Raw genomic sequence first — 51,034 nt, forward strand, 5'->3', positions numbered from 1 at the left:
GCCCGAACGGGGACCGTTCGGATCCTTCATCCGGACCTATCTCGATGCCAAGAGCGACGTTCGTCCGGTCAACGCTGACGCGGCCGTCGAATACTTCGGCGCTCCGGTTGTCGCCGGCTCACTGGTTCCCGGCGGAGACTACATCAAGGGCGCGATCACGGTCGCCGAATGGCTCAAGGCATAGAAGGAGCGCACGATCATGAAGATCATTGCATATGCGGCTGCGGCACTCGCGGCCACCCTTGCCACCGCGTCCGCTCACGATGTCGCTAAGCCAGGACTCGCCCACGATACGAAGGACGCCAAGGTGACGCTCGTCTACGAGCATCCCCTGCCCGACGTCCCTGGCAAGAGCGTCAAGGGCGTCCTCGTCGAGTACGGCCCCGGCGGCTACAGCTCCGCCCACACGCATGCGAAGTCTGCGCTGATCTATGCCACGGTCCTAGAAGGCGCGATCCAGAGCGCCGTGAATGGTGGCGAGACGAAGACCTTTACCGCCGGTCAGAACTTCACCGAGCTGCCAGGCGACCGCCATGACGTCAGCGCCAATGCAAGCAAGACCGAGCCGGCGAAGCTGCTCGCCGTCTTCGTCGTCGATACCGACGACGCCGTCCTGACGACGCCGCGCAAGCCGTAGCGCTACCTACCAGATCCACCCCCTCACCTACCGCACAAGCAACGATGGTTTCACCGGCGAACGGAGAACCGCGTCCACAAGAAAGGAACAATATGTCCCGCATGAACTGGTCCGAAGTCGCCCCCGAGGGTGCCAAGGCGCTCTTCGGCGTCCATCAATACGTCACCAAGAAAACGAACCTACCTGAAGAGCTGATTCATCTCGTCTTCCTGCGCGTGTCGCAGATCAACGGCTGCGCCCATTGCATCGACATGCATAGTCGCGATCTGCGCAAGACGATGTCCGTAGACAAGATCACTCTGCTGCCGGTCTGGGACGAGGTGCCTCACCTGTTCAGCGAGCAGGAACGAGCAGCGCTGGCCTGGGCTGAAGAAGTCACGAATGTCAGCCAGACCCACGCCTCCGACGAGGCCTATGCCGCCGCCGCCGGAGTATTCGAACCGAAGGATCTCGTCGATCTGACGATCACGATCGCTGCGATGAACGCGTTCAATCGCCTCGGGGCGCCATTCAGGCTTCCGGTTGCAGCCAAGGCCTGATCGCGCTACCAGCGCAACGCATAGGCACCACCCTGCCGGGCCGTCCAGGTCCGACAGGGTGTTCTGGCCAGTGGCAATGCGACCATCCGCGTCGCCATCTCCCAAAGACGGAAGGCATTATCGCATCGATCACGTCAGTAGATTTCTGAAGGTGAGCCGCTGCTTTACCATTGCCCGATACCGACTGACCATAATGTAGCCGGTCATCGACTGCCCAAAGGCCTCGCCTGGCGACATCGCAAAGCGCTAGTCTGCCGATATGCCTCAGCCTCGACGATCACCTACTGACAAGCCGGTTGCATGCTCAGAAAGCAGCCAGAGCCGTTCAGCAGCCTGTGGATCCATGGCCCACGGGGCCACGCCTCTGGTCCCATCCGTCTCTGCCTGCGGCAGGGCGACTTCGCAGTCTTCGCAGTAGACGCCGCCAATACCGTTGAGTTCGGGTCGCGTTGCTGCCCAGACGCTTGTTGCTGCTCCCTGTTCCGGCGTCTTGAGGTCGCGCGAAGGATCGACCCGACGATTGCCATTCTCGTCGTAGACATCAAAAGAGTTGATCTCGTCTTCGGTAAGATGGCGGGCTAGATCGGTCAGGATGACGCCCGGGTGCAACGAAAATGCCCGCACGCCAAGCGCGGCTCCGCGGCGATCAAGTGCCAGCGCGAACAGAGCATTTGCCGTCTTCGCCTGCCCATAGGCCTGCCACTTGTCATAGGGGCGCACCCTGAAATCGATATCGTCGAAATCGACCGGCCCGATTTGGTGGCCGCGCGACGATACAGAGATCACCCGCGCGTTGCCCGCTTTGACCAGCACAGGCCACAGACCTGCAACCAGCCGGAAATGGCCGAGATGATTGGTGGCAAACTGGCTCTCGTGCCCAGCCTCACCACGGGCAAGCGGCGTTGCCATGATGCCAGCGCTGTTGACCAGGATTGAGATCGGCATGCCCGTCGCAACGATCTTGCCAGCAAAGGCGGCAACCGATGCGGGATCTGCGAGATCCATCGCTTCGATAACAACATTGTCGATACCGGCAAGTGTGCGTTCGGCCTTTTCGCGATTGCGAGCTGGTACGATGACAGTCGCGCCGGCACCAGCGAGCGCCCGCGTCGTCTCGACGCCGAGACCGGAATAGCCGCCGGTGACAATCGCCGTCTTGCCGGAAAGATCGATGCCCTCGATGACCTCGCGCGCTGTGCTAGATGCGCTGAACCGAGATCCAATAGGTTTTTGTTCGGACATGTCGTTGCTCCTTCATTTATGGCTCTGGTGTCCCTCCCCTATATCGGATAAATTATTGGAGCCCCCAGCCTCCAGGATCCAGATTTCTGTCGTGATCGTCCAAAACCTGCAGGATCCCCTATCCGACGTGCTCAGCGCCATTGATGCGCGGGCGCTGTTTTCAGTGCGTTTCGCGGCCGGCGGCTCGTGGTCCGTTGCTTTTCCTCCACCGGGCTACCTCAAGTTCAACGCGATCCGCGAAGGCGGTACCTGGCTGATCCCGCAGGGAGAGGCACCGTTGCGCATTGAAGCTGGCGATTGTCTTGTGGTCAGCGGCAAGGCGTTTACGCTTTGCAGCGATCTCAACATGAAGCAGATAGCGGCGGCAGAGGTATTCGCCGGGGGCAATCTCGATGTTTCAGTGGGCGATGGTCGGGATTTCGTTCTCCTCGGGGGCAGCGTCAACCTCGACACAGTCGACGGATCGCTCCTCACTGACGCCTTGCCGCCGATCGTAGTCGTCGATCGCGAGGAGGCGGGACCGATTGGCTGGCTGCTCGAACAACTGGACCTGGAGTGGAACAGCACCGCGCCAGGTGCTCGCATCGCCTGCAACGATCTGCTGCGGCTCGTCTTCATCCATGTGCTGCGTGCCTATATGGCACGGCAGACATCGCAGCATCCCGGCTGGCTCGCCGGCCTTGCGGATGCCCGCCTGGCGCCGGCACTGCGGGCAATCCACGCCGATCCGTCGCACCGCTGGACAGTGGAGGCACTGGCGTCTCTCGCGGGTCAATCCCGCTCCGGATTCGCCGAAAGATTTCGTGCCATCGTTGGAGCATCACCGATAGACTATCTAGCGGGCTGGCGGATGCGGCTTGCGGCCGCCCGGCTGAGGCGTGGAAACGAGCCACTGCCAAAGATCGCTCAATCTCTCGGCTACGCGTCCGACAGTGCTTTTGCGGCGAGCTTCCGCCGTACGCTCGGCCAATCGCCTGCGCGTTATCGTGCCTTACATCGCGACGATAAACAGCGTGAGTTGGTGAACGCATGAAAGCTTACCTGTCGATTGGCCCGTCACGGGTGTCGGGGCACGCCACGGCAAAACAAGTCACCATGATCTTTCACCGCTTCCAGTCTTCTCCTCTTAGCCGCATCATCGCTCGTGATGGGATTCGAACTTGCGGCCCACAATGTGATCGATGTCAGCCTGCTGAAGTACATGAGAATGTGCTTTATGACGTCTGGAGCCCTCCGGAGGAGCACACTCGGAAATTGCTCCCGCCCGCAGCTTGTACTTCAACCATTGTGGCGACCGGCTGCCATTGCAGCGCAGAGACCCAGGGTTGCAGCAAATCCTCCGATCAAGAAAACCGAGGAATATCCCGCGTAGTCGGCAAGTACTCCGACAACGGGCGCGGTTGCACCGTATGCCAGATCCTGAAAGGCCGCGAAGCCACCGATTGCTGTTCCCCGAAGCTGAGGCGGCACCTGCTTGATCACGACGGATCCCATCGATGGGAAGACCATAGAGCAACCAATACCGGTCAAAAGAGCGCCCGCAAGAGCCGCATACGGCCCAGGCGCAAGCCAGATGAGATATTGGCCAAAAGCTTCCACCACGAGAGAGACGGCCGCAACGCGTGCGCCTCCCATCCGGTCCGGCAAATGCCCGCAGAGCAGCCGCATCGCGACAAAGCCAGTGCCGAAGAACGTGAGGCCAAGTCCGGCCTGATGCCAGCCCTTGCTTAGGAAGTAGAGCGGGAAGAAGGCGCCGAGCGCGGCAAAGCCGACCCCTTGCAAACCCACTGCCGCACCGGGGAGCCAGATCCGTCCGACCATGCGCCAGATGGACTCGGGTGGACCAGCATGAGGTCTTACGGCCGGGACAGACTGGATGATGATTAGTCCCACCATTGGCAGGATACTGCATACACCCATCAAACCCACAAAACCGATCCGGTCAAGCAAGGTCAACCCCAGAGGGCCACCAGCGGCAAACGCGCCATACATGCCCATCCCGACAAGGGAGATGACACGTCCCGACCGTGCCTGTCCCGTCAGGCCGATTGCCCAGCCCATCATGCCCACCAAGGCAAGGCTCTCGCCCAGACCGAGCACGAGCCTGCCGACGAGGAGCAGCATGTAGCTTTGTTTAACCGAGAGGTCAGGCCAGGCAGCCAGGGCGCAGACAAGGCCGGCTGCAACGTAGATGAGCAAGCCGTATTGCATCGCGAGCTTGCCCCCGACCCGATCGCTCCATGCACCGGCATGCCCCCGTGTGAGGATCGTGGAGAGGAAGGCGATGCCGACTGCAAGGCCGCCCCATGTATTGTCGAGGCCGAGACCTTCGACAACATGAACCGGTATGGCCGGCAGAGCCATGGCAACGGTGAGATAGGAGAGAAACAGGGCGACGGTCAGGATGACCACGCGCGAATAGCCAGGCGTGGCTTCAGTGATATCAGTCATATAACGCACTCTTTTGGTGATTTTGGGTGCGTTGGTTGACGTCAACGCTTACGGTTCCAGCGATCAGAGGAACATGGAAGGGACCTGATCAGGCCGATCCGAGGACTTCGGCCTTGTAGTGTTTGGCGTATTCGTTCTCGATCGCGGGAATGATCTTCTCGATGGTGAAGTAGCTGCTCAAGAACTTGGTCTCACGAAGATCATTGACCACGCCGTTGTAGTGCTCGAGATCGGTTACGGTCCAGACCATGACGTCGGTGCAATCGGCGGTGAATGCCTCGCTATCAAAGAATGCCATTCTGGCACCTGGGTAACGTGCCAGGATCGGGTTGAGCACGGTTTTGCCAAACGCAAACCGACCTCCTTCCCCCTGCGGCGGGAGTTGTAGCCATTCGGGCGTTGTTTTGATGAGCCAAAATATGGTCAACGGGTTGGTCGCAAGGTCGTACTGTGATCCAGCGGTGTCCATCATGCCTCTCCTTTATACGGCAAACACGGGCATCAGCTTTTCCTGGCAGAATGCCCGGAAGCTGGTGTGGCCGGTCGTTTCAGGGGTGCGGGCAGCAGTATTGTCGATGCCCTCTTCCTTCGCCCGGTACATATCGACATAACCCTGAGCGACGGATTCGCTTGTGCCTCGGGCCAGGAACTGCTGCTTGAACTGGTCATAGGAAATCTGCTGGTAACGCACAGGATGACCGGTGACCTCGGAAATGATCGCCGCCTGGTCGTCGAACGACAGATCTTCGGGCCCCAACACTGGAACCTCCTGCTGTCCGCTCCAGGCACGATCAGCAAGCAGGCGGGCCGCCGCCGCAGCCATGTCCCGCGTTGCCGTAAACGGCAGCTTCCGGTCGGAAGCAATCGGACCGAAGAACATGCCCTTCTCCTTCATGACACCGACCTGACGGGCCGTGTTTTCCATGAACGAGGGCATGGCCAGTGCGCGGAATGCTGCGCCAGTCGACATCAAAAGGTCGTCCATCTGGAGCGAGGCGGTAACCGGCCCCGCCCGGTCCTGCCATTCCGTTCCCCGGCCGATCGCGGTGATCGACAGGACGCGCGGGACAGAATGGCGGCGGATCGCCTCTGCCGCGGGCTGAGCGAAGGCGAGGTAAGCATCCTCCAGGGACTGCGCCCATGCGGGCGGTGCCAACCAGAACACGGCGTCGGCACCTTCGAAAGCGCGGTCGACAACGGAGGCGTCACCGTGGGATCCGAGGACGATTTCCGCTCGATCGCGAACATGTTCGGGCAGCTTGTCAGCATCGCGGACGATCAGACGAAGCGGAGCGTCTGCTTCGATGAGCGTGTTGACAACCTGTCTGCCAATTTGGCTGGTTGGGGCAGTGATAACAATCATGATGAGCTTCTTTCATTCTGTTGAGGGATTGGTGGTCGCAGGCAGCAGTTCTTCGGTTCACAGGCGGATCGAAAGTTCGATGTCGTCGGCAACCGCTACCGACAGATAATTGCCGTGTGCCGTGCGCATGTGCTCAAGGTAATCGGGGCACAGATCTGCGTTATCCGCGATGATCAGAGCACCGGGCCGGAGGCTGTTTTCCACCAGGCGCAGGACGTCCGCGTAGAGCGGCTTTGCGCCATCGAGCAGCACGAGATCGACCTGGTCCGGCAGGCCGACGCTCAACGTCTGAAGGGCATCCCCTTCCCGGATTTCGACAAGATCAATCAGGCCGCCTTCCGTAAGGTGCTCGCGGGCTTTTGCGACCTTGGAAACCTCGAACTCGGTAGTGATGAGGCGTCCACCGCCATTGTCGCGCAGCGCTGACGCCAGAAACAGCGTTGAGATTCCAAATGACGTCCCGAATTCGATAACGGTCTTTGCCCCGATGCTGCGCGCCAGCATGTAGAGGAGCCTTCCCGTTTCCGGCGAGACCGGAAGCCAAAGGTCCTTCATCAGCGAGTAGAGCTGAAGATATTCTGTTTTGCTATCCAAGAGACGCGCCCGTTCGCTTCCCGATAGACTGCGAAAGATCGGGCTGGTTGCGGTGTCAGCTTCAGTGAAGAGCCGATCCAAAAGCGGCGCAACGCGCGAATTCTGTAAGGTAGTCATCGTCTTCCAATCAGGTTGAGGTCGTGTTTTGGATGAGCTATAATGCGACTAATCCGTCACATTTCGCAATTCGCATTCCGGAAGATCCTCTATGACCAAGCGCGCAACTCCGCGTATTTCTTCGAGAAAACAGCCTAGACAAGCACGTTCGGAAGGGCTGGTTGCGGCAATCCTCGAAGCCGCTATTCGCGTTCTGGCGGAGGAAGGAGCGCAACGATTTACAACCGCACGCGTCGCGGAAAGGGCTGGGGTCAGTGTAGGGTCGCTGTATCAGTACTTTCCGAACAAGGCATCGATACTTTACCGCCTGCAGAGCGACGAATGGAGACAGACGACTGAACAATGGCGGATCATTCTGACGGATCAGGCACGGCCACCCACTGACCGTTTACGACACCTGGTGCATTCGTTCTTGCGTTCCGAGGTCGAAGAAGCCGAAGTCCGTCTGGCGCTTGATGATGCCGCGCCACTCTATCGTGACGCCGCCGAGGCCCAGGAAATTCACGCTGAAGGCGACCGCATCATCGAGGCATTCATGGTCGAGGCGCTGCCTGGGGTTCAGGACCCAACGCGACAACGCGCAGGCGATCTGATCGTGATGACGATGACTGCAGTCGGGAAAGAACTGACAGAGACGCCGCGCGAAAGCTCAGAGATTGATGCTTATGCAGATGCCATGTCAGACATGTTCATCGCTTATTTGGAAAAGGTACAATCGGTTTGACTGAGGGTCAGGGCGATCTGCATACCTTTCCGGCTGTGCTGGCGAACCTTCTCGAGCAGTCAGGGCCTTGCCGGGCAACAACGGGCGATCGCGCATCGCACGATCTTGCAAGGCAGTGGAAATGTACCAGCGACCTAGTCATCATGATCCTCGCCTGGGTTCGCGATCCCGTTGGGTTCAGCTGACGTCGGTTGTCTCTAAATGCAATGGCTCTTTGGGCACTGCGGCGGCCTTCAGCACCAGGTCAGCATGCTGCAGCGTGGCCATTCGAAGCTGCCGTTCGCTGCGGATGCCAGACCCGGAGAGGTAGAAGTTCAGCACCGAGCACAAGGCGGACCGTCACTCCAAGATCCTGCTTCCAGCTGCTGAAGGCCCTCATGCAGGGCCCTGAAACACCGCTTCAACGTTGTTTCCGGCTGGGTCTATGACGAAGGCCGCATAGTAATTTTCATGATACTTCGGGCGTATGCCCGGTGCGCCGTTGTCCGTTCCGCCGGCCGTCAGGGCAGCGGCATGAAATTCCTCCACCTCTTCGCGGTTCTTGGCACGAAAGGCCACGTGAACTGGAGTCGGCTCTGGTCCCTGCACCCCGCCGATGAAAAGCTCGACGCGCTCGCGTCCAAAGCCGGAAACACCACCTTCTTCACGCTCCACATAGAACCTCTTGTTTATGCCCAAGGCCGCGAGGGCCGCTTCGTAGAACCGCTGCGTTTCTTCCAGACGGGTCGTCTTGAGGCTGACATGATCGAAAATGCTCATTCGTGTGTCCTTTCATTCACTACCTTGTTTGTCCTCAGGCGCGTGTCAGCTGGTCGGTAGCATTCCTCCGTCCAGGCGAAGGTTTGAGCCGGTGATGTAAGCGGCGCGCGGACTGGCGAGGAAGGCGACGGCATCCGCGATCTCCTCCAGTGTGCCAACCCGTCCTATGGGGACGCTCGCGAAAAGTGGAAGAACTTCCGCTTCTACCTCTTCCCACGGGGCATCCGGCGCAATACCGCGCTGCTGCGCGACCTCGCGGAACTTGCGCTCGAGTTTCTCGCTGCGGATGGTGCCGGGCGAAACCGTATTTACGGTCACTCCATCGGCCGCAACGGCTTTGGCCATGGAGGCAGACATCGCCAGCATCGCGGCCTTAGCCGCCGAATAGTCGGGGTTGCCAGCGGGAGGCATCAGCGCGGCGAGGCTGGAAATGTTGATGATCCGTCCCCACCCGGCTTGGCGCATCTGCGGCAGGACCGCCTTCGCCATTCGCATTGCCGCCAGTACGTTGGCATCATAGGTCGATGCCCATGCACCGACCTCCGTCGTGCTCCAATCCGAGTTACCGGCCGAGCCGCCCGCGTTGTTGACGAGGATGTCAATGTCTCCAAGGACGCGCACCTCGGCTAGCAGCGCATCGACCTCCGCCTCGTCTGTCAGATCCCCTGTCACGACATGCGCCGTCCCACCTTCCTGCGCGATTTGCCGCGCCACGGCGTTGGCTTGCCCCCGGTCGCGCCCGTGAACCATCACCGCTGCGCCTTCGCGTGCCAGTCCACGGGCAATACCGGCGCCGATGCCCTTGCTGCTCCCGGTCACCAGAGCAATCTTGCCGTCGAGATGTAGATTCATGGTCGAGCTCCTTTTATGATGAAGACGTGATGTAGGAGCGACATGATGGACCCCGCAAGAACGCACCAAAAGGTGCCTGTGACCGACCTCGACCGCAGCGCCTGCCTCGGACCGGATGGCGCGGTGACACAGGTCACTCGGTGCCTGAAAATGATCAGCGGAAAATGGAAACTGCCAATCCTGTTCCGACTTTATGCCGATGGGATGCAGCGCAGCTCTCTGCTCTTGCGCGACATCTCCGACGTTTCGCAGAAGATGCTGACCCAGCATCTACGCGAACTCGAGGCCGACCGGCTGATCAGGCGGATCGATTTCGGTGAGACTCCTCCTCGGGTGGAGTACCGCCTGACTGACCGCGGCGAAGCACTGATGCCGGTGCTGCTTGCCGCACACCAATTCTCGGAGGATCACGATCAAGCGCCTGATCGCGCTGGGGACCGCTTGCGGGCTCACGGGTCGTCTAGGCCCCGTGGATGACGTGCTTTGCGTCGGGCTACCTGACTATGTCCGGTTGGGCTTTGGAGCGGGGTTCGGCAGCGCAGAAAAAACCCCAATCTTGGTCGCCTGAATGGCGGCTTCATCTTTGTTAGGTAATCGGATTGTCACGGCGGCGAGGATCCGGCTTCCGCCCTTTTCAGACCTTCATTTGACTCGCAACGAACGGTCGCTCTTTAGACCGGGTAATGAACCACCGCCAGTCGAAATGAGGGCACAAAGCGGTCATAGCCTCGCCTTGAAGGGATTCGAACTTGAAACCCGTCCATTTAACCTGCTTGCGATCTTCGGGCTTTGGGACGACAGCCATTATCTCGCAGGGGAGTTCATCAAAGCATTATCTCAGTAGGTGACCCGTCCGCGAAACGGACACTCCACCTATGTTACGGCTCCAAGGACGTGCTGCAAATGCCTCAAGCTTGTTCGGGCGACTTCCGCGGGCTCGACGCCACGACGGCCGAAACCGGTCTCGACGGTAACGTGGCCGGTGTAGTTTGCCGTCACGAGTGCCTCAATGCGGGGCAGCCAGTCCGTCGTGCCCTCGCCGATAGCCTTTCGCTGCGTGTCCGCCATGTGGATGTTGACGAGGTCGGCGCCCATCTCGGCGACGTAGTCCGCGAAGCTTCCGCCTTCGAAATCCATATGGAACGTGTCGAACATCAGCTTCACGTTCGATGTCCCGACTGCCTCCATCATCCGACGCGCATCGGCCGGCGTGTCGATGAGGTTCGTATCGGACGTGGTCGGCTCGATGGCAATGATAATGCCCCTGTCCTGCGCGTGGACGGCGATCTCGCGCAGGCATTCGGTGCTGTAGTCCCAGCCGGTTTCCAGCGACATGCCCTGCGCTCGCCAACCGCCGATGTAGAGAACCATGCCGGCGCCGAGATCGGAAGCGAGATCGATGATGTCGATGTAATGCGATACCGTCGCCCGACGCTCCGCCCGCAACGATGAGCAGGGATTACAGCCGAAGCCGCCGCCGATGGCAGGAAGGAGCGCTGAGATTTCCACGCCCTCGCCGCCAGCGATCGCGCGGATTTCCTGCCGGCGGTCCTTTGCCAGGTGCTGCGGCCAGGCATGGGGGGCGCAGCAACCGATTTCGACGGCATCATAGCCGGCCTCGGCGATGGAGCGGATCGTCTCGTCCATCGTGTAGGTGGGCAGGAAGGTCGGGAAGCTGCTGTAGGGAAAGGTGTTGAAGGCGAACTTCATGGCATGGATGTCCTTCGGCTGTCTTGCCGGGCCGCACGCGACGGAGGGTTCGAGAGATCAGGCCGCGATCGGCGCCGCCATGGCACCGGTCATGATCGCGACCGCGTCGGACATGGAATAATCCTTCGGCGAGATGACCGCCGCGCGTCGGCCGAGACGATGGATATGGATGCGGTCAGCGACCTCGAAGACATGCGGCATGTTGTGGCTGATGAGGACGATCGGCACGCCGCGGGCCCGCACCTTGAGGATGAGATCGAGCACCTTGCGCGATTCCTTCACGCCGAGCGCGGCTGTCGGCTCGTCCATGATGATCACCTTACTGCCGAAGGCGGCCGCGCGCGCGACGGCAACACCCTGCCGCTGGCCGCCCGACAGCGTCTCCACCGGCTGCTGAATATTCTGGATCGTCAGGAGGCCGAGTTCAGCGAGCTTCGTGCGGGCGATGTCGTTCATCGCCTGCCGGTCGAGCTGATGGAACAGCTTGCCGAAGAGGTTCGGACTGTAGATTTCCCTGCCGAGAAACATGTTGTCGCTGATCGACAGGGCGGGTGAAAGCGCGAGCGTCTGGTAGACGGTCTCGATGCCAGCCTTGCGCGCCTCAATGGGCGAGGAGAACGAGATAGGCATGCCGTCCAGGCGGATTTCGCCGCTATCTGGGCGGATGGCACCCGACAGCGCCTTGATGAGGCTCGATTTGCCCGCGCCGTTGTCGCCGATAACGGCGAGGATTTCGCCCGGCATCAGGTCGAATTCGCCATTGTCGATCGCAACCACGCGGCCATAGCGTTTCATCAGGCCGCGGGCACTGAGAACGGGGGTGACTTCGGTGTTCATGCGGAAACCTTTCTGATCCACTGGTCGACGGCGACGGCGAGGATGATCAGCCAGCCGATGGCGAAGAGCTGCCAGAGAACGTCGACGCCGGCGATGCGCAGGCCCGACTGGAAGACGCCGACGATGAGCGCGCCGACCAGCGGCCCGAGAATGGAGCCGCGCCCGCCGAACAGCGAGATGCCCCCGATCACGACGGCGGTGATCGACTGGAGATTACCTTCGAAGAAGCTGGTGGGCGACACCGCGCCGACGCGACCGATGGCCGACCAGCCGGCGAGCGCGCAGATGAAACCGGCCACCGCATAGACCGAGATGAGCACGCGGTCGGTGCGGATGCCGGCGAGTTCCGCCGCCTCCTTGTCGTCGCCGACGGCATAGATGTGCCGGCCCCAGGCGGTGCGGGTCAGCGCATACCAGAGCACGAGGAAGACGGCGACGAACAGGAGCGAGCCGTAGCTGATCTTCGTTCCAAAGACCGACAGACTCTCGCCGAAGATCTTCAGGATGGGCGCGGTCTGGTCGATTTCGCTGCCCCGGATCGACTGCGCGCCCGAGAGATAGAGATTGAGCGCATAGAAGACGTTCCAAGTGCCGAGCGTGGCGATGAACGGCGGCAACTTCACGCGGGTGACGAGGAAACCGTTCATCAGGCCGATGCCGGTGCCGACGAGAAACGAGGTAAGGAGCGACGGAATGGGCGGCCAGCCGAGCTTGACCGCCAGATTGCCTGCCACGACCGAACTCAGCACCATGATGGCGGCCACCGAGAGATCGATACCGGCCGTGAGGATGACCAGGCTCTGGGCGACGGCGAGAATGCCGATGATCGAGACCTGCTGGACGATCAGCGACATGTTGTAGGGCGTGAAGAATTTGCTGCCGGCGAAGAGACCGAAACCGATCAGCGATACCGCCAGCACGATGAGCGGCACGAAAGTGGGGTAGCTGTGCAGGAAACGCTGAAGCTTCTGCACCGGGCCGATCGCGTCGGTATCAAATTGCGCAAAGCCGCGCGCGGGCTCTGCCGCTGCATCGACGCTTTCCGTCTTGTCGGCCAGCGCGTTGAGATTGTTCGTCATGGATTATATCCCTATGTGAGCCGGGAATGGGGCGGGCGGGTGACCGCCCACCCCGCAGCTTGCCCCGGGAGTGGCAGGCGAAATGTCGTCAGGGACGTGCGGGCGCTAGCGCCGCATTAGCCCCAGCACTTCTTCAGGCCCTCATCGGCGGTGATCGACGGAAGGCCGTCGACGGGCTGGTGGGTGATCAGCTCGACGCCGGTGTTGAAGAAGTCAAGGCCGGGCGTCGGCTCCGGCTTCTTGCCGCTGTCGGCAAAGGCCTTGATAGCCTCAATGCCCATGGAGGCCATCAGCAGCGGGAACTGCATGGAGGTGGCACCGATCACGCCTTCCTTGATGTTCTGGACACCCGGGCAACCGCCGTCGACGGACACGATCGTCACGTCCTTCTCGCGACCCGCGGCCTTGATCGCTTCATAGGCGCCGGCAGCCGTCGGCTCGTTGATCGTGTAGACGAGGTTGATCTCGGGATCGATCTGCAGCAGGCTTTCCATGCCCGTGCGACCGCCCTCTTCGTTGGCGTTGGTCACGGCATTGCCGATGATGCGCGGGTCATCCTCATCGCCGATATCGGTGGGGTTCTTGATGTCGATGCCGAAGCCGGACAGGAAGCCCTGGTTGCGCATGTAGTCGACGGTGATTTCCTGGGCGTTGAGGTTCAGAAGCGCGATCTTGGCATCCTTGGCGGCGTCACCAAGCTTGCCGGCTGCCCATTTGCCAACGAATTCGCCCGCCTTGAAATTGTCCGTCGCGAAGGTTGCGTCAGCCGCGCTTGCCGGATCGAGCGGCGTGTCAAGCGCGATGGTGAGCAGGCCGGCCTCGCGCGCCTTCGTAATGATCGGCACGAGCGCGCTGGAATCGTTCGGCGTCAGAAGAATGCCCTTCGCGCCGCTGGCGATGCAGGATTCGATGGCGGCGATCTGCGTGTCGGCATCGCCGTCCTGCTTGCCGGCAAAGGTCAGAAGCTCGATACCGAGTTCGGCGGCCTTGGCGCTGGCGCCTTCCTTCATCTTGACGAAGAAGGGGTTGATCTCGGTCTTCGTGACCAGGCAGGCGGTGATCTTTTCCTGGGCCTGGACCGGCGCGACGAAGGCGGCGGACGCCAGAAGAACGCCAAAGGCGGCGCGAGCAAAAGTGGAATGCATTTTATCCTCCCATGAAGCAGGGACTCCCCTGCGAATGTTGCGCGGACAGGCGCTCTCCCTAGCGCCCCGCCGGCAAGGACTGCCCCTTCGACCGGCGACGGGAATGCAAACATCGATGGCCAATCTTGTCAATATTTAATGCGGTATGATTTATTAAACACCCGCCTTGAATGCAAAGACATGCGGCCGGGCGACCACTTTTGAAATCTAGATAATGTATTAACATATTGCTTTAACATCAATATTTTCGTTATGCGCCATGAAGCATATGCTGAAATTTTGCAAGGAGCAGCGCAAGCGATACGCAATATAAAGACTTCCGCATGATTTATTATTGACGATGCGGTTGTTGCCCCTCATATTTCGCTCACATCGGAGGAGCGACGCACATCCAGTTGGTGTGCAAGGCAAAGCGATATAAATTCGCGTCGGCGCAATGCGCATGATGGGAGGTGCAGTGAAGATGTTGAGCACGGACAAGGCGGCCGGCGATGCCGGTGAGCGGCTGGATACCAGCCGGGGCACGAACCAGACCGGCGTGAAGCTCTATAACGAGCGGCTCGTGCTTTCGCTCGTGCGCACGCACGGTCCACTGTCGAAGGGCGAGATTTCGCGCATGACCGGGCTTTCCGCGCAGGCCAGCTCCGTCATCATGAAACAGCTCGAGATGGACGGCCTTCTGGTGCGCGGCGAGCCGCAGCGCGGCAAGGTGGGCCAGCCCTCCATTCCGATGGCTCTCAATCCGGAAGGTGCCTTCTCCGTCGGCTTCAAGATCGGCCGGCGCTCCGCCGATCTCGTGCTGATGGATATGGTCGGCACGCCGCGCCAGATGATCCGCACGACCTTCGCCTATCCGACGCCGGCGCTGCTGAAGCAGTTCTTCCAGACGAGCCTCGAGACGATCACTGACAACATGACGCGCATCCAGTTCAGCAGGGTGCGTGGCGTAGGCATCGCTGCGCCGTCGGAAATGTGGAGCTGGGAAGAGGAGGTCGGCGCACCGCATGACGTGGTCGATGCCTGGCGCAGCTTCGATCTCAAGGCCGAGGTCGCGCAGCTCTGCGATTGGCCGGTCCATTTCTACAACGACGCCACGGCGGCCTGCGCAGCCGAGCTCGCCTTCGGCGAAGGCGGCAAGTATCCGGATTTCCTCTACGTCTTCTTCGCCACCCTGGTCGGCGGCGGCGTGGTGCTCGACGGCAGCCTCTATCCCGGCCGCCGCGGTTATGCCGGCGCGATCGGGTCGGCGCCGGTTTCCACGACCGAGGCCGGCAAGCCGCCGAAACGGTTGATCCAGTGCGCCTCCATCTACCTTCTCGAGCGGATGATCCGCGACAGCGGCGGCGATCCGAGCCTCATCTGGCACAACAACGAGGACTGGAGCGCGCTCGGCGGTGTCGTGGACCGCTGGGTGGAGCAGGCAACCGACAGCCTCGCGCTGGCGATCGGCAGCGCCATCTCCGTTATCGACTTCCACAATGTGGTGATCGACGGCGGCTTTCCGCCGGACGTGCGGGCGAAGGTGGTGGCGCGCACGCGCCAGAAGCTCGCCGCCATGGACGTGCAGGGCGTGGCGCCGGTGGAGATCGTGGAAGGGAAAATCGGCAGTGATGCCCGCGTGCTGGGAGCGGCAAGCCTGCCGCTGCTGGCCGAATATGCGCGGCACCGGGACCTGCTTTTCAATTGACCGCACGGCGCGGGAGCGCCTTGCGGGCAGGAACATCGACAGACAACGAATGGGGCGCCCGTTTTACGGGTGCCGGGAGGATTTGCGTGCTTATCGGAATCGACTGGGGTGGAACAAAGATCGAAGGCGTGGCGATGGAGCCGGACGGGCGCGAGCTCCTGCGCCTGCGCCAGGACACGCCGCGTCATGATTATTTCGGCTGCATCCGCATGATCAAGGACATGATCGAGGGGCTGGAAACACAGACGGGCCGCAGTGGCTCGGTCGGCATCGGCATTCCCGGCTCGCTCGAACCCGTCAGCCGTCTCGGCAAGGGCGCGAGTTCCACCTGGCTGCTCGGCCAGCCGGTGGAGAAAGATCTCAACGACATCATCATGCGCGAGCTGCGCATCGAAAACGATGCTGACTGCTTTGCTGCCTCGGAAGCAGTCGATGGCGCGGGGGCGGGCCACAACGTCGTCTTTGCCGTCATCCTCGGCTCGGGCGCGGGGGCGGGCATCGCGATCGGTGGAAAGGCGCATCACGGTCCCAACAACAGCGGCGGCGAATGGGGCCACAATCCCCTGCCTTTTCCCGATGTCACCGAGATTTCCGGCCGCCCGTGCTATTGCGGCCGCCATGGCTGCATGGAGACCTGGGTGTCCGGCCGCGCCTTCGAGGCGGAATACACCCGCCACACCGGCGAGAAATTGAAGGCTCGCGCTATCATCGAAAAGAAGCGGGCCGGCGACCGGCTTTGCGGCCTGCTCTGGGACCGTTATGTCGATCGCGTGGCGCGCGGCCTAGCGACGGTCGTCAACACGCTCGATCCGGACGTGCTGATCATGGGCGGCGGCATGTCGAATGTCGACGAGCTCTATGACGACCTGCCGCCGGCGCTTGCCAGACGAACGTTCTCGACGGTGTTCCACACGCCCATCAAGCGGGCGGTACACGGTGATTCCAGCGGCGTGCGCGGCGCGGCCTGGCTCTGGCGCGATTGAAAGGAAAATTCCGATGGCCAATTCCACGCTCGCCGAGCGCTACGCCTTCGCACTGACGCTGATCCGCGATGCCGGCGACCTCGCCCATGGCTATTTCCGCCAGCGCGACAGTCTGACGATCAAGAGCAAGGGTGCCCAGGACATGGCCAGCGAGGCCGACCTGAACACCGAGCTTCTCATCAAGGAACGGCTGGCGACCGGTTTTCCCGAGGATGCCTTCTTCGGCGAGGAAACCGGCATCTCCACCTATGCGCCAGGTCAGGGTATCTGGGTCGTCGATCCGATCGACGGTACGCAGCCGTTCATTTCAGGCCTGTCCAGCTGGTGCGTGTCGATCGCCTTCGTGCAGGACAACGAACTGAAGTTCGGCATGGTCTATGCGCCGGCGCGCGACGAGCTGTTTGCCGGCGGCGTCGATTTCGCGGCCACGCTGAACGGCAGGCCCGTCGAGCGCCATCCCGGCCGCTCGGTACGCGAAGGCATCTGCGGCGTGGGCTATTCGCCGCGCGTCAAACCGGATGAATTCCTGCCGATGTTCGGCCGTCTGCTCCATGCCGGCGGCATGTTCTACCGCGAGGGCTCCGGCGCGCTAACCCTGTGCTACGTCGCAAGTGGCCGGCTTCTCGGCTATATCGAGCCGCATATCAATTCCTACGATTGCCTGGGCGCCATTGCCGTCATTCGCGCCGCCGGCCTGAAGACCAACGACTTTCTTGCCGATGACGGGCTGAACAAGGGCAATCGTGTCATCGCCGGCAACGACGCCGTCTATGCCGCACTTCTCGAAATCTATGGCGGTTGACCCATGACGGAGACCGCATTCCGCGCCGGGCGCACCTACGATGCCTTCCTGTTCGACATGGACGGCACGCTTCTCGATTCGACCGCGGTGGTAGAACGCATCTGGGGGCGCTGGTGCACGCATCACGGCTTCGACCCCGCCGTGTTCATCCCGACGATCCACGGCGTGCGGGCGATCGATGTCATCACGCCGCTCGCACTGCCGGGTGTCGATCCGCTGCGGGAAGCGCTTGCGATACAGGACGAGGAACTGGAGGATGTCGCGGGCATAACGCCGGTAGCCGGCGCGATCGATTTCCTGAATGCCCTGCCGCGCGATCGCTGGGCGATCGTCACCTCCGCGCCGATCGAGCTTGCGCGCAAGCGCATGGCCGCGGCCAGCATTCCATTTCCGGATGTCATGATCAGCGGCGAGGATGTGGCGAACGGCAAGCCGAATCCGGCCTGCTACCTGCTCGGTGCGAAACGGCTCGGGTTCGACCCGGCGCAATGCCTCGTCTTCGAGGACGCCACCGCCGGCATCCTTGCCGCCGAAGGTGCGGGTGCCGATGTGACGGTCATCACCGCCACGCATCACACCAGGATGACGACATCCCATATGTCAGTGCCCGACTATCGTGCGCTTCTCGTCTTAGCACTCCAAACCGGACAATTACTTCTATCAAATACCCTGGAAGACGCAGCAAACCACTCGATTTAAGCTCTTGAAAGGAGTCGAACCACCGACCCCGTGATTGATTAGCTTTTATTGACAGTAAGTTTTGTAGTCCGCGCAACTACTTGCTCTCCGGAATGGCGTCATTGACACCAATAGATGACTTGATGTGGTAGTGTCCGTCATCAAGACTGGAGAAGCAGAATGAACGACGTCACTCAGATCCGTAAGATGCCGCCCTTTCCATCGCGAGGGTTACTTATCGCATCCGCGAATATGTTGAAGTTCGTCGGACATTCCGGCTTCGAAGCGCTTCGATTGGAATGGGATTTGCAAGATACCGACGCTGGAACGGGAAGTGGTTTGATGGCTAGGGCGACATCCCTCGCGACTTATGCTCTCAAAAATCCGGAGCTGCGAACTCCCGACGGCAATTATCTTCAGTCTGAGATTGTGGCTAAAGCAGGCGAGATCTACCGCAATGGTTGGATGACTAACTTAAGCGAGAAAGAACGATCTGCTTTTAAAACTGCGTCGGCGAACGCGGGCTCGATGAACGACGTATCAGAGTCTGGGGTAGTGGTGGTCTCGACTGGAGATCCGCATTCTTCCTCCGCCACCGCCGCCCCAACGATATCTCCTCAAAGCAGTCCCTTGAAACGGAAGATATTCGTTGTTCATGGACATGACGAAGGGGCACGGGAAACTTTGGCTCGATTCCTAGAAAAATTGGATTTCGAAGTCATTATCCTTCACGAACAGGCCAACCGCGGGCGCACAGTCATGGAAAAAATAGAAGCTCATGGTGACGTGGGCTTCGCTGTCGTACTGCTAACACCCGATGACGAAGGTCGAAAAGTGAACGGAACGTTGAAATTCCGGGCTCGTCAAAATGTCATGCTCGAACTGGGCTATTTCATCGGCCGTCTCGGGCGGTCAAACGTCTGCGCCCTCACACGCGGTGACGTTGAGCTACCGTCGGATTTCGCTGGTATAGTTTACCAACCAATGGAAGACGGCTGGCGGGCGGCGGTAGCACGGGAGCTGGCCGATGCAGGCTTCGAAATTAACTGGGAGAAAGCTTCCAGATCATAAACCGGGATATCACTCGTAGAAAGCCCTGTTGTCGACGGAGACGACGACGCTGTCCCGCAATATACGCTGTGGCTCTACTACTCGCGCTTTCATCCTCGCGGTATACGGATAGGAGTCGGACAAAATGGCTCCCATGTCGTTTCGAATATCCGATCGCGAGCCATACTGAAGCTCGACATAAACGGTGCCCGCGACGGCCAGTTCTATAAACTCGTCATTGACAAAGGTGATTGTGTAGTTGTCGATCTCATGTCCATCTACGGATGTATGCGTCGATAGCTCATCAAGCTCCTGCAAGGTCTCAGAAAGAAATGCGTCGAGAACCGTGTCAAAAACTTCTGTTCTTAACGAGCGATGCACTTCCTCCCGGCAAGTTCGAGCAGCGTCATAGATATCCAGCAGGCCATTGAGCGAGTCATCCACTAGTACACGAATCTCCTCATCGTCATCGAGGATAGTTTCTTCCCGCACATGCGTTGACCGATTGAGCCTTTCGATTGTCTTCAGCAAGGGTTGCGCGATCTTGCTCAGGTCGAGCTTTAGAACGTTTTTCACGAAGTCCTTTGGCAAAGCGCCCTGGACTATGTATGTGACCCGCTGCAACCGTGTCGGGCCTTTGGTATCTTTGACAGGCTCAAACCAGCTACACGCTGTCACGCGTTGATCGGGGGCCATTGAATGAAGCACGTGACCAGTGAGTTCACGCATCGCTGCCGCACATAGGTTGCCCCGAATTGGATTTTCGCTCTCGCCGACGAGAAAGGCACCCTCAAGCACAGTCTTCATGAAATGATCATCGGGGTGTTCGGCTGCGAGCGATTCTCCCTTTGCACGTATCTCCGACCATTCCGGGACCCTATAGGGCATTTCCATGTCACCCGTTATTTGTTTCTGGAGCCCTCTACCAAACAGGGCTCTGCCCATCGGAAGAAGACAAACTTAGGCCAGTGGAACAGAGTCCGCCGGCGCCCTGGTAGCGTTCAAAATTTTCGCTGCGTCACCATTCGCACGATCCGACTCGACGGAAATGGCACAACGATGGATTTCTTCAGCTCGGCTGTCGCATGGAGGAGGATGAAGCTGTTGAATGGCGTTGCAAACCCCTCGGCGGTGAATTCGACGACATCACCGTTCTTGTCCTCAAGTCGCAAGGTTCCAGGACTGGACATGCGTCTGCCTGCAAGTGGTACGAACTCCGCAAGCGGGCTCAATCGGTCGACATATTCAGGCAGTTTCAACTCGCCGAACCGTTTCTGAAAGAGCGGTGAGAGCTCTGCACGACGGAGCTCGGAACGCATTCCCAGGGCAGGGCATATTTCTACAGGATTGAGGACTATTACAGCGCACGCGCGCTCATTTCGCCGAACATATTCCCTCATAGAGGCATACGCAGATGCACCAAACTTCTTACCCAAAGCGAGCGGGACTTTGATACTGAACGCGCTATCGGCGGCCATCTCCGCAAATCGGTCATCCTGGAACAGGACGACAGACGCAAAGATGTTGGCTTCTCGCTCAAACTGATCGGAGACATCCGGCGATAGGGACTTGTCGCAATCCTGGATCCAGCGAAAAAGTTTCGATTGGTGGGGGATATGTTTATGGCCCGCCTCGTGAAGCTTCAGGAAATTCTGCTTAGACTCCACGACCGTCGTGTCAATATGGATTAGATCTTCGTGGACGTCGAAGATCCCCCTGACTTTGTCGATTGCAGACTTGACCAAGCTCGCCGCCCGCTCACCAAATTCGCGGGCATGACGAAGAAGCTGACGCGGATCGAATGCGCTCATTGGCGCAACGCGAAGTTTCGCGGCGCCCAGCAGATCTGGGACCGGCGTTGGCAGCCGGTCCCATGCGCTTGCCTTATTCAACAGATCGGTCGCTGCACGATGGATTGCTGCATACTCGCTCGCAGTGAGCGAACTGTCGTCAGGCTTCAAGAGGTCAATCCTTCTTCGATCGCAGATAGCCGAGATACTTCAGCAGTTCGGATTCCTCGGCCTGCGTTAAGTTCAATTCAGCGAAAGTCGCCGCCCTCCCATGGCGTTCAACATCGGTACGCGTCGTCGTTATATAACCTGCTAACTCCATCAGTTTATCGTAGTCCACGCCATAAAGATTCGCGAGGGCATATAGGATGTTTGGGGACGGCTTCTGAATTTTACCGTTCTCAATCTGGCTTAGATAAGCATTTGAGACTTCTTTATTTGTCGCCTCTTCGACAGCGCGAAGAGTAAGCTTTCTATCTGTGCGGATTGACCCGAGATATTCTCCAAGGGTGACTTTCACGACTCTCCTCTTTCGATGACAGCGTTTCGGGCGCCAGCGCTGCCAGTGGATTTCGCGGCGCAACACATTCTACCTCCGTCGCTTGATAAGTCAAGCATGCGTGCTGCATGCTATTTCTATCAAGCATGCTATTTTTGTGCTTGACAGACTTAGCACGCTTGAATGATGATGCAATCACTGACCGACCGCGGTGGGATGGTCAGCCAAACCACAAACCCACGAGGGTAAAATGCACATCATCGGAAATGAAAACCCGGTCTCCCGCATCGAGGATCTTCTCGAAGATGTCCTTGATGAGATCATCGAACTGGAAGCCTACGCGAAGGACGGCAAGCGCCCGCCCCTCGCAAGGGGCTACCGCTTCAAGATCAACGACAAGTCGTTCGTCTGGGACAAGCCGTATATTACGGGCCGCGAAGTTCTCGTTCTCGCCGGCCTGACCCCGCCGGAGAACTATACGCTTCGCGTCAAGCTCGCCGGCCACAAGCCGCAGAAGGTGGAGCTCGACGAGAAGGTGGACCTCCGGCATCCAGGCACAGAGAAGTTCCGCGCTATCCGCAAGGAACAGACCGACGGCGAAGTTCAGGGGCGGCGCGATGCGCCGCTCCTGGACGCCGACATGGCCTTCCTGGAGGTCTATGGTCATCGCTTCGATATCGTCAAGGACGGCTCGACGTGGGCCATCCTTCATGACTTCCAGGTGCCCTCCTGCTTCGACCATAAGAGCGTGTCGCTCGCGATCCGCATCGAACAGGGTTACCCCATGACCCCGCTCGACATGCTCTACGTCTATCCCAAGCTGTCCCGCATCGACGGGCGCGAGATCCCGCAGACGCAGGTCGAACAGCCGATCGAGGGCAAGATCTTCCAGCGTTGGTCACGTCATCGTTCTGGTGCGAACCTGTGGGTGCCCGGCGTCGACTGCCTGGAAACCCACGTCTTCCTCATTGAGGAGATTTTTGAGCAGGAGGCTTCTCGATGAACGTCACCCTCAGCATGACAATCGACCAGCATGAAGTTCTGCGTCATCATCTCTTCCCCGGTGACGGTCTTGAGGCCGCCGCCCTCCTGCTCTGCGGCGGAAGCGGTCATGGAGACCGTTACCGCCTCTCCGTTCGCGATGTCGTCTTGCTCGATCATGACAAGTGCAAAAGGCTCGACGACCGCATTTCCTGGCCGACCGACCTGATCATTCCACATCTCGATCATGCAGAAGAGCTCGGGCTGAGTGTGGTGAAGGTTCATTGCCACCCCGGCAACTTCCCGCAGTTCTCCGAAGTTGACGATGTCGGTGATCGCGAGCTGTTGCCGGTGGTCCGCTCGTGGGTCGGTGCCGATATTCCTCACGGCAGCATCGTCATGCAACCCTGTGGACGGCTGTTTGGCCGCTATCTTTGGCAAGCTGACGAGATGCGGTCGATGGACATGATCAGCGTTGCAGGGCCTGACATTCGGCTCTTCCCTGCAAAGGCTCACAATCGCAATTCTCCGTTCGCCCGATCTCAGGATCAGGCCTTCGGGGACGGAACCACTGCAACGCTTGCAAGACTGCGCGCCGGCATTGTCGGTATTTCAGGAACCGGCAGCCCTTTGCTTGAACAGCTCATCCGCCTCGGCTTCGGCGAAATCGTCATCATCGACCCTGATACCGTCGAGGAGCGCAATCTTAACCGGATCTTGAACAGCAGCGTCGCCGATGCCCGCGCCGATCGGCTCAAGGTCGATGTGGCTGAAGCCGCAGCGATCGCAACAGAGCTTCCGACGAAGATCATCAAGGTCCCGTCGACATTGATGTCACCGGCGGCGATCCACTCGCTCTCGGTCTGCGATGTTATTTTCGGTTGCGTCGATACGCATACCGGGCGCTTCGCGATGAATTTGGTCTCTACATACCATATCATTCCGTATTTCGACGTTGGCGTCATGCTCGATGCGGTTGGTGAGGGCGATGCGGCCGGGCGAATCCGCGACATCTTCGGCACGGTCCACTACATCGTCCCCGGACGGTCGAGCTTGATTTCGCGTGACGTGATCTCGCTTCGCACCGTTGCGCAGGAAGGCCTGGCCGAAGCCGATCCGCAAGCGGAAGAACAGCAGGTTCGCGATAAGTATTTCCGCGGCTTGAACGTCAGCCGGCCCGCGGTGATCAGCATTAATATGTTCGCGGCAGCCTTGGCGGTGAACGATTTTCTGGCACGGGTACACTCCTATCGCCAGATGCCGAACAGCGATGTCGGCTCGATAGAGTTCAGCTTGGGTCAATTGCGGTTGACTGCAGACGAAGAGCAGGAAGATTGCGCACTCCTGCGCCCTTGGCTTGGCCACGGCAGGATTTCGCCGCTTGTTGGCCTGCCGGAACTTTCGGAGGCGCGTTCATGATGTGGCTCCGAGATGCCGCTCAATATGTCGCAGGGACACTCCGCGCAGTGCTACGCCGCCCCTACCGCGGCGTAGTCCGCGAAGGCAGCATGCCTCGGTTTGTTGCCCCGAAAACCCTATACATCTTGAATGAAGACGGAGACCCGTGGCAGGCGACGATGGTGTGCCCCTGCGGATGCGGAGCAGTCCTCGAGATGAACTTGGTACCTGACGAGAAAGCCGTCTGGCGTGCTAGAGTAGAAAAGGATGGAACAGGCACGCTTCACCCTTCGGTCTGGCGGCAGATTGGTTGCCGCTCCCATTTTTTCATTCGAAACGGAAAGATCCGCTGGTGCGATTGATGTGGACTACCTGCGGATCGGAATTTCGACAACTGGACGCAGCGGTTCGAGCTGCGTCTGATACCGGCGGACAATCTGATCGTAGAGATCCGCGACACGCTTGGCCTTAACGCTGACAACGAGTGCGTAGCGTAACTCGTCTTCTGGTTCGAAATCTCGGCTTTCGAGGCGGGCATTATAGTGGATGTCGAAGGCCGGATTGCGCAGACTTTTTCCAAGAAAACCGACAGAGGCGTGGAGCGTGTTCTCCCATTTCCAGGCGTCCCGGCGCAGATCCCCCTCCGTCAGACCCTTCTGCGCCTTGCCGAAGAAGCTCTGCGTATCCGCATGCAGTTTCTTGTCTTCTTTTCGCTTCGTATCTTTTGGACGGAAGGCAATTTCCAATCCGGCTCGTGTGTAGTTACCTGGATGGTGGGGATCCGTCAGGGTCTTGTAACAGATCGTCGCCGTTATCTGGACCTTGCCCTCCATTTCGGCAACCGGAACAGGGATTGGCGCCCTCACGTAGCTGCGTGCGGAAATAGTACCCTGGTAGATAACCCGGACGGTGTCATCGTCGCACAACAGGATGTCGTCCATCGTTCGGGCGACCCGACCCCGACCGACTTCTTCAGCAGAAATCGATGTTTCCTCCGCCGTATGAACGAGCAATGCTCTTACTGCAAGCATGTCGACGTTGGCGCCAAGGTGTGCCTTCACGCCCGCGGCTACCCTCAGCAGGCTCGGTGCGGCAAAGGAAGTTCCTCCGGTTACCTCGAGCTGTGGTCTTCCGTCCAAACTTGCAACCAGGAACGGTCGCTGCAGCGAACCGCCGAAATCGACAAGATCAGGCTTGATAAGACCTGGGCTTCGGCCAGGACCGACAGAACTATATGGCGCTCGTGCCCAGGTAGCGTCGGGACTATCGGCGGCGCCAACCGCCATCGCATTCACACAGTCGGAAGGCACCTGTATCCTATTGAACCCAAGTGCCGCGTCCCGCTCTCCATCGTTTCCGACAGCGATCGCTGCCAGGGTATCGTTCCTCGCGAACCGGTCGTCGAGCACCGCAGTCCACGCGTGAACATCGTCATCCTCAATAGGGAGATTTGGCCCGAGACTGATGTTGACCAGGTCGAACTGCCGAGCAAGCAGTGTCTGATCGATCCGGTAGAGCACCTCGTAAAGCCCATCCGGATCCTGGCTGGGGTCGGTGTCGAGAATACGATAGTGCTCAACCGGCGCGTAAGGTCTTGGAAGCGGTTTAGTCGGGTCGATATGGCCGAACAGAAAAGCCGATGTGACATGCACGCCGTGACGGCGAAGATCCTCATGGGAGCTGCCTACGCCCGTGGTATCGATTGGCGTCGTCCAGGCTGTCACCGGATGATTGTCTGGCACACCACCATCAAAGATGGCAACCCTGATTCCCGGATCCATCGGCGCTTCCGAGGGATATTGAATCTGAGGCGACGGGGTAGCGGCCGCCCGAATTGTCGGTCGGAGCACGCGAAGGGTCGGCATCTGCCGAAGTGCGCGGACCGCGGTAAATGTCGCAATGTCCTCGGCGCGTTCACTTGGCGCGGTTATCTCGACAAAGCAAAGCCCGCCCGCGTAAAAGCGGTTGTCCATTGGGGCGTCGATTCCAAGCTCCGCAAGATATGTCCGAAACGCGTGGACGATTTTCTGCTCGCCAAGAAGTTCATCGGTGTGGAGGACCGCTTCAAACGTTACGGTCCCTTTTTCCGGCAGATGGCCTTTCAGCTTGTCATCTGCGTCAGGAGCACCGATTTCCTCGATAGAGATAATTCCGTTGGTCGCGGTGGAGACGTTATTCCATTGCGGCATAGCTGAGCTCCAGCTACGCAGCGACGCTCTTGACCCCATCACAAAGATTTCCGTGGTCAAAGTCTCTTCTGCCGGCCGTCCTAGTGATCGCTTCTGCGGGGTGATCGATCTCGTACGGCTCCCGACCGCTTCGACTCCGACTTGCTGGAATAGCTCCTTCGGATAAAACGACTTTGCGATATATTCCGGATTGAGAACTACCGATAAAACTGCTTTGTCATCGGGACATGCCGCTTCTGGCAATCTGTCGACCAAAGAAACGGCGCGGGTCAGCATTGGTGCTAGACGCGACCGGGACTCAAAAAACGTATAAGGATGCTGTTTGGGGGAGCCACCCCTGACGCCTGTGACAGAAGATACCAGGCGCTCGCCCTTCCCCAAGAGAAAATTCTGCCTCGCCATCAGACACCCTTCCTTTTGCGCGGGCTAGCTTCAGTCCGCGAATGGCTACGTACGGTGTCGCGGGCGACGCCCGTCAACTTCTGCACGCTCCGCTGGGAAAGGCCGCCATCAACCAACATCGTCGCTAGATTGATGCGCTCTGACTTTGACAGCTGATCGGGCGAAATCAGGGCTTGTAGATGGGTCTCCAGCGCATCTCCCGAAATTGCAGCTGCCCGACGCGCACGTTCCACAGACTGCCTAATGTCACTGAATGATTGACCGTGAAGTGCGATCGAAAGGACATTCGCCCAGTGATCGGCGTTTTCATCATGGGGTCGAAGCAGGCCATTGACGAGCTCCTGAATTGCCGGCCGTTCTGGCATAGGAAACTCAACTTTCATCTCGAAGCGTCGCCAAACAGCTGGGTCTAGCAAGTCCGGATGATTGGTGGCTGCAAGCAACAGCCCAGTCGCCGGCCAATCATCGATCTGCTGCAAAAGTACGGTCACAAGCCGCTTGAGCTCGCCAACCTCGTCGCGGTCGTCCCGACGCTTTGCAATTGCATCAAGCTCATCTAACAGGAGAACGCAGTCCGCCTGCTTGGCATAATCCAGTACCTGACGAAGATTTGCTCCGGTCCGGCCGAGATAACTGCTCATAACCGCGGCAAGATCGAGGATCATCAAAGGCTTGCCGAGCCGTTTTGCCAACCATCTTGCGGCAAGAGTCTTGCCGACCCCGGGCGGACCGACGAAAAGTGCAGTCCTGGTCGGATCCAGCCCTGCCGCGTCGAGCGCTTCGAGCCGGCCTCGTTCCGCAATCAGCTGGTCAAGCGCGGCGGAAACCTCCGTGGCTAGCACTGGCGGATAATCGAGCTCGATAGTCTCCTCAATCTTTAGAAGATGGAGGCGCGAATCGGAATCAACCGGCATCGGGACTTCGGCCATCCGGCGCAGCGGGGTTTCTTTCGAGGGCGCTTCTCGAAGAAGAGCGGTCAGCGAACTGGAAAGATCAGGCTTATCCGTACGTGTTTTGCGCGCAATGCGTTGCACCAACATCTGGATATCCTGAGCTCGGCCGGCGAGAGCCAGGCGCGCAAGGCTGATGATGTCGGAATCGAGATCCGCTTTTGCCGTCGTCATGTGTGGAAATCCTCGTATGCTGGTATCCAGTCTCGCCTAAAGTGGACGAGATTTCAATAACGAATGGTAAATTTCTTCCACATGGATTGCAAGAACTTGAAAAATATGGATTATATGATGGCCTATAGGTTGGTCGGGACATTTAAAGACGGAGGCAACATGCTCTACTTCGCCTATGGGTCCAACATGGATCCGGATCAGATGATGGAGCGTTGCCCCGACGCGAAGCTCATTGGCCTCGGCTATCTGCCGGATCACATCCTGTGTTTTCCGCGTCGATCAAAAAACCGCGGCTGCGGCGTGTCGTCGGTCACTCCGCAGATCGGCCATGATACTTGGGGAGTGGTTTGGGAGCTAAGCGACAAAGATTTTGCCTCGCTCGACATCAACGAGGGCTATCGTCGCGACAGGCAACCGTCCGCAAACGCCTACAATCGCCTGACCGTCAAGCTCAATTTGAACGGGGAGTGGATCGATGCCGATACCTACCTCGCGTCGCCCCAGGAAGGCTTGCATCTCCCGAGTCTCGCCTACCTGGACCACTTGCGGAACGGCGCGAGCCACCACGGTCTCCCGGAGGTATATCGGACCTACCTCGCCGGACTGCCCCACGATTCCTTAAATTCCAATAGTTCTACGCCTCGACTTTGATCTAACGCCCGGAACCCCTGAAATGGCGTTCAAGCTAAAATCACAGATCATGCCCTGCTCGCTTTCCGCGATGGGAGATGTGAGGTAGGAATTTTTGAAACAATCCTCTGAAAAAAAATCAATGCAGCACGTAAAAATCACTCGAACTCAGCACCCGGTCGGTCATGGCGGTTTCCACTCGGGATTGATCTCGATAGTCGAGGGAAGGCCTGATGGCATCCGCACGACGAGCGACCGTCCAATTACCAGTTTTTCTTACGTCTACGATTGTGGTTCGGAGCGAAGCGGTGCCTTCAATAGCGAACTGTCGCTATATCGTGCGGCATCCTTCGGAATGACGGACGTCCTCTTTGTTTCTCATCTCCATGCCGATCACATCAATGGCATTGATCGCCTTCAGGCCATGGCGCCGGCCAAAACGGTCGTCGTTCCATATCTCGATACCGTCGAGCGCCTATTATTCGTGCTCTCCGATTTTGAGCAAGGGTCAGCATCCAGGACTTCGCTCGATTATTTCGAGGACCCGGGAGCTTGGTGGCTTTCAAGAGGCGCGGAGCGGGTGATTTTCCTGCAGCAGGGCGGACCAGACGACGTTCCGCCTGCTCGCGAGGGAGAGCCTGATGGACCGGTCGACGGTCCTTCAGGTGGCCGCCGGATAGAACTTGAGGAGGTTCCTCAAAAGAGAGTACCTGCAAGCCGGCTGGCAACCTACTGGCGCGCACCACACGGCGCGACCGATGAACAGCTCATCCCTGCTGACCCTACATCTCGTGAGTTCGAAAGCGGCTCCTTTATTGCAGCGTCCGGCTCTTATCTACAGCTTGAGTGGCGAGCCTTTCGAGGCGACCGTTGGCGCAGGGGAGACTGGATTCTTCTCCCCTACGTTCATCCGGTTGTCGATGCGACCCGCAAGCGGTTCTTGACGGATATCAAGAAGGCGATCGGCTTACGCGGAAGTGACCCGGTCAAACTCGCGGAACGGCTGCTCCAAAAACTGCGGTCTGTCGAAGGCGCCAAGAAGCTTATCGACATCTATAGCCGGCATTTTGCAGGAGGTCACAATTCGATTTCCATGTCCCTTTACTCGGGACCATTGTCCACGCGCTCGGAAGAGCGCAGGGATCCCATCAGTTTACCCAGCGGGTGGCGTTCTTCTCTCGAAGAGCCAGCTTATGGTCGGTTCTTTTGGCAGCAGGGCGGCAGTGGCTGGTTAAGCACGGGTGACGCCGCACTGCGCCAGGATAAATGGCGACGACCTTGGCAGGAATTCTTTGGTGACTTCGGGGAGCGAATTGCCGTCATGACCTTGCCGCATCACGGCTCAGCAAACAATTTTCACTCGGATATTTTAGACTTCAGCGGTTTGCAGTTCGCGCTTGCAACCACCGTCGAAGCCCGAAACCGGGTTGCCCGCCTCAGAGAGACGCTCGGCGAGGTGGAAAGCAAGGGCATCCGCACCCGCGTCATCGATGACGAAAGATTGGCTCGCTTTACCGTCACTTGCGAGCGGAGCATGTCTTGAATGTTCTGTGTGAAGCCAAGCTGAGCGCGTGGCTGATGCGTCACAGTCAGCTTCGGCCCGATAGCATAAAATTCCACCGCTAAACCTTTGCCGGTTAAACCGGAATCAATGATATGGATAGTCTTTCGTCTGACGAAATATCTGCAGAGCGCTCAGAAGAAATATATGTGCCCGACAATGTGGTTGGGCCGTTCATGCCGGTTACGCAGCACGATATAAATTTTTTCAATGATCTTATCGCGCAAGAAGTGGACTCCGCCTACACGTCGAGCATCTGCTGCTGCGATGCCTGCTACGACGACTTTCAACGCTACTGGCCGGGCGTGGCGTACCGGGAAATGGAATTCCAGACGCAGGCGATGAGCCTGTTCTGGTTCATAGAGTATTCGCGGATTGTTGACTGCTACACTCCGACCGAACTCTCTACGCTGCGGCATTTTGTCGAATGTCCGCGCTGTCACGAAAACATCGCTGGCAATATGTGGCTGTACGAGCATCGGTTCAGTGACGCCGAGGAGTTGGAAGAAGCCATTGTGGAACTGTCGATAATTGGAAGGCGAACGCCTTTCCTGATCCTCGAACATGAGCTTGCAAGGCAGCTTCTGGAGGCGATCCGCCAGCACGCTTCGACGGTCTCGCTCGCGCCACTTCCTCACCTGCTCTATAGGGCGAGAGCAGCCGCTAGTATGATAGAACTCGGCCAGTTGCCGAGTGAAATCCAATCCTACGGTGCGGCGCCGCCTGAATATGTGACCGAAGGGCGCTTCAATCATGCCGGCTCGCCAATGATTTATCTAGCAAATACGGCGAACACGGCTCTGAGGGAAATTGGCGAGCCTGAAAAGGATTTCAACGTCGCCGCACTGGCGATCGATCAACCGTTGAAAGTTTTCGACCTCGTCGACATCGATGATGAAATTTCATCCTACGAGCTTTTCATAACTGTTGCCAACTCCGCTCTACTCGCGGCGCCCCGTACAGGCAAGGGTTGGCTGAGGCAGCAATATGTCTTTTCTCGCTTCGTTGCCGATTGCGCAAAGTCAGCCGGCTTCGACGCTATTCGATATGGGTCGACTAAGGATCCTTCGGGCTGGAACTACGTTTTGCTGGAACCCAGCGAGAGCGTCGCCCGGCTTGTAAGCTGGGAGGGTCTACGCTCGAACTTCAGATAGGCCTTAGACTATTCCAGTTCTAAGACCGGAGAAAGCCGGCTGCATTCGCTCAACAAGTTCATAGCCACAACTACATCACACTCCATGCCCGAAACCTCCCCCTCCCCGTCATCTCGCGAAGCCCGAGCACCGTCACGATCCGCCGCGCCGCCTGCGGCGTCACCTCGAGCGTCTTCGCCACCATCCCGGCCGACACCAGCGGCTTTGCCATGACGAGCTCGACCAGTTCCGGCAATTTTGACGATGTCCGGCGGCCCGCCAGTTTCCGGTCCATCATCGTCTTCGCCAGCGTCAGCCGGTCATGCTCTTTCACGCCGATCTCGGCGGCCGCCAAGAATCCGTGGGCGATGGCCAGCAGCCGGGTTTCCCGATCGCGATGCCGGCGCCGATCCACCGGGATGGTTCTGAGGCCGGTATTGATGGCGGCGAGATGGGCACCGGTGGTGATCCCGGCATGGCGCAACGTCGACGCGGCCAGCAGCCGGCCGAGCCAGGGCGCGTGCTGAAGGACAGACAATTCGTTCCAGGCATCTAGGGCAACGATGGTCTGCAGCACCGCCGGCAGGTTTTCCACCTGGCGCAGCACGCCGCGCCATTCGTCGAGCCGGGCATCCTCGTCCCAGTCGAGATCATAGACCAGCGCATCCTTTTCGGCAGCACGGCTGCCCGCGGGGCGCCCCGGCCGCGTGGCATTCTCGATCGCCGCCTCCGACCGCGCCAGCACCGCATCGATGGCGGCATAATCGACGCCGGGCAAACTCTCCGCACCGTCACCATCATCCCCCTCCCCTTCCCGCTCGACCATTTTCGCGGGCTTGGCGTTGCTGTCGTCCGCGGTGCTCTCAGGACCGTCTGATGATCCAGGCCATGCCTGGGGCTGTCGCAGGGTTCGGATACCGTCGGCGGACAGTGCCCAATCCGGCGCTTGCCCGGCGATGCGCCGGCGAGTCCGAAGAACGTCGCGGGCGATTGCGAGCTCATGGGTGGGGGTGCGGATATCGCGGGTCGCGTCGTGGAGGACGAGATCTTCGAGATGCACGAGCTCGCCGTCGATCCAGAGGGACGCGCAGGCGTCGGTGAACTGGGATCGTTCGATCCATCCCTGGCCGACCGGCGAGCGGGCGATACGCTCGTCCAGACGCGCGAGAGCGACACCGGCTTCAAAAGTCGGTCTCATCAGGGCAGTCATGCTGATTTTGGTAAGATCGTAAGCCATTGAAATCATGGTAAATGATTTGCTAAAGGAACTCTATGGGAATATTACGGTTCCTCACATGGTATAATTGCCAGTTGAGGTTCTAACCACCGATAAGTATCCTTTATCGTTGGTTATCGATACGCCTCCTCAGCTTCTTAAAAGAGAACCGCACCTTCGATTCCCGAATTTATTTTTTTACATTCACGAATCTTTACGGTTTGCATTGATTTTCTAAGGCGTTATTGGACTTATACTGCGATGAATGCGACCTCTGCGCTCCGAGAAGCATGCCACGGGGCTGTTCGTCCCGTGGCTGATATGTCGCTCTATAGCGATGTCGCCCGTCACAACGCGCCGGCTGCGGTACATTTTTTGTTAAACGTCACCCCCTATTTCCGCTCGCCCTCGGCATTGATGTCGAGTGAACGGGAATGCGAGCATGTCAAAACCAGACCTTTCATCACGTCATTTTCAGCGCAAGATCTCGAAATTCTGCGAGCTGCGCATCGCGCCAATCGCCTCGAAGCGTTCGTCGAGCGCCATCGAGGCTTATCTCACCAAACTCATCGCGCACCGTCTGATCCCTCCCCTCCTGAATGGTCGTTTCGACTGGACGGAGATCGCACACACTTGCCGCCTCGGTGAAGAACTGACCGGCGATCTCAAGAAGCAGATCCGTATCGCCCTGGATGCCATCCTGCGATGGCTGGGTGCCCCACCCGTAGCGGAGGACGTCCGCTCGTCAAGACAGCAGGCATCCCGATCCCGCGGATTAGGCCAGCCTGAAGCCGCAGAAGCCGCAACTGCAACCAGAAAGGCGCAGGTTGGAGATGAGGGCTTTCGCGCTCGATCGACCTCAGTTCAAAGAGGACCAGAGCCTAAACACATCCCTCCGTTTCCGGAGCCATTGTTCGAGGCGAGCGACGACCCAGCCGCGTTTCAGGATGCTCTGGTCTATCAGATGCGCCGTTTTGGCGAGAGCTACTGGCAGCTCTTTCGCGCCGTCGTCCGCCTTGGCGAGACGTTTGACCACAAGACCTTGTTGTCCTGGATCCAGGGCGAGCGCGTGCCGCGCTCCATCGCCAGCTTCGATATCCTCGCGCGCATCGAACATCGATACCGGCTGCCTGCGGGCTACTTCAAGGCGAAGCTCCCCCGTCAGGCCCGTTCCCTGCACGGCCATGACCTGAGCGACATCACCCCGGCGCAGCGGCGTCGGATTGCTTGGCACCTTCCCGATGATTTCAGCAGCTTGCCGTTCAACAAGCGGGAGGAAATCGTCGACTGGGTGCGCCGGGTCATCATCTCGGGATCGACGGACTATCGGCGGTATCAAGCCGCGGCCAGCAAACAGCGTTACGCCATCCGCTTTCCCGGGATAGCCTATGGCGGAGGGGCGCTGTCTCCGCGCACCAACTCCCTGATCGCGAATGCCAACAACAACACTGCGGAAACCTTCGAAGACCCGGATCTCTTGTCCGGAGTGGTCGAAGCGCCGCCGCGGCTTGCCATGGAAATGGCCGACCTGATCCGATTCAAGACCTCGACACTGACGGCGATCGGCTTTCAGCGGAATGGCGTATGGGGCGAGGAGACGGCCGCGCAGAAGATCGAGCATCTCGGCCTGATGTTCGGCGCGCTGGCAGCGTCGCCCGCCGGCGTCGTCAAAGGCCGCGGCGTGCCGCTCAGCCAGTTGACCTTTGGCCTGCTGATCTTTCCCGGCGTTTGGGACTGGTATCTGCAATGGCGCGAGCGGCGCCGCGGCTTCTATACCAAATGGGAAGAAGACATGCTGATGGTCGCCCAGGCACTGACACGCGCTGAGGTCGGCTGGATTAGGCAGCATCCCGAGCTTCTGAAGAATGTGCGGCCAATCGATAGTCTGATCGCACCGGAGGAGATCGCATTCGCCCAGCGCGACTGGCATGGCGCCTGCGACGCGTTTCATCGGCACGCCGCCAACCGCTCGAAGGAAATCCAGCGGGTCATGCGCGTGCATCGTGACCCCTTCGAACCGATCATGTGTGTTCTGGAAGCGGAAAGCCCGCTGGCGGAATATCGCAAGATCACAGACGAGATCCTGAACCGGATGCCGGACGAGGACCGCTACCCACGTGCTGCCGCGGAGGCCGTTCGATCCTTCCTGCTGCTTCGTCTCGGGATGCATCTCGGTCTTCGACAAAAGAACCTTCGCCAGCTGCGCGTCTGCCCGCGCGGACATTTCCCGACATCCGAACGGCGCCTTGAAGATATGAAGTGCGGGGAACTGCGTTGGAGCGACCGCGAGCAAGGATGGGAGGTGCTCGTTCCGTCTGTCGCCTTCAAGAACGCCGGCTCGTCCTTCTTCGGGCAGAAACCGTTCCGGCTCATTCTGCCGGACCTGCTCGATCTCTACAAATATCTCGAAGCCTATATCGACCGGCATCGCGGCGTCTTGCTTGGACCGGCAAAGGACCCCGGAACATTGTTCGTCAAGACGGTGAAGACGAACAGCGTGGATGCCGCGTATAATTCAGCGACCTTCTATGAAGCCTGGCGGACCGTGATACAGCGGTACGGCATCTATAATCCCTATACAGGTCGTGGCGCCATCAAAGGCTTGCTGCCTCATGGACCGCATAATGTGCGGGACATCCTGGCAACCCACATTCTCAAGCAAACAGGGTCGTATGAACAGGCAAGCTATGCGATCCAGGATACGCCGGATGTGGTGCAGCAGCACTATGGGCGCTTCCTGCCACAGGACAAGGCGGCGCTGGCCGCCAGGATCTTGAACCAGGTCTGGGAAGCGGCGTAAGGCAGCCACACCGAGCAGCGGTCCCTCAATATCCGAGCGGATGTGGAAACGTCCATCCGCTCGGGCGCGTGTCGATCGCGCTGCGTTGGGGCTTAAGGCAGCCGGCTCTATGCGAGCCAACCGATGATAAGCCCTATCGCGAAGAGCGCGAGCACCATGACAAACGTACCGCGCCAGACGGACGATGTGGGCTGTGCGCCGGCATAGTCATTGTCCGGTCCAGGCGAGCGATCCCATCCAGTCATTGTCCAGCCTCCTATTGTAGGCGACACGATAGCAAATTCACGACCAACGGGAAATCAGTTTTCGTCCTCACCCTAGACTTGTCTGCCGGGTTCAAGTGAGCCAGAATTCGGGCGGGGATAGGGGATGAAGAAACGATACTGGCTCATAGGCGCACTGCTGATTTATGCGTTCTTCAGACAGATGGACGATGGGTCAACCGTGCCTTCGTCCCAGGATGCAGTGTCGTCTCGCGTTGAAAGGGCGGCTGACACCGAACCGGTAGAGGACACCGCAAAGCCGACGCGCGAACTCTCGAGCGCAAAGGTCGAGACGCCATCCAGCGATGGCCTGGTGCTTCGGCCTGTCGATGCGGCTATTCGCTACGTGTCGGGCAAGCGTGTGGGGTTTCGATCGGGTCCCTCAACCACCGATTCTATCATCGATCGTTTCGATGCCGGGAGAAAGGTCTTCCTGATGGACGAGGCGGGAGACTGGTCCAGAATTCGAGATGATCTCACCCAGCATGAGGGATGGATCGCCACTCGCTTTCTTTCCGAAACCGCGACCAGGACGAAGGCCGCACCGGCAAAGAAGGAGAACAAGCCGGAGGAGATCGAGGTTGCCGTCCCCGTCGTTCCGGACTCGGTCTTGATCCAGCGCATTATCGCGGAATCTCTCGAGTCCTATCCCAGCTCATGTGCATGTCCATATAGCCGCGACCGCGCGGGGCGGCGCTGCGGCAAGCGGAGCGCCTATAGCAAACCGGGCGGATATGCGCCGGTCTGTTTCCCTGGCGACGTCACGAAGGCGATGGTCGAGGCGTTCAGATTGCGGTAGCCTTTTCCTCACGTATCATCTGCGCTTATGATTAGCGGATAGTCTTCTTCGCCAGCCTCACCCCAGGACCGCCCCCGTTTTCCGGGATGAACTCCACACCAGCGGTTTCAAACGCCTCCTGAATTGCCTTCAATGTGGAGGCATGTGCGGGCTTTCCAGCTTCAATACGCGTAATAGTCGCTGCCGTCACCTGAGCTTCGCGGGCCAGATCTCGGACACCCCATCTCAGTGCCGCTCGCGCCATCCGAATTTGCTCTTCAGTGATCAAAATTATTACCTTGACATAATTTCCAGAACCGCCAAATTATGCCAGTGATATAATTTGGCATAACCAGGCGGCTAAGCGGAGTGCGGTAACACTCCACTCAGCCTTACCACAACCCAAGCTGATAGGAGCTCGGATCAATGGCTGATTCGGACGATACCACGACTTTGTCTTCCGTCACGCGCAGGATGCTGCTGACGTGCACGATGGCGACCATGGCAACGTTGCCATTTGGACCCGGCACGGAGAGTGTAAAGGCATTTGCCCCCAACAAGATCTGCGACCCCGCGCTGGACGTTTGGCGACAATGGTTTGAAGCCTTCAATGAAACACAGCGCCTTTGGAAATTGCAGCTGGATCTTGAACGCCAGATGGTTGCTGCTATCGGATTTCCACAGGTCGAAATCATGCTCCCCGGAGAAATGAAGCCGGTCCGCGCATTCAGCCTGGAAGAAGTAGATCGGATCTGTGGCGATGCATCTGGGCATGAGGCCGTAAGGGCAAGGGCAATAGCATCCTACCGGAACCGCCAGGACGCCTGGAATCGTTTGGATGATGCCTTAGGATATACTCGGGCCGCGAAAGCCGAGGTACGAGCTGATCGTACTGAAATGATGACAGCCGACGCCCTGATGAGCACACCGGCCGCGACACTTGCCGGCGTTGCGGGCAAGCTTGATGCGGTCCTGCGCAAGGGCGAGTACTATGGATCGCCCCCGGATTTCCCCTGGCAGCACGTGCGTTCAGCGCAGGCCGATCTGATACGCATCGGGCAAACCCTGCAGCCTAACCTCTTCATGTTTGGCAGCGGCGCCGAGATCTTCCTGGAGTCCGACGGGGACGCATTATGAAAGGCGCTATTGGCGAACAGCACTCCGAAGCCCTCCGCCATATGCATGCAACGAGGGCGCATGTTCAACTGACGTCGCCTGAACATATTGGTCATCTCCCCGAGCACAGGCGTCGTGAACTGGGATCGGTCGCGCGTATCCTCTTTGAGGAGTTCGAGCAGGCACAGAAAGACAAGCAACTGAAGAAGGGCACGGCCGGCAGTATCGTGAAGCTGGTTCTGTTTGGCTCCTGCGCAAACTGTTTGGGTGTCGAAGCGTACGAGGGTGACGATCGCGCTGCATACAACCTGCTCGTCGTCGTCAGCACAAAAACCTTTGCCGATCCAGGTTTCTGGGATCGGGCCAGGGATCGCCTGTGGTGGGAACTGACGGTCACGAGGTGTCTGAAGACGCCGGTCAACTTCATCGTCTATTCAATCATGGATTTAAACAACCAGCTTGTTCACGGTCGTCCCTTCTTCGTGGACATCGTCCGCGACGGCATCATGATCCATAACAGGCTAGGCTTTCCCTTCGTTAAACCCAAACCGCTGGATTTAGAGGTGGCCAGAGCCGAGATGCTCCAGCATTTCGATCACTGGTTCCCGAACGCCGAGTATCGCTTCGAACTGGCGAAGCATGCTGTGGGGCGTGGCTACAACAGGGAAGCAGCCTTTGACCTTCATCAGACGGCCGAACAGCTCTACCATGGTACCCTACGTGTCCTGACGCTTCACAGCCCGAAATCGCATCGACTTGCCTGGCTGCGTACACATGCGGAGCGGGTCACGCCGCGGCTGATCGCGGTCTGGCCCCGCGACAGCTTCTTTGCCGCGCAGCGCTTTGCTCGCCTCGACAAAGCCTATATCGGGGCCCGATATTCGCGCCATTATAGAATCGATGAAGAAGACTTAGCTTGGCTGATCAAGCGTGTGACCGTGCTGCAAAGAACCGCTTTATCGGTTTGCACCGCACGCCTCGAAAGCGCCGAGCGGGCTTCACTTCTACCCAAACCCCAGACGAGATCGCTCTGATCACCGTCTGGTCCGATGTGCCTCATCTGTTTCAACAACAAGCAGGCGGGCTTCGCCTGGCTCGAGGAAAGCTACATTCTTCAAGCAAATCAAGCGTCGGAGGAGGCCTTTTCATTACGCACGTGGACTCAGTGCTCGAGAGGATGGGTGCGATATTCAGCATCGTTGCGTTTCAACGATGTTTGACCCTTTCACCTCCGGGCCTTCCGATGCTCGATGACACGGCACGCTCGCATGATACGAGTTGAGATTTCAGTTATTGCAGTTAGGCATCGCAGCTCCTATATTGCCGTCAAGGAGACCGCATCATGGCCAGCCAAATCATTCACTTCGCCGGGTTGTCGGATCGGGACCGCATGGCAGCCTCGCCGCTGCCAAAGCTTACTGCTGGCGACAGGTTGGAACTTCATGTTCATCAAGAAGGGGGACGCGAGCATAAGCTCTCGATTCCACCGTCGGCCGCCGCCGCGGTTGAGGCCCTTCTGGCCCACATGTTGCGCGGCGAACGAGTTGCGCTCCTCACTGAGGAGCAGGAATTGAGCCCAACAGAAGCATCCGCGATCCTAGGCATCTCCCGTCCTCTGGTCGTTCTGCGCATGGATCGCGGCGATCTGCCGTTCCGTTACGTGGGCAAGCATCGTCGCGCTCTCCTCAAGGACGTACTCGCGTTGAAGACCAGGCTCGACACACGCCAGGCCGCGATGGATGCGCTTGCCGAAGACACGGAGAATCTCATTCAGACCCATGGCCTCTAAACCGCCCGTCGCGGTCTATGATGCCTGCGTCCTGTATCCATTTCACCTACGCAATGTCTTGGTCCAGTGCGCCTTCGACGGTCTGGTCGAAGCACGCTGGACGGACGACATACATGGAGAGTGGATCCGCAATCTCGCGGCCAACACGCCGACTTTGCCCATCGAGCGCCTCGTAGCGACACGCGATAGGATGAAAGCGGTCCTGCCGGACGCCGATGTCGCCGATTATCGCCGTTTGATCCCGGACCTCCGACTACCCGATCCTGACGACCGGCATGTTTTGGCCGCCGCCATCGCTGGAGCAGCCTCCCTTATCGTCACCTGGAACCTCAAGGACTTTCCGGCAAGGGAACTTGTCAAATATGGGGTGGCAAGTAAGTCTCCAGATGAATTCCTTATCGATCTATACGCGGCGTTTCCCGAGGCGCTGATCTCCAGCGTCAAACGAGCCCGGCACAATCTCCGAAAGACGGTTCCCTCCGTCGACGCATTCGTCGATGGATTTCAAAAAAGCGGCATGAAGATATTTCCGGCACTGCTTCGTCAAAACATCAACAGGCTGGTCTGAACCGACAAGCTCTCGCTACGCTAAACACCATCTATTCCGCCTCGAGCTCTGCCGCCACGAAGGATTTCCCCTCCACGCCTTTGCGGCGGAGCAGGCCCGCATCCTTCAACGCCAACGGTGGTGAGAAACTGTTTGGCCGTGACATAGCCAACAGGCGCCCGGCATCGGGCTGCCGCCCGGAGAGGAAGTTGGCTTTGCCCAGGTTGGCGATCTGCGCGCGGGACAGCGCGAGCGCCGGATGCACATCAAGGCCTGCGACGCCCGGATCGTGGAAGCGTAAGCCGAGCCGCTTGGGTGCTGTCAGCCGCCGGCGACGAAGACGATCTCATTCGGCCGGTCGCGCTGTTCCGCGCGCAGATCGCCGAACTGTCTCATCTACCTTGCGGCAGTTTTCAGGGCCGGGCGAGCGCCCAGCACCTGGCCTAAATAGCGCGACCAAACAAGATCGCCCCGCGAATTAAGTGCGATGCCGGCGAAGAAGGCCGCAGCAAGCGCGCTGGCCCTCGCACACGCGACAAGGCCCAGCCGGGCTGAGAAGGCGTGATCGCCTGGGCAGAATTGCATGAGAAAACGGGCGAATCCGTAGCCAGCTCCCTGGCCCGGATGTGCACATTTGGCCGCAAAATAACTTAATAAGCGCACCGCTCGTCCGGTAGGAATATAGACGGATAATCTTGCATTATCGGATATCTAAAGGCAGCAGAGTTGCGCCTTGGGGAGAAGATTGTCCCTTAGCTGAATATACGGTTCCTCGTGCCCGCGCCACCGCTTCCCATAATGTCCCTAAGCCAAGCTCCAGAATCATCCGCTGCACTACCTGCGGAGCTCGGTCGAGCGCCTTCCCGGCCATACCTGATAAGACCGGCGGTTCCACCATCATCAGCTTGACCGACTCCGGCAGCTTTAATGATTTTCGCCACCTTCCCTTCCTCTGTCCAACGTCGTTTCGGCAGCTTCAGCCGGTCGTGTCCCTACCTACGATTTCGGCAGCCGGCGAAGGCCGCGAGCGATCATCGCTTTCATCGCCAGCGGGCTGTCGCTCTAGCACGTGAAGTCGCGCCACTCGACGAGCCAAGCACTCTCGTCTCGGTCGAGATCGCAAACCTAGGAATTCTTTTCGACTGCCTTATTGCCGCCAGCGCGGCTTTTCCATTTGACAATCGATTGCAGGCTGGACCGGGCGACCATCTCTGCCTTTTCAGCTATGCGGTCGCTCGCCGCTGGGTCGCAACCGTCTGATGGTCCAGGCAAAGCCCGGGAATTCGTAACGTTAGAATACGCTCTGCGGAAACGCCCAATCAGGCGACTAAGCTGGAATCCACCGGGAGCTGTTTGACCTCAAAGCAACGAATCAGGACGGCTTCGTAAAGCGCACGCCCGCACCACCGCCATTCTCAGCGAGAAATTCAACACCGACGTTCTCAAGAGCAAGCCGGATCAGCTTTAAGTTGGCTGCTGTTACGTTTGGCTTTCCATCTTCCGCCTCGGCTCGCCTAACCGTAGAGATACCCACGCTGGCCGCAGTCGCTAAGTCTTCAGCAGTCCACCGAACCAACGCTCTTGCAGCGCGAATTTGAGCTCCCGTAATTACATTCATAAAAGTCAGCGTTCTCGGTTGAACTTTTTTCGTTCATATGGCACTTAGTGGTTCATTCAGCCGCGCCCGGTGCTCACAACACCAGACACGGCCTGACCACAATCAAGCTGGTAGGAGCTCGGATCATGGCTGATTCTGAGAATAGCAGAACTTTGCCTGCAATCATCAATAGAAACCTTTCCATCCTCATCACGTCGCAGCCGCGTTAGCCCGTAGGCCGAAGCGCCACTTCAGCGATCGAAACCGCACGCGCCTCCCCACGGAGCAGTACGCCCCTGCTCCGTGAACAGCGATTCGCGTGTTTCAAACACCCTTACGTGTCTCACGTAGCCAGAAAAACATCCAGGAGGGAACACCATAATGGCATCCATGCACCAATTCCGTTCGTTCACGCTCGCCGCGGCGCTTGGCACAGCTGCATCGGCAGCGCTTCTGGCGGGCATTGCCCACGCTGAGGATCTTCGTGTCGGAACACAGATGAAGCTGATGACGCTTGACCCGCACTATGCGGATCTCAACGAGAACAATTCGCTTCTGTCGCACATCTACGAGCGGCTGGTAAACCAGGACGAGCAGTTGAATCCCCAGCCCGGCCTTGCTGCCTCGTGGAAGAGGGTGTCCGAGACGACCTGGGAGTTCAAGCTCCGGGAAGGCGTTACCTTTCATGATGGTTCCGCCTTCACGGCGGAAGACGTCGTCTACTCGATCGAGCGTATCCGCGACTTCTTGAAGCCCCCGAGCGGCGGCTTCCAGTCCTATACACAGGCAATCAAGGCTGTGACGGCGCCAGACCCCATGACCGTCGTCATCGAGACAAGTGAGAGCGCTCCGACCCTTCCGCTTTCGCTAACCTCTATCTTCATCATGAAGGACAGGGCAGACGGCTTCGCCAAGACGGAGGCGCTCAATGCCGACTCCACGCCGGTCGGAACTGGCCCATACAAATTCAACGGCTGGCAGTCCGGCGAGGTTCTGACCCTAACGAGGAACGACGCATACTGGGGCGGAACCCCCGCGTGGGACAATGTCGTCTTCCGTGTCATCGAAAGCCCGGCGGCGCGGGTCGCGGCGCTAACCACCGGCGATGTCGATGTTGCGGACTATATCCCGGCTCGCGATGTCGCGGGGCTGCAGCAGAAGGGCAAGAAAGTCGAAAGCACTGCCGCTGCCCGGTCGAACTTTCTTCAGTTCGACATCGGTCGCGAAAACGCACCAAGCGTGACCGACCTGGCGGGCAAAGCAATTGCCAACCCTTTCCGAGACAAGCGTGTGCGCCAAGCGTTGACGATGGCCACCGACCGACCTTTTATCGCCGACCGAATCCTTCTCGGATATGGCACAGCTGCCGCACAGCTGTTCCCGGCCGGTCTCGCTGGAACCTCAGAGAAGCTGACCGTCAGCCCACCCGACTACGAGCAGGCCAAGGCACTTCTTGCCGAAGCCGGTTATCCTGATGGTTTCAGGGTCGTTCTCGCCGGCCCGGGAGGCCGCTATCCAGGAGACAGTGAATCTCTGCAATCCGTCGCACAGAACTGGGCGAGGATTGGCGTAAAGGTTCAGCCGATAGTCGCCCCCTTCTCCGTCTTTGCCACCAAACGCTCCAAGGGCGAATATCCGGTCTGGTACGGTGGCTGCTCGGGCGAGGCCGTCACCTTCTGCCTCGGCGCCCTGCTCGGCACCGCGAACGACGATGCTGGAACGGGCTCACTCAACTACGGCAAATACAGCAATCCAGCTTTCGACCAGTTGCTCGCCGAGGCAATGGACATGGACGACGGTCTGGAGCGTAACGCAGCGATTGCCCAAGCGACGGAGGCCGTCCTGGCGGATTATCCGGTGATTCCGCTCTACCATTTTCATCTGATCGTCGGTCACGGGGACAAGGTCGGCGACTATGCCGTCCATCCGCGCGGCTGGACAACCGCCATGCAAGCCAGCCCTGCAACAAAGTGAGACGCGCGCCATGATGACCATGATCGCCGGGAGGCTCTCGCAAGCCGTCCTTCTCCTTCTCGTCATGTCGGTGATTGGCTTTGCTGGAATCCACAGCGTCGGCAATCCCGTCTTCAATGTCGTCAACGTTGAAACGGCGACAGCCGAGGACATCCGCAATGCCACGATTGCCCTAGGCCTGGATCAGCCCCTTTGGCGGCAGTACCTGCTTTTCATGGGCAACGTCGTCACCGGCAATTTCGGGACGTCCTATATCTATCATCTTCCGGCATTCCCGTTGGTTATGAGCAAGCTGCCGGCCACATTCGAGCTTGCCCTCACCGCGATGCTGGTCGCCGCCCCCTGTGGCGTTTTGCTCGGTCTCGTGGCTGGCCGGCGCCAAGGCGGGACGCTTGATCGCATCGTCCTGAAGGCGAGCGTCTTCGCCCTCAGCCTCCCCTCGTTCTGGCTGAGTATGATGCTCATCCTTATCGGCGCGATCGCGCTCGGGTGGTTTCCGTCGAGCGGGCGCGGGCAGACGGTCTCGTTCCTCGGCCAGGACTGGAGCTTCCTCACATTCGACGGACTGCGCCATCTTGCCCTGCCGGCCCTTGCCCTCGCCATTCCAAAGATCGCGCTAATCGCGCGCCTGGCGCGGGCTGGAACGATTGAGGTGGAAGCGCAGGATTTCATCCGCTTTTGCCGGGCCAAGGGCCTGTCGCCCAAGCGCATCCTGTTTGGGCATACGCTCCCCAACATAAGCATACCCATTATTACCATCGTCGGCATGCAATTCGGTGGGATGCTGGCGTTCGCCGTTGTCGTGGAAACGATCTTTGCATGGCCGGGTGTGGGCAAGCTCCTCATCGATTCCATTCAGCTTCTCGATCGGCCCGTCGTGATGGCCACCCTCACCTTTGTCGCAGTCGTCTTCGTCGGGCTGAACGCTCTCGTCGACCTCACCTATGCCGTGCTCGATCCGCGCGTGCGTCTTTCCACATGAAGGGGACTATTATGAAGGCCGAAACACTTCGCGCTCTCTGGGGCTTCCCGAAAAACTATCGCATGCGCGCATCCATACTTCTGCTTGCCGCCTACATTGTTCTGGCGCTGGGCGCGCCGCTGATTGCACCGCAAGACCCGTATGATCCCCTGCAGATCCAGGCGTGGGAGGCCTCCTCGCCGCCCGGCTCGTCTGGGTCCAGCGGATATATGTACCTGCTGGGAACGGACGGGCTCGGCCGGGACGTGGTCAGCACGATCCTCTATGGCCTGCGGCTCAGTCTGCTCGTCGCTGTGACCAGCACAGCCATCGCCGCTTTCATCGGTCTGATCCTCGGTGTGAGCGCCGCCTATTTCGGGAAATGGGTCGACGCGATCATCATGCGCGTCGTCGATCTGCAACTGAGCCTTCCCACGATCCTCGTCGCGCTCGTCGCAATCGTCACTCTGGGGCCTGGTGTCGACCGTATCATCCTCGCTATCGTGATCGTACAATGGGCGAGCTATGCCAGGCTCGCGCGTGGGGTGGCGCTCAGTGAGATCGGTAAACCATATGTCGACGCCGCCCGGCTCCTGCGCCTTCCCACGTGGCGCGTCCTCCTTCGGCACCTTCTGCCCAACAGCGTCGCACCTGCAATTACCTTGATCCCTATCGAACTGGGCCATGCCGTCGCGCTTGAAGCTACCCTTTCATTTCTTGGCCTCGGCGTGCCGATCGACAAGCCTTCGCTGGGTTCGACCGTCGCAAACGGCTTTCAGTACCTGATGACGGGTCAATACTGGATCAGCGTGTTCCCCGGCATCGCCCTTTTTAGCCTCATAGCAAGCATCAATTTCGTCGGCGAGGACGTCCGACGTCGTCTTGATCCGCGGAGTAGTTCCCATGACGCATGATAACAGAGACAAACCGTTGCTGACGGTCAGCAACCTTACCCTGAAATTGCGCGCGCCTGCCGGTGGTAGCGGCACGACCATCCTGCAGGACGTCAGCATCACCCTTCGACGCGGTGAGGTTCTGGGCCTCATCGGCGAGTCCGGCGCGGGCAAGTCGACGCTTGGCAACGCGATTCTCGGCCTGTCAACGACCAACTTCGAACAGACCTCTGGCTCTATCGTCTTCGACGGTGCCCCCCTCGATTGCATGAACGTCCATCAAATGGCGGCCATTCGCGGGCGAAGGATCGCCGCGATTTTCCAGGATCACACCGCGTCCCTCGATCCGCTGATGGGAATAGGACTTCAGGTCGAGGAGGCGATCCACGCGAACGCCGGCACCAAACTGAACCGGCAGAAGGCGCGTGATATTGCGGTCGAGCTCCTCACCCAGGTCGGTATCTCCGAGGCGTCAGAACGCTATCACTGCTACCCGCACCAGTTCTCGGGCGGCCAGCGCCAGCGCATCGTGATCGCGATTGCGCTTGCCGGGTCCCCCGACATGATCATCGCTGACGAGCCGACCTCCGCGCTGGACGCGACTGTGCAAAAGCAAATCCTGATCTTGCTCCGCAAACTCGTCGAAAAGACGGGCGTTTCCATTCTTCTCGTCACTCATGACATGGGTGTCGTCTCCGCCATCACCGACCGGGTGGTCGTCATGCGGCACGGCAAAGTCATCGAGCAAGGCGATACCGGATCCGTGCTCGACGCGCCAGAGCGAACATACACACGCAGCCTGCTGGCTGCCGTGCCAAGGCTACGGTTGTCCACGGCAGGGAAAAACGCCGCGAGCTCGGAAGGATTTCCGGATTCGACTGGCTCTCTCGATGAGGTAGCCCTGCCCAATAACCCACCAATTCTCGCCGCCCAGGGCATTGGTAAAACGTTCTCGGCAGGTGGTGTCGCTTGGTTCAGGCGTTCCGCTGCCAAAATGGCCTTGCGAGATGTCTCTGTTGTAATGGTGCGCGGCGAAATCACAGGCATCGTCGGCGAAAGCGGAAGCGGCAAGAGCACGATAGGCCGCATTCTCGCCGGTCTCGAGACCGCCAGTTCAGGCACACTCCGCGTAGATGGCGACCATTTCGAAATCGAAAAGCCCGGCCACCGGAGCGGGCTGCTGGGAAGAATCCAGATGATCTTCCAGGATCCCGCTCTGTCTCTAAATCCGCGAATGACGATCGGCGACACACTACGTGAGAGCGTTCGGTTTGCCAGAAGACACGTGGATGCGGGAAAGGATGACGTCGGAACCATGATGGACCGGCTTAAAATGCCGCGAACTCTGCTTACGCGCTATCCGCATCAACTGTCTGGCGGGCAGAAACAGCGCGCCTGTATCGCACGTGCCCTTCTCGCTCAACCGCGGATCATCGTTGCCGACGAACCCACGTCCGCGCTGGATGTCTCGGTTCAGTCCGAGATCGTGGCGCTGCTGAGGGAAGTGGTCATCGAGCAGGGCATATCCATGCTGTTCATCTCGCACGATCTTGCTTTGGTGCAGGCGCTTTGCTCATCGATCTACATCTTCAAGGACGGCAAGGTTGAGGACGCGGGTCCATCCGACTTCATCTTTGGCCTATCGCAAAACCCCTACACACGCAGCCTGATCGACGCCCGCCCGCCCCGCTTCGTTCAATAACCGCCCGGGATACCGCCTCGGCGACGCCTTGAGCGGCCGTTCGATGCGGTCGCGTCGTCCGCAGAACTATAACGCGCCTATGCGCTCGAGAAAGTACTGACATGAAAAACTGGGTAAAGATCGCCGTTACCGGACAATCGCTTATCAAGCATGACATCCGCCAGATAGACAAACCCGGGTTCCGGGAGGTCTGCAGCCTCTTGCACAAGGCCGATCTTGCATTCACCAACTTCGAAAGCACGATCCTCGGGAGCCATGGTGGATGGCCTCTCAAAGGGTCCTTCTTCGGCTGCAGCCAGCCGGTAGTTCTCGATACGCTCCAGGCGCTGGGCTTCCAGGCTCTGTCACTCTCGAACAACCATGCCTTCGACCTCGGCCCCGCCGGCGTGCTTTCTACACTGGAAGAGGTTGATCGGCGGGGCTTTCTGCATGCCGGTATCGGCCGCAATCAAACGGCCGCGGTCCGTGCGGCCCGCGGCACGTTCGCCGGCAGGAGAGTAGCCCTCGTCGCGATGGATGGGGGACCGGGCCCCGACTTCATGTACGCGGCGGACGGGGCTTTTGGACGCCCCGAACGCCCTGGCATCAACCGTCTGAAGATTACCAAAGTCATTGATGTCGATGCCGACACATTTGAGCAACTGCGCGTCCTGCGCGACAAGATCCGGTACACCGCGGCCGATCTAGGCAATGACAGCCAGCCTGATGACGCGCCGCCTGTTGACGCCGATGGCGAGCTTTGCATCGCCCGGGCAATCTTCCGCCGCGCCGGGCGGGTCGGCAAGAATGTGAAGGTTGATGAGGATTCGCTGTCCCGTAATCTCGCAGCCATCACGTCGGCGGAGGAAGACGGATGCCTCGTGATCGCCTATCTGCACCATCATCACTGGGAATCGGTCTGGTCCGACGTACCCGGCTGGGTTGGCGACGTCGCGAGAAAGTGCATCGATTCAGGCGCGGCCATGTTTGTGAGCCACGGCGCCCCTGTTTTGCAACCGATCGAAATCTATCGCGGAAAGCCGATCTTCTACAGCCTCGGCAACTTCATTTTCCATGTGAGATCCGAGAAATCGCCCTGGCGTGCTCGCGAAGTGTGGGAAAGCGTCGTTCCTGTGTGCACATTCGGCGAAGACGGCGCGCTGACGGAAATCAGGGCACACCCCATCGTCATCGGCGGCGCGGAGACTTTGGAGGACAACGACCTGGAGAAGCGCCTCACGCCCGAACGCGCCTACGGCGAGGACGCGGAACGGATTCTGCGCCGTTTTTGCGACGTGTCCACGATGTCCGGTGCGACCATGTCGGTAACGAACGATACGGGTCATCTTATCGTGTCGGGAGGGCCTGACTCATGAGCCGCGTACTCTCAATTGCTACCGTCGTCTTCACAGGAGGTTGGAGCGGAGCCGTCTTCAGGCATGAGGAGCTCGTATGGCTCCACGCCAAGAACCTTCGCAAGTGCCTCGAGGCGATCAATCGACACGCTGTATTTGCACCGCTCGATGGCGCTGACGTAAGTGCGATGCAGGTCCGCTCGATGGGCAAGCTCCTCCTGTGAAAGGCCGCGCTCAAGCCGCCGCGCTCGGAGGTTCACGGCAAGAACGTCTCGAATGCTCATTCACGATGATGAAGCGCGAAGCAGCGCGGCCATCTACAGAGTATACTCTGAATCGAGGTGGAAGGGCCCCAGCCGCCAGCGGTTCGACGCTGGCGCTGAGTTCGACCGAGACGGGCACTTCGATCCGGCGCACGCTTGATCACTTCGGTTCAACAAAACCGAAGTGCCATAGCGAACCCGGAATCAATCTCGGAGTGAAGACCACGCATAAGGAAGAAACAACCAGTTACAGGCGCCTGGGCGCAGTTCTTTTGTTTCACAATCGATCTAACAAACGTCGTCCGCGATGCGGACGCCGACAAATGCAGCGATCAGCCTGTCAACCTCCCAAAGTTGACAGGTTGTTAGTCGTGAACGGTGTTTGCAATTCTCAGCGCTCCCAAGGGTGGAGAGGGCAAGATGCTGGGAACGCTTACCAAAAAGGACCAAATTTGCTCTGTTTATGAGGAAATGCTGCGCGGACGAGCGCGGGTATTCAGGGACAGAATGAAGTGGGACGTCAGTGTCCACGACGGCAAAGAAGTCGACTGGTACGATCTCAATGCAGATCCAATCTATATCGTCTCCCTGAACGGTGACGGACACGTCGTTGGCTCCCTTAGAGTGTTGCCAACGGTCGGTCCGACCATGCTGGCTCGAGAGTTCCGGACACATTTCCGAAAAAGTATCGACGTGCAGTGCCCGACGACGTGGGAGTGCACTCGCTTTTGCGTTCATTCGCCATTGAACGGGGGAGCTGTCAGTCACTTCAACGTCTCCGCTGAGTTGCTGTCCGGCCTGTGCGAACTCGCCCTGCAATCAGGAATCAAACATATAATCGCGGTCTACGAACCTGCCATGGAGCGCCTTTACCGCCGCCTGGGCTGGTCTCCCAAGTGCATTTCAACCTCATGGCCCTGGCTCGGGCGAACGTGCTGCGGGCTGTGGGATGTGACGCGAGACGCCGCTCATGCGCTTCGCCGGCGCACCTCAGACCGCTAAGTTAAAAGTGTTCAGCGTTTACGCTGTGTAGGGTTGCTTTCCTTCGCCATATGGTGGCTTCTAAAAATCAACACAATGCAGGGGTGCGCACGTAGTGGCTCTGTAAAATCGTGCGCCGTAAAGGAGGTATCCAGTGTCGGAGCAACCTTTATTTGCACAGTGCCTGAGCGCTGTAGATTCAGTATCGACACTTGCTGAATTGGAAACCGTGATTGCGTCCATTCGAGATTGTTATCGCCTTTCACACTTGGTCTTCCACGTGGTCCGCCTAGGCGCAAGCGATGCAGACCATCCATTGATCCTTTCAACATATCCGTCCGCCTGGACCGAGTATTACATTGAGAACGACTTTTTCGCCGTCGACCCGGTCGTCACCGTTAGTCGCGTCGGCCTCCTACCGGTCGACTGGTCCTCTCTCGATCGGAAGAACGCAACGACAAGACGCTTTTTCCGCGAGGCAGACACCTATGGCGTGGGACGCTTCGGCCTTACGGTACCCATCCGCGGCCCCGCGGGGGAACGCTCCTTGCTCACCGCAACATCGAACTCGACCGAGCATGGGTGGAGGGCTCTACGCGCCGACTGCAAGCCAGACCTTCAACTTCTTGCTCCTTATATCCACGAAAAGGCACTTTCCGTTTCCGACTTGCGTACCACGGCGATGCAAAATTTGTCGCGACGCCAGCTGGAGTGCCTGGATTTGCTCGCGCAGGGATGGCTTCCAAAGCAGATTGCGGCGCATCTCGCCATTTCCGAAAGTTCGGTACGCCTTCATATTCGCCTGGCAAGACGCAAGCTCGGCGGGTTGACGACCACACAGGCCGTCGGACGAGCCGTCGAGATCGGGATCATTCGTGGCTAGTGAAAACCCTCGTCAGAATGAAAGGGCCAGCTGATCAATTGCTTGACAGATACGGAACTCCCCTTCCTGAAGTTGATCCCTCCAGCCTTTGCATGGCCCTTTTCCTCAATGACCGCGAGGTGAGCAGACTGACGCTTGCACGCACCGCGACGTCGAGTTGCAGCGTCTGGACGAGCAAGAAGGGGCAGGTTGCAACCTGTTAATGGTGTCAGATCGAGCGCTTCAAACTTCAAACTAATCCTGGTCAGGCGCACGAGCTTGATCTCCAAGCTGAATAAAATCTCGAACAGGTGTACAGGTGCAAATCCACGAAACTTTAGCCGGAGTCATCCATGTCGCGGAAGCGTCTATCATCGGTGCTCGAGTGGAACAGATTGCAGACCGCATTTGCTCGAGAATGCGCGAATATTGTATATCAATCCGGCCAACGCAGTCCGAGATGCGCCTGATATTCGATGATGCACACGCGATCATCAGGCGGGCCGACAAAAGCCTCATCATTCGATTGGAAGCAGCCGATCTCGCCATGTTGTGCGGTGTTCAGATGATTTTACAGATGGCAATATTGGATATTGTGTCACCGTCACATGAAACCCTGGTCTGGCGTGCACCGGCCTTGTTCGACGTACACGAGGGGAGCCGCCGTTGAGATAAGATCAGACTGGAAGACCCGTAATCAGCCCGCGGTGCGCTTCAGACGCCGAGGCCGTTTTGGCTGCCGTACGTTCGGGTAGGCACAGCATCCGGGCAGCTCCGACCTCGAGTTGATACGGTCTGGCCGTTCGCGCGAGAGCCCACTTGCCACCGTCAGCGCATATTGACGGTTGTTCGGGTCGCGCAGAGGTCTGCATGCGACAAGGTCTACACAGTTATCACGTCATGGGAGCGGATGATCGCGTCGTTTTGGCCTTCCTGCTCCCGTCCTTGTCTTCTCCCTTCATGTTGGCGCCCTACTCACCGAATGATGCCCCGCCCGCGGTC

54 protein-coding genes (1 of these 54 cut by a window edge) are annotated in these 51,034 nt (G+C 58.9%); 32 read left to right on the plus strand and 22 right to left on the minus strand.

Annotated features, from left to right (window positions below):
• The 3 genes from MKI86_RS21395 to MKI86_RS21405 form a co-directional block, all read left to right on the plus strand.
• Positions 1–184: the 3' portion of an SDR family oxidoreductase gene (locus MKI86_RS21395; RefSeq protein WP_241605136.1), read on the plus strand. The gene continues 569 nt to the left of window position 1, outside the view; the window shows 184 of its 753 coding nt (coding positions 570–753); its start codon lies off the left edge, out of view; its stop codon occupies positions 182–184.
• Between the two features lie 15 nt (positions 185–199).
• On the plus strand, positions 200–637 hold the full coding sequence (locus tag MKI86_RS21400; protein ID WP_109461587.1) for a cupin domain-containing protein: 438 nt from the start codon (positions 200–202) through the stop codon (positions 635–637).
• 92 nt (positions 638–729) lie between these two features.
• Positions 730–1,176, plus strand: coding sequence for a carboxymuconolactone decarboxylase family protein (locus tag MKI86_RS21405; protein ID WP_241605138.1), 447 nt, complete (start codon positions 730–732; stop codon positions 1,174–1,176).
• A 264-nt stretch (positions 1,177–1,440) separates the two neighbouring features.
• Here MKI86_RS21405 and MKI86_RS21410 read toward each other — a convergent pair whose 3' ends face one another.
• Entirely contained in the window at positions 1,441–2,418 is a 978-nt protein-coding gene (locus MKI86_RS21410) for an oxidoreductase (RefSeq protein ID WP_241605140.1), read from the minus strand.
• Positions 2,419–2,509: 91 nt separating this feature from the next.
• Between MKI86_RS21410 and MKI86_RS21415 the strand changes: the two genes are divergently transcribed.
• The gene (locus tag MKI86_RS21415; RefSeq protein ID WP_241605142.1) at positions 2,510–3,451 is read left to right on the plus strand and encodes an AraC family transcriptional regulator; all 942 of its coding nucleotides are present in this window, start codon (positions 2,510–2,512) and stop codon (positions 3,449–3,451) included.
• A 245-nt stretch (positions 3,452–3,696) separates the two neighbouring features.
• Here the strand turns inward: MKI86_RS21415 and MKI86_RS21420 are convergent, their stop codons facing one another.
• From MKI86_RS21420 to MKI86_RS21435, 4 genes are all read right to left on the minus strand, one after another.
• On the minus strand, positions 3,697–4,869 hold the full coding sequence (locus MKI86_RS21420; protein WP_241605144.1) for an arabinose transporter: 1,173 nt from the start codon (positions 4,867–4,869) through the stop codon (positions 3,697–3,699).
• An 88-nt stretch (positions 4,870–4,957) separates the two neighbouring features.
• Entirely contained in the window at positions 4,958–5,338 is a 381-nt protein-coding gene (locus MKI86_RS21425) for a darcynin family protein (RefSeq protein ID WP_241605146.1), read from the minus strand.
• 12 nt (positions 5,339–5,350) lie between these two features.
• Complete coding sequence (locus MKI86_RS21430; protein ID WP_241605148.1) at positions 5,351–6,232, minus strand: NAD(P)H-binding protein; 882 nt, start codon at positions 6,230–6,232, stop codon at positions 5,351–5,353.
• 57 nt (positions 6,233–6,289) lie between these two features.
• Positions 6,290–6,943 carry an O-methyltransferase gene (locus tag MKI86_RS21435; RefSeq protein ID WP_109461594.1) on the minus strand — a complete coding sequence of 218 codons (654 nt, stop codon included), beginning with the start codon at positions 6,941–6,943 and terminating at the stop codon, positions 6,290–6,292.
• A 91-nt stretch (positions 6,944–7,034) separates the two neighbouring features.
• Between MKI86_RS21435 and MKI86_RS21440 the strand changes: the two genes are divergently transcribed.
• Positions 7,035–7,667 (plus strand): TetR/AcrR family transcriptional regulator, encoded by a 633-nt coding sequence (locus MKI86_RS21440; RefSeq protein ID WP_241605151.1) that lies wholly within the window; start codon positions 7,035–7,037, stop codon positions 7,665–7,667.
• Positions 7,668–8,042: 375 nt separating this feature from the next.
• Here the strand turns inward: MKI86_RS21440 and MKI86_RS21445 are convergent, their stop codons facing one another.
• Together MKI86_RS21445 and MKI86_RS21450 are read right to left on the minus strand one after the other, a co-directional pair.
• Positions 8,043–8,426, minus strand: a complete 384-nt coding sequence (locus MKI86_RS21445; protein WP_241605153.1) for a VOC family protein — start codon at positions 8,424–8,426, stop codon at positions 8,043–8,045.
• A 45-nt stretch (positions 8,427–8,471) separates the two neighbouring features.
• Complete coding sequence (locus MKI86_RS21450; RefSeq protein ID WP_241605155.1) at positions 8,472–9,278, minus strand: SDR family NAD(P)-dependent oxidoreductase; 807 nt, start codon at positions 9,276–9,278, stop codon at positions 8,472–8,474.
• A gap of 42 nt (positions 9,279–9,320) precedes the next feature.
• Between MKI86_RS21450 and MKI86_RS21455 the strand changes: the two genes are divergently transcribed.
• Complete coding sequence (locus MKI86_RS21455; protein ID WP_241605157.1) at positions 9,321–9,755, plus strand: winged helix-turn-helix transcriptional regulator; 435 nt, start codon at positions 9,321–9,323, stop codon at positions 9,753–9,755.
• A 396-nt stretch (positions 9,756–10,151) separates the two neighbouring features.
• Here MKI86_RS21455 and MKI86_RS21460 read toward each other — a convergent pair whose 3' ends face one another.
• The 4 genes from MKI86_RS21460 to MKI86_RS21475 form a co-directional block, all read right to left on the minus strand.
• Positions 10,152–10,988, minus strand: a complete 837-nt coding sequence (locus tag MKI86_RS21460) for a sugar phosphate isomerase/epimerase family protein (RefSeq protein ID WP_241605160.1) — start codon at positions 10,986–10,988, stop codon at positions 10,152–10,154.
• A 57-nt stretch (positions 10,989–11,045) separates the two neighbouring features.
• Positions 11,046–11,825 (minus strand): ATP-binding cassette domain-containing protein, encoded by a 780-nt coding sequence (locus tag MKI86_RS21465; RefSeq protein WP_241605162.1) that lies wholly within the window; start codon positions 11,823–11,825, stop codon positions 11,046–11,048.
• Complete coding sequence (locus tag MKI86_RS21470) at positions 11,822–12,904, minus strand: ABC transporter permease (protein ID WP_134651486.1); 1,083 nt, start codon at positions 12,902–12,904, stop codon at positions 11,822–11,824. The genes MKI86_RS21465 and MKI86_RS21470 overlap by 4 nt, the downstream gene beginning before the upstream one ends.
• 116 nt (positions 12,905–13,020) lie before the next feature.
• Positions 13,021–14,049 carry a sugar ABC transporter substrate-binding protein gene (locus MKI86_RS21475; RefSeq protein ID WP_241605165.1) on the minus strand — a complete coding sequence of 343 codons (1,029 nt, stop codon included), beginning with the start codon at positions 14,047–14,049 and terminating at the stop codon, positions 13,021–13,023.
• Positions 14,050–14,512: 463 nt separating this feature from the next.
• On the opposite strand from MKI86_RS21475, the gene MKI86_RS21480 reads away from it, so the two are divergent.
• The 5 genes from MKI86_RS21480 (at position 14,513) to MKI86_RS21500 (ending at position 19,270) form a co-directional block, all read left to right on the plus strand.
• Positions 14,513–15,736: an ROK family transcriptional regulator gene (locus tag MKI86_RS21480; RefSeq protein ID WP_241605232.1), complete on the plus strand. Its 1,224-nt coding sequence runs from the start codon at positions 14,513–14,515 to the stop codon at positions 15,734–15,736.
• Positions 15,737–15,822: 86 nt separating this feature from the next.
• The gene (locus MKI86_RS21485) at positions 15,823–16,719 is read left to right on the plus strand and encodes an ROK family protein (RefSeq protein WP_241605167.1); all 897 of its coding nucleotides are present in this window, start codon (positions 15,823–15,825) and stop codon (positions 16,717–16,719) included.
• Between the two features lie 13 nt (positions 16,720–16,732).
• On the plus strand, positions 16,733–17,521 hold the full coding sequence (locus MKI86_RS21490; RefSeq protein ID WP_134651499.1) for an inositol monophosphatase family protein: 789 nt from the start codon (positions 16,733–16,735) through the stop codon (positions 17,519–17,521).
• Positions 17,522–17,524: 3 nt separating this feature from the next.
• Complete coding sequence (locus tag MKI86_RS21495; protein WP_241605169.1) at positions 17,525–18,220, plus strand: HAD-IA family hydrolase; 696 nt, start codon at positions 17,525–17,527, stop codon at positions 18,218–18,220.
• A gap of 159 nt (positions 18,221–18,379) precedes the next feature.
• Entirely contained in the window at positions 18,380–19,270 is an 891-nt protein-coding gene (locus MKI86_RS21500; RefSeq protein ID WP_241605171.1) for a TIR domain-containing protein, read from the plus strand.
• Positions 19,271–19,279: 9 nt separating this feature from the next.
• Here MKI86_RS21500 and MKI86_RS21505 read toward each other — a convergent pair whose 3' ends face one another.
• The 3 genes from MKI86_RS21505 to MKI86_RS21515 all read right to left on the minus strand — a co-directional run bounded on the left by MKI86_RS21505 (position 19,280) and on the right by MKI86_RS21515 (position 21,559).
• Entirely contained in the window at positions 19,280–20,056 is a 777-nt protein-coding gene (locus tag MKI86_RS21505) for a pPIWI-associating nuclease domain-containing protein (protein WP_241605173.1), read from the minus strand.
• Positions 20,057–20,250: 194 nt separating this feature from the next.
• Positions 20,251–21,210 (minus strand): ImmA/IrrE family metallo-endopeptidase, encoded by a 960-nt coding sequence (locus tag MKI86_RS21510; protein WP_241605175.1) that lies wholly within the window; start codon positions 21,208–21,210, stop codon positions 20,251–20,253.
• A 4-nt stretch (positions 21,211–21,214) separates the two neighbouring features.
• Entirely contained in the window at positions 21,215–21,559 is a 345-nt protein-coding gene (locus MKI86_RS21515) for a helix-turn-helix domain-containing protein (protein WP_221157355.1), read from the minus strand.
• A 229-nt stretch (positions 21,560–21,788) separates the two neighbouring features.
• On the opposite strand from MKI86_RS21515, the gene MKI86_RS21520 reads away from it, so the two are divergent.
• The 3 genes from MKI86_RS21520 to MKI86_RS23930 all read left to right on the plus strand — a co-directional run bounded on the left by MKI86_RS21520 (position 21,789) and on the right by MKI86_RS23930 (position 24,279).
• Positions 21,789–22,541 carry a multiubiquitin domain-containing protein gene (locus tag MKI86_RS21520; protein WP_241605177.1) on the plus strand — a complete coding sequence of 251 codons (753 nt, stop codon included), beginning with the start codon at positions 21,789–21,791 and terminating at the stop codon, positions 22,539–22,541.
• Entirely contained in the window at positions 22,538–23,938 is a 1,401-nt protein-coding gene (locus MKI86_RS21525) for a ThiF family adenylyltransferase (RefSeq protein ID WP_241605178.1), read from the plus strand. Before MKI86_RS21520 ends, MKI86_RS21525 begins: the two co-directional genes overlap by 4 nt.
• 89 nt (positions 23,939–24,027) lie before the next feature.
• The gene (locus MKI86_RS23930) at positions 24,028–24,279 is read left to right on the plus strand and encodes a ubiquitination-like system serine protease family protein (protein WP_507200885.1); all 252 of its coding nucleotides are present in this window, start codon (positions 24,028–24,030) and stop codon (positions 24,277–24,279) included.
• 6 nt (positions 24,280–24,285) lie between these two features.
• On the opposite strand, the gene MKI86_RS21530 is transcribed toward MKI86_RS23930, so the two are convergent.
• Both MKI86_RS21530 and MKI86_RS21535 read right to left on the minus strand, forming a co-directional pair.
• The gene (locus tag MKI86_RS21530; protein ID WP_241605180.1) at positions 24,286–26,508 is read right to left on the minus strand and encodes a S8 family peptidase; all 2,223 of its coding nucleotides are present in this window, start codon (positions 26,506–26,508) and stop codon (positions 24,286–24,288) included.
• Positions 26,508–27,632 (minus strand): AAA family ATPase, encoded by a 1,125-nt coding sequence (locus tag MKI86_RS21535; RefSeq protein ID WP_241605182.1) that lies wholly within the window; start codon positions 27,630–27,632, stop codon positions 26,508–26,510. Before MKI86_RS21535 ends, MKI86_RS21530 begins: the two co-directional genes overlap by 1 nt.
• Before the next feature lie 159 nt (positions 27,633–27,791).
• Here MKI86_RS21535 and MKI86_RS21540 point away from each other — a divergent pair, with 159 nt between their 5' ends.
• From MKI86_RS21540 to MKI86_RS21550, 3 genes are all read left to right on the plus strand, one after another.
• Positions 27,792–28,283, plus strand: a complete 492-nt coding sequence (locus tag MKI86_RS21540; protein ID WP_241605184.1) for a gamma-glutamylcyclotransferase family protein — start codon at positions 27,792–27,794, stop codon at positions 28,281–28,283.
• Between the two features lie 94 nt (positions 28,284–28,377).
• Entirely contained in the window at positions 28,378–29,805 is a 1,428-nt protein-coding gene (locus MKI86_RS21545; RefSeq protein WP_241605186.1) for a hypothetical protein, read from the plus strand.
• A 113-nt stretch (positions 29,806–29,918) separates the two neighbouring features.
• Positions 29,919–30,977, plus strand: a complete 1,059-nt coding sequence (locus MKI86_RS21550; RefSeq protein WP_241605188.1) for an RES family NAD+ phosphorylase — start codon at positions 29,919–29,921, stop codon at positions 30,975–30,977.
• 70 nt (positions 30,978–31,047) lie between these two features.
• On the opposite strand, the gene MKI86_RS21555 is transcribed toward MKI86_RS21550, so the two are convergent.
• Positions 31,048–32,202: an RHE_PE00001 family protein gene (locus MKI86_RS21555; protein WP_241605190.1), complete on the minus strand. Its 1,155-nt coding sequence runs from the start codon at positions 32,200–32,202 to the stop codon at positions 31,048–31,050.
• A 412-nt stretch (positions 32,203–32,614) separates the two neighbouring features.
• On the opposite strand from MKI86_RS21555, the gene MKI86_RS21560 reads away from it, so the two are divergent.
• A complete protein-coding gene (locus MKI86_RS21560; protein WP_241605234.1) occupies positions 32,615–34,972 on the plus strand; it encodes a hypothetical protein in 2,358 nt (785 codons plus the stop codon).
• 107 nt (positions 34,973–35,079) lie between these two features.
• On the opposite strand, the gene MKI86_RS21565 is transcribed toward MKI86_RS21560, so the two are convergent.
• Positions 35,080–35,217 carry a hypothetical protein gene (locus tag MKI86_RS21565; RefSeq protein WP_241605192.1) on the minus strand — a complete coding sequence of 46 codons (138 nt, stop codon included), beginning with the start codon at positions 35,215–35,217 and terminating at the stop codon, positions 35,080–35,082.
• Between the two features lie 124 nt (positions 35,218–35,341).
• On the opposite strand from MKI86_RS21565, the gene MKI86_RS21570 reads away from it, so the two are divergent.
• Positions 35,342–36,034 carry an SH3 domain-containing protein gene (locus tag MKI86_RS21570; protein ID WP_241605194.1) on the plus strand — a complete coding sequence of 231 codons (693 nt, stop codon included), beginning with the start codon at positions 35,342–35,344 and terminating at the stop codon, positions 36,032–36,034.
• Between the two features lie 31 nt (positions 36,035–36,065).
• Here MKI86_RS21570 and MKI86_RS21575 read toward each other — a convergent pair whose 3' ends face one another.
• Entirely contained in the window at positions 36,066–36,278 is a 213-nt protein-coding gene (locus tag MKI86_RS21575; protein ID WP_241605236.1) for a helix-turn-helix domain-containing protein, read from the minus strand.
• 161 nt (positions 36,279–36,439) lie between these two features.
• Between MKI86_RS21575 and MKI86_RS21580 the strand changes: the two genes are divergently transcribed.
• The 4 genes from MKI86_RS21580 (at position 36,440) to MKI86_RS21595 (ending at position 39,486) form a co-directional block, all read left to right on the plus strand.
• On the plus strand, positions 36,440–37,150 hold the full coding sequence (locus MKI86_RS21580; RefSeq protein ID WP_241605196.1) for a hypothetical protein: 711 nt from the start codon (positions 36,440–36,442) through the stop codon (positions 37,148–37,150).
• Positions 37,147–38,163 (plus strand): HEPN domain-containing protein, encoded by a 1,017-nt coding sequence (locus MKI86_RS21585; RefSeq protein WP_241605198.1) that lies wholly within the window; start codon positions 37,147–37,149, stop codon positions 38,161–38,163. Before MKI86_RS21580 ends, MKI86_RS21585 begins: the two co-directional genes overlap by 4 nt.
• A 308-nt stretch (positions 38,164–38,471) precedes the next feature.
• Positions 38,472–38,918 (plus strand): helix-turn-helix domain-containing protein, encoded by a 447-nt coding sequence (locus tag MKI86_RS21590; protein WP_241605201.1) that lies wholly within the window; start codon positions 38,472–38,474, stop codon positions 38,916–38,918.
• Positions 38,908–39,486, plus strand: coding sequence for a PIN domain-containing protein (locus tag MKI86_RS21595; protein ID WP_241605203.1), 579 nt, complete (start codon positions 38,908–38,910; stop codon positions 39,484–39,486). Before MKI86_RS21590 ends, MKI86_RS21595 begins: the two co-directional genes overlap by 11 nt.
• 31 nt (positions 39,487–39,517) lie before the next feature.
• Here MKI86_RS21595 and MKI86_RS21600 read toward each other — a convergent pair whose 3' ends face one another.
• A complete protein-coding gene (locus MKI86_RS21600) occupies positions 39,518–39,730 on the minus strand; it encodes a hypothetical protein (RefSeq protein WP_241605205.1) in 213 nt (70 codons plus the stop codon).
• A gap of 662 nt (positions 39,731–40,392) precedes the next feature.
• On the opposite strand from MKI86_RS21600, the gene MKI86_RS21605 reads away from it, so the two are divergent.
• A complete protein-coding gene (locus MKI86_RS21605) occupies positions 40,393–40,725 on the plus strand; it encodes a hypothetical protein (protein ID WP_241605206.1) in 333 nt (110 codons plus the stop codon).
• Positions 40,726–40,837: 112 nt separating this feature from the next.
• On the opposite strand, the gene MKI86_RS21610 is transcribed toward MKI86_RS21605, so the two are convergent.
• The gene (locus tag MKI86_RS21610; protein WP_241605208.1) at positions 40,838–41,083 is read right to left on the minus strand and encodes a helix-turn-helix domain-containing protein; all 246 of its coding nucleotides are present in this window, start codon (positions 41,081–41,083) and stop codon (positions 40,838–40,840) included.
• A 360-nt stretch (positions 41,084–41,443) separates the two neighbouring features.
• On the opposite strand from MKI86_RS21610, the gene MKI86_RS21615 reads away from it, so the two are divergent.
• The 5 genes from MKI86_RS21615 to MKI86_RS21635 all read left to right on the plus strand — a co-directional run bounded on the left by MKI86_RS21615 (position 41,444) and on the right by MKI86_RS21635 (position 47,947).
• Complete coding sequence (locus tag MKI86_RS21615; RefSeq protein ID WP_241605210.1) at positions 41,444–43,036, plus strand: ABC transporter substrate-binding protein; 1,593 nt, start codon at positions 41,444–41,446, stop codon at positions 43,034–43,036.
• Between the two features lie 10 nt (positions 43,037–43,046).
• Positions 43,047–44,018 (plus strand): ABC transporter permease, encoded by a 972-nt coding sequence (locus MKI86_RS21620; protein ID WP_241605212.1) that lies wholly within the window; start codon positions 43,047–43,049, stop codon positions 44,016–44,018.
• Between the two features lie 11 nt (positions 44,019–44,029).
• Positions 44,030–44,911 (plus strand): ABC transporter permease, encoded by an 882-nt coding sequence (locus tag MKI86_RS21625; protein ID WP_241605214.1) that lies wholly within the window; start codon positions 44,030–44,032, stop codon positions 44,909–44,911.
• Positions 44,901–46,592: an ATP-binding cassette domain-containing protein gene (locus MKI86_RS21630; protein WP_241605216.1), complete on the plus strand. Its 1,692-nt coding sequence runs from the start codon at positions 44,901–44,903 to the stop codon at positions 46,590–46,592. The genes MKI86_RS21625 and MKI86_RS21630 overlap by 11 nt, the downstream gene beginning before the upstream one ends.
• Before the next feature lie 101 nt (positions 46,593–46,693).
• Positions 46,694–47,947 (plus strand): CapA family protein, encoded by a 1,254-nt coding sequence (locus MKI86_RS21635; RefSeq protein ID WP_241605218.1) that lies wholly within the window; start codon positions 46,694–46,696, stop codon positions 47,945–47,947.
• 11 nt (positions 47,948–47,958) lie between these two features.
• Here MKI86_RS21635 and MKI86_RS21640 read toward each other — a convergent pair whose 3' ends face one another.
• Positions 47,959–48,210, minus strand: coding sequence for a helix-turn-helix domain-containing protein (locus tag MKI86_RS21640; RefSeq protein WP_241605220.1), 252 nt, complete (start codon positions 48,208–48,210; stop codon positions 47,959–47,961).
• A gap of 399 nt (positions 48,211–48,609) precedes the next feature.
• Here MKI86_RS21640 and MKI86_RS21645 point away from each other — a divergent pair, with 399 nt between their 5' ends.
• From MKI86_RS21645 to rctB, 3 genes are all read left to right on the plus strand, one after another.
• Positions 48,610–49,191 carry an acyl-homoserine-lactone synthase gene (locus MKI86_RS21645; protein WP_241605222.1) on the plus strand — a complete coding sequence of 194 codons (582 nt, stop codon included), beginning with the start codon at positions 48,610–48,612 and terminating at the stop codon, positions 49,189–49,191.
• Between the two features lie 133 nt (positions 49,192–49,324).
• Positions 49,325–50,053: a LuxR family transcriptional regulator gene (locus MKI86_RS21650; protein ID WP_241605224.1), complete on the plus strand. Its 729-nt coding sequence runs from the start codon at positions 49,325–49,327 to the stop codon at positions 50,051–50,053.
• 298 nt (positions 50,054–50,351) lie between these two features.
• Positions 50,352–50,702, plus strand: a complete 351-nt coding sequence (gene rctB, locus MKI86_RS21655; RefSeq protein ID WP_241605226.1) for an SMa0974 family conjugal transfer regulator — start codon at positions 50,352–50,354, stop codon at positions 50,700–50,702.
• Positions 50,703–51,034: the final 332 nt, after the last annotated feature.

It is taken from the genome of Shinella sedimenti (genome assembly GCF_022601905.1).
In the GTDB taxonomy this organism is placed as follows: domain Bacteria; phylum Pseudomonadota; class Alphaproteobacteria; order Rhizobiales; family Rhizobiaceae; genus Shinella; species Shinella sedimenti.

Bases quoted from the DNA above. Each gene is read 5' to 3' on its own strand.
- MKI86_RS21480 (WP_241605232.1), top strand. From the start codon at position 14,513: ATGTTGAGCACGGACAAGGCGGCCGGCGATGCCGGTGAGCGGCTGGAT.
- MKI86_RS21555 (WP_241605190.1), bottom strand. From the start codon at position 32,202: ATGATTTCAATGGCTTACGATCTTACCAAAATCAGCATGACTGCCCTG.
- MKI86_RS21495 (WP_241605169.1), top strand. From the start codon at position 17,525: ATGACGGAGACCGCATTCCGCGCCGGGCGCACCTACGATGCCTTCCTG.
- MKI86_RS21475 (WP_241605165.1), bottom strand. From the start codon at position 14,049: ATGCATTCCACTTTTGCTCGCGCCGCCTTTGGCGTTCTTCTGGCGTCC.
- MKI86_RS21560 (WP_241605234.1), top strand. From the start codon at position 32,615: ATGTCAAAACCAGACCTTTCATCACGTCATTTTCAGCGCAAGATCTCG.
- MKI86_RS21465 (WP_241605162.1), bottom strand. From the start codon at position 11,825: ATGAACACCGAAGTCACCCCCGTTCTCAGTGCCCGCGGCCTGATGAAA.
- MKI86_RS21400 (WP_109461587.1), top strand. From the start codon at position 200: ATGAAGATCATTGCATATGCGGCTGCGGCACTCGCGGCCACCCTTGCC.
- MKI86_RS21405 (WP_241605138.1), top strand. From the start codon at position 730: ATGTCCCGCATGAACTGGTCCGAAGTCGCCCCCGAGGGTGCCAAGGCG.
- MKI86_RS21505 (WP_241605173.1), bottom strand. From the start codon at position 20,056: ATGAAGACTGTGCTTGAGGGTGCCTTTCTCGTCGGCGAGAGCGAAAAT.
- MKI86_RS21640 (WP_241605220.1), bottom strand. From the start codon at position 48,210: ATGAGCATTCGAGACGTTCTTGCCGTGAACCTCCGAGCGCGGCGGCTT.
- MKI86_RS21460 (WP_241605160.1), bottom strand. From the start codon at position 10,988: ATGAAGTTCGCCTTCAACACCTTTCCCTACAGCAGCTTCCCGACCTTC.
- MKI86_RS21595 (WP_241605203.1), top strand. From the start codon at position 38,908: ATGGCCTCTAAACCGCCCGTCGCGGTCTATGATGCCTGCGTCCTGTAT.
- MKI86_RS21445 (WP_241605153.1), bottom strand. From the start codon at position 8,426: ATGAGCATTTTCGATCATGTCAGCCTCAAGACGACCCGTCTGGAAGAA.
- MKI86_RS23930 (WP_507200885.1), top strand. From the start codon at position 24,028: ATGCCTCGGTTTGTTGCCCCGAAAACCCTATACATCTTGAATGAAGAC.
- MKI86_RS21575 (WP_241605236.1), bottom strand. From the start codon at position 36,278: ATGGCGCGAGCGGCACTGAGATGGGGTGTCCGAGATCTGGCCCGCGAA.
- MKI86_RS21410 (WP_241605140.1), bottom strand. From the start codon at position 2,418: ATGTCCGAACAAAAACCTATTGGATCTCGGTTCAGCGCATCTAGCACA.
- MKI86_RS21455 (WP_241605157.1), top strand. From the start codon at position 9,321: ATGATGGACCCCGCAAGAACGCACCAAAAGGTGCCTGTGACCGACCTC.
- MKI86_RS21615 (WP_241605210.1), top strand. From the start codon at position 41,444: ATGGCATCCATGCACCAATTCCGTTCGTTCACGCTCGCCGCGGCGCTT.
- MKI86_RS21585 (WP_241605198.1), top strand. From the start codon at position 37,147: ATGAAAGGCGCTATTGGCGAACAGCACTCCGAAGCCCTCCGCCATATG.
- MKI86_RS21530 (WP_241605180.1), bottom strand. From the start codon at position 26,508: ATGGCGAGGCAGAATTTTCTCTTGGGGAAGGGCGAGCGCCTGGTATCT.
- MKI86_RS21580 (WP_241605196.1), top strand. From the start codon at position 36,440: ATGGCTGATTCGGACGATACCACGACTTTGTCTTCCGTCACGCGCAGG.
- MKI86_RS21440 (WP_241605151.1), top strand. From the start codon at position 7,035: ATGACCAAGCGCGCAACTCCGCGTATTTCTTCGAGAAAACAGCCTAGA.
- MKI86_RS21490 (WP_134651499.1), top strand. From the start codon at position 16,733: ATGGCCAATTCCACGCTCGCCGAGCGCTACGCCTTCGCACTGACGCTG.
- MKI86_RS21635 (WP_241605218.1), top strand. From the start codon at position 46,694: ATGAAAAACTGGGTAAAGATCGCCGTTACCGGACAATCGCTTATCAAG.
- MKI86_RS21430 (WP_241605148.1), bottom strand. From the start codon at position 6,232: ATGATTGTTATCACTGCCCCAACCAGCCAAATTGGCAGACAGGTTGTC.
- MKI86_RS21470 (WP_134651486.1), bottom strand. From the start codon at position 12,904: ATGACGAACAATCTCAACGCGCTGGCCGACAAGACGGAAAGCGTCGAT.
- MKI86_RS21605 (WP_241605206.1), top strand. From the start codon at position 40,393: ATGATTTTCGCCACCTTCCCTTCCTCTGTCCAACGTCGTTTCGGCAGC.
- MKI86_RS21570 (WP_241605194.1), top strand. From the start codon at position 35,342: ATGAAGAAACGATACTGGCTCATAGGCGCACTGCTGATTTATGCGTTC.
- MKI86_RS21610 (WP_241605208.1), bottom strand. From the start codon at position 41,083: ATGAATGTAATTACGGGAGCTCAAATTCGCGCTGCAAGAGCGTTGGTT.
- MKI86_RS21500 (WP_241605171.1), top strand. From the start codon at position 18,380: ATGAACGACGTCACTCAGATCCGTAAGATGCCGCCCTTTCCATCGCGA.
- MKI86_RS21630 (WP_241605216.1), top strand. From the start codon at position 44,901: ATGACGCATGATAACAGAGACAAACCGTTGCTGACGGTCAGCAACCTT.
- MKI86_RS21620 (WP_241605212.1), top strand. From the start codon at position 43,047: ATGATGACCATGATCGCCGGGAGGCTCTCGCAAGCCGTCCTTCTCCTT.
- MKI86_RS21550 (WP_241605188.1), top strand. From the start codon at position 29,919: ATGGATAGTCTTTCGTCTGACGAAATATCTGCAGAGCGCTCAGAAGAA.
- MKI86_RS21535 (WP_241605182.1), bottom strand. From the start codon at position 27,632: ATGACGACGGCAAAAGCGGATCTCGATTCCGACATCATCAGCCTTGCG.
- MKI86_RS21625 (WP_241605214.1), top strand. From the start codon at position 44,030: ATGAAGGCCGAAACACTTCGCGCTCTCTGGGGCTTCCCGAAAAACTAT.
- MKI86_RS21540 (WP_241605184.1), top strand. From the start codon at position 27,792: ATGCTCTACTTCGCCTATGGGTCCAACATGGATCCGGATCAGATGATG.
- MKI86_RS21645 (WP_241605222.1), top strand. From the start codon at position 48,610: ATGCTGGGAACGCTTACCAAAAAGGACCAAATTTGCTCTGTTTATGAG.
- MKI86_RS21425 (WP_241605146.1), bottom strand. From the start codon at position 5,338: ATGGACACCGCTGGATCACAGTACGACCTTGCGACCAACCCGTTGACC.
- MKI86_RS21420 (WP_241605144.1), bottom strand. From the start codon at position 4,869: ATGACTGATATCACTGAAGCCACGCCTGGCTATTCGCGCGTGGTCATC.
- MKI86_RS21435 (WP_109461594.1), bottom strand. From the start codon at position 6,943: ATGACTACCTTACAGAATTCGCGCGTTGCGCCGCTTTTGGATCGGCTC.
- MKI86_RS21525 (WP_241605178.1), top strand. From the start codon at position 22,538: ATGAACGTCACCCTCAGCATGACAATCGACCAGCATGAAGTTCTGCGT.
- MKI86_RS21450 (WP_241605155.1), bottom strand. From the start codon at position 9,278: ATGAATCTACATCTCGACGGCAAGATTGCTCTGGTGACCGGGAGCAGC.
- MKI86_RS21520 (WP_241605177.1), top strand. From the start codon at position 21,789: ATGCACATCATCGGAAATGAAAACCCGGTCTCCCGCATCGAGGATCTT.
- MKI86_RS21590 (WP_241605201.1), top strand. From the start codon at position 38,472: ATGGCCAGCCAAATCATTCACTTCGCCGGGTTGTCGGATCGGGACCGC.
- MKI86_RS21565 (WP_241605192.1), bottom strand. From the start codon at position 35,217: ATGACTGGATGGGATCGCTCGCCTGGACCGGACAATGACTATGCCGGC.